General features: G+C 64.2%; 48 protein-coding genes (1 of these 48 running past the window's edge). 24 read left to right on the forward strand and 24 right to left on the reverse strand.

What is annotated here, in order from left to right; translation table 11 throughout:
- Window positions 1-115: 115 nt before the first annotated feature.
- The 3 genes from lipA to ACP7DW_RS26855 form a co-directional block, all read right to left on the reverse strand.
- Window positions 116-1123, reverse strand: a complete 1008-nt coding sequence (gene lipA, locus ACP7DW_RS26845; protein ID WP_131686953.1) for a lipoyl synthase — start codon at window positions 1121-1123, stop codon at window positions 116-118.
- 39 nt (window positions 1124-1162) lie between these two features.
- Entirely contained in the window at window positions 1163-1867 is a 705-nt protein-coding gene (gene lipB, locus ACP7DW_RS26850; RefSeq protein WP_099761341.1) for a lipoyl(octanoyl) transferase LipB, read from the reverse strand.
- A gap of 75 nt (window positions 1868-1942) precedes the next feature.
- A complete protein-coding gene (locus ACP7DW_RS26855; protein ID WP_426057491.1) occupies window positions 1943-3415 on the reverse strand; it encodes a PLP-dependent aminotransferase family protein in 1473 nt (490 codons plus the stop codon).
- Between the two features lie 125 nt (window positions 3416-3540).
- On the opposite strand from ACP7DW_RS26855, the gene ACP7DW_RS26860 reads away from it, so the two are divergent.
- Window positions 3541-4740 (forward strand): multidrug effflux MFS transporter, encoded by a 1200-nt coding sequence (locus ACP7DW_RS26860; protein ID WP_426057492.1) that lies wholly within the window; start codon window positions 3541-3543, stop codon window positions 4738-4740.
- Here the strand turns inward: ACP7DW_RS26860 and ACP7DW_RS26865 are convergent.
- From ACP7DW_RS26865 to ACP7DW_RS26875, 3 genes are all read right to left on the reverse strand, one after another.
- Window positions 4733-5029 (reverse strand): DUF493 family protein, encoded by a 297-nt coding sequence (locus ACP7DW_RS26865; RefSeq protein WP_070223235.1) that lies wholly within the window; start codon window positions 5027-5029, stop codon window positions 4733-4735. The genes ACP7DW_RS26860 and ACP7DW_RS26865 overlap by 8 nt on opposite strands.
- 319 nt (window positions 5030-5348) lie before the next feature.
- Window positions 5349-6977: a DUF6600 domain-containing protein gene (locus ACP7DW_RS26870; protein WP_426057493.1), complete on the reverse strand. Its 1629-nt coding sequence runs from the start codon at window positions 6975-6977 to the stop codon at window positions 5349-5351.
- 103 nt (window positions 6978-7080) lie between these two features.
- A complete protein-coding gene (locus ACP7DW_RS26875; RefSeq protein WP_426057494.1) occupies window positions 7081-7722 on the reverse strand; it encodes a LysE family transporter in 642 nt (213 codons plus the stop codon).
- A gap of 191 nt (window positions 7723-7913) precedes the next feature.
- Between ACP7DW_RS26875 and ACP7DW_RS26880 the strand changes: the two genes are divergently transcribed.
- The 8 genes from ACP7DW_RS26880 to ccoS all read left to right on the forward strand — a co-directional run bounded on the left by ACP7DW_RS26880 (window position 7914) and on the right by ccoS (window position 18294).
- Entirely contained in the window at window positions 7914-8861 is a 948-nt protein-coding gene (locus ACP7DW_RS26880) for a DUF808 domain-containing protein (RefSeq protein WP_426057495.1), read from the forward strand.
- A gap of 84 nt (window positions 8862-8945) precedes the next feature.
- Window positions 8946-9377 (forward strand): inner membrane protein YiaA, encoded by a 432-nt coding sequence (yiaA, locus tag ACP7DW_RS26885; RefSeq protein WP_426057496.1) that lies wholly within the window; start codon window positions 8946-8948, stop codon window positions 9375-9377.
- Between the two features lie 45 nt (window positions 9378-9422).
- Complete coding sequence (locus ACP7DW_RS26890) at window positions 9423-11531, forward strand: EAL domain-containing protein (RefSeq protein ID WP_426057497.1); 2109 nt, start codon at window positions 9423-9425, stop codon at window positions 11529-11531.
- Window positions 11532-11726: 195 nt separating this feature from the next.
- Window positions 11727-13388 carry a methyl-accepting chemotaxis protein gene (locus ACP7DW_RS26895; RefSeq protein WP_141171193.1) on the forward strand — a complete coding sequence of 554 codons (1662 nt, stop codon included), beginning with the start codon at window positions 11727-11729 and terminating at the stop codon, window positions 13386-13388.
- 25 nt (window positions 13389-13413) lie between these two features.
- On the forward strand, window positions 13414-14862 hold the full coding sequence (gene hemN, locus ACP7DW_RS26900; RefSeq protein ID WP_099761315.1) for an oxygen-independent coproporphyrinogen III oxidase: 1449 nt from the start codon (window positions 13414-13416) through the stop codon (window positions 14860-14862).
- A gap of 9 nt (window positions 14863-14871) precedes the next feature.
- Window positions 14872-15642, forward strand: coding sequence for a sulfite exporter TauE/SafE family protein (locus ACP7DW_RS26905; RefSeq protein ID WP_426057498.1), 771 nt, complete (start codon window positions 14872-14874; stop codon window positions 15640-15642).
- 22 nt (window positions 15643-15664) lie between these two features.
- Window positions 15665-18106 (forward strand): heavy metal translocating P-type ATPase, encoded by a 2442-nt coding sequence (locus tag ACP7DW_RS26910; protein WP_426057499.1) that lies wholly within the window; start codon window positions 15665-15667, stop codon window positions 18104-18106.
- Between the two features lie 2 nt (window positions 18107-18108).
- Complete coding sequence (gene ccoS / locus ACP7DW_RS26915; protein WP_426057500.1) at window positions 18109-18294, forward strand: cbb3-type cytochrome oxidase assembly protein CcoS; 186 nt, start codon at window positions 18109-18111, stop codon at window positions 18292-18294.
- Here the strand turns inward: ccoS and ACP7DW_RS26920 are convergent.
- The 4 genes from ACP7DW_RS26920 to ACP7DW_RS26935 are packed head-to-tail and all read right to left on the reverse strand — an operon-like array spanning window position 18282 to window position 24569.
- A complete protein-coding gene (locus ACP7DW_RS26920) occupies window positions 18282-19604 on the reverse strand; it encodes a hypothetical protein (RefSeq protein WP_426057501.1) in 1323 nt (440 codons plus the stop codon). The two genes, ccoS and ACP7DW_RS26920, sit on opposite strands and share 13 nt — an antisense overlap.
- Before the next feature lie 17 nt (window positions 19605-19621).
- The gene (locus ACP7DW_RS26925) at window positions 19622-20944 is read right to left on the reverse strand and encodes a hypothetical protein (RefSeq protein ID WP_426057502.1); all 1323 of its coding nucleotides are present in this window, start codon (window positions 20942-20944) and stop codon (window positions 19622-19624) included.
- A 17-nt stretch (window positions 20945-20961) separates the two neighbouring features.
- Window positions 20962-22434: a virulence factor gene (locus ACP7DW_RS26930; RefSeq protein WP_426057503.1), complete on the reverse strand. Its 1473-nt coding sequence runs from the start codon at window positions 22432-22434 to the stop codon at window positions 20962-20964.
- Window positions 22434-24569 (reverse strand): T6SS effector phospholipase Tle3 domain-containing protein, encoded by a 2136-nt coding sequence (locus tag ACP7DW_RS26935; protein WP_426057504.1) that lies wholly within the window; start codon window positions 24567-24569, stop codon window positions 22434-22436. Before ACP7DW_RS26935 ends, ACP7DW_RS26930 begins: the two co-directional genes overlap by 1 nt.
- A gap of 246 nt (window positions 24570-24815) precedes the next feature.
- Between ACP7DW_RS26935 and ccoN the strand changes: the two genes are divergently transcribed.
- The 6 genes from ccoN (at window position 24816) to ACP7DW_RS26965 (ending at window position 30002) form a co-directional block, all read left to right on the forward strand.
- On the forward strand, window positions 24816-26243 hold the full coding sequence (gene ccoN / locus ACP7DW_RS26940) for a cytochrome-c oxidase, cbb3-type subunit I (protein ID WP_426057505.1): 1428 nt from the start codon (window positions 24816-24818) through the stop codon (window positions 26241-26243).
- Window positions 26244-26258: 15 nt separating this feature from the next.
- Window positions 26259-26873 (forward strand): cytochrome-c oxidase, cbb3-type subunit II, encoded by a 615-nt coding sequence (gene ccoO, locus ACP7DW_RS26945; protein WP_071080090.1) that lies wholly within the window; start codon window positions 26259-26261, stop codon window positions 26871-26873.
- 1 nt (window position 26874) lies between these two features.
- Complete coding sequence (locus ACP7DW_RS26950; protein WP_071080089.1) at window positions 26875-27075, forward strand: cbb3-type cytochrome oxidase subunit 3; 201 nt, start codon at window positions 26875-26877, stop codon at window positions 27073-27075.
- Window positions 27068-27988, forward strand: coding sequence for a cytochrome-c oxidase, cbb3-type subunit III (gene ccoP, locus ACP7DW_RS26955; protein WP_426057506.1), 921 nt, complete (start codon window positions 27068-27070; stop codon window positions 27986-27988). Before ACP7DW_RS26950 ends, ccoP begins: the two co-directional genes overlap by 8 nt.
- 4 nt (window positions 27989-27992) lie before the next feature.
- Window positions 27993-29375, forward strand: a complete 1383-nt coding sequence (gene ccoG, locus ACP7DW_RS26960) for a cytochrome c oxidase accessory protein CcoG (protein WP_426057507.1) — start codon at window positions 27993-27995, stop codon at window positions 29373-29375.
- A 102-nt stretch (window positions 29376-29477) separates the two neighbouring features.
- Entirely contained in the window at window positions 29478-30002 is a 525-nt protein-coding gene (locus ACP7DW_RS26965) for a FixH family protein (protein ID WP_426057508.1), read from the forward strand.
- Between the two features lie 3 nt (window positions 30003-30005).
- Here the strand turns inward: ACP7DW_RS26965 and fnr are convergent, their stop codons facing one another.
- On the reverse strand, window positions 30006-30764 hold the full coding sequence (gene fnr, locus ACP7DW_RS26970; protein ID WP_071080086.1) for a fumarate/nitrate reduction transcriptional regulator Fnr: 759 nt from the start codon (window positions 30762-30764) through the stop codon (window positions 30006-30008).
- A gap of 239 nt (window positions 30765-31003) precedes the next feature.
- On the opposite strand from fnr, the gene ACP7DW_RS26975 reads away from it, so the two are divergent.
- Complete coding sequence (locus ACP7DW_RS26975) at window positions 31004-34078, forward strand: response regulator (RefSeq protein ID WP_426057509.1); 3075 nt, start codon at window positions 31004-31006, stop codon at window positions 34076-34078.
- A 99-nt stretch (window positions 34079-34177) separates the two neighbouring features.
- On the opposite strand, the gene ACP7DW_RS26980 is transcribed toward ACP7DW_RS26975, so the two are convergent.
- Genes ACP7DW_RS26980 through modA form a run of 4 tightly spaced genes read right to left on the reverse strand, consistent with a single transcriptional unit; the run spans window position 34178 to window position 37152 of the window.
- Window positions 34178-34945, reverse strand: coding sequence for a TOBE domain-containing protein (locus ACP7DW_RS26980; RefSeq protein WP_426057557.1), 768 nt, complete (start codon window positions 34943-34945; stop codon window positions 34178-34180).
- A gap of 40 nt (window positions 34946-34985) precedes the next feature.
- Window positions 34986-35696 (reverse strand): sulfate/molybdate ABC transporter ATP-binding protein, encoded by a 711-nt coding sequence (locus ACP7DW_RS26985; RefSeq protein WP_426057558.1) that lies wholly within the window; start codon window positions 35694-35696, stop codon window positions 34986-34988.
- Window positions 35697-35704: 8 nt separating this feature from the next.
- Complete coding sequence (modB, locus tag ACP7DW_RS26990; protein WP_121670763.1) at window positions 35705-36376, reverse strand: molybdate ABC transporter permease subunit; 672 nt, start codon at window positions 36374-36376, stop codon at window positions 35705-35707.
- Between the two features lie 17 nt (window positions 36377-36393).
- On the reverse strand, window positions 36394-37152 hold the full coding sequence (gene modA / locus ACP7DW_RS26995) for a molybdate ABC transporter substrate-binding protein (protein WP_426057510.1): 759 nt from the start codon (window positions 37150-37152) through the stop codon (window positions 36394-36396).
- Between the two features lie 141 nt (window positions 37153-37293).
- Between modA and ACP7DW_RS27000 the strand changes: the two genes are divergently transcribed.
- Both ACP7DW_RS27000 and ACP7DW_RS27005 read left to right on the forward strand, forming a co-directional pair.
- Window positions 37294-38526: a putative DNA modification/repair radical SAM protein gene (locus ACP7DW_RS27000; protein WP_426057511.1), complete on the forward strand. Its 1233-nt coding sequence runs from the start codon at window positions 37294-37296 to the stop codon at window positions 38524-38526.
- Window positions 38523-39998, forward strand: a complete 1476-nt coding sequence (locus ACP7DW_RS27005; protein WP_426057512.1) for a UdgX family uracil-DNA binding protein — start codon at window positions 38523-38525, stop codon at window positions 39996-39998. Before ACP7DW_RS27000 ends, ACP7DW_RS27005 begins: the two co-directional genes overlap by 4 nt.
- Here the strand turns inward: ACP7DW_RS27005 and ACP7DW_RS27010 are convergent.
- From ACP7DW_RS27010 to ACP7DW_RS27030, 5 genes are all read right to left on the reverse strand, one after another.
- Window positions 39950-40963 (reverse strand): bile acid:sodium symporter family protein, encoded by a 1014-nt coding sequence (locus tag ACP7DW_RS27010; RefSeq protein ID WP_426057513.1) that lies wholly within the window; start codon window positions 40961-40963, stop codon window positions 39950-39952. The genes ACP7DW_RS27005 and ACP7DW_RS27010 overlap by 49 nt on opposite strands.
- 209 nt (window positions 40964-41172) lie before the next feature.
- The gene (locus ACP7DW_RS27015) at window positions 41173-41535 is read right to left on the reverse strand and encodes a BON domain-containing protein (RefSeq protein ID WP_290604888.1); all 363 of its coding nucleotides are present in this window, start codon (window positions 41533-41535) and stop codon (window positions 41173-41175) included.
- Window positions 41536-41802: 267 nt separating this feature from the next.
- On the reverse strand, window positions 41803-43170 hold the full coding sequence (locus tag ACP7DW_RS27020) for a sigma 54-interacting transcriptional regulator (RefSeq protein WP_426057514.1): 1368 nt from the start codon (window positions 43168-43170) through the stop codon (window positions 41803-41805).
- Entirely contained in the window at window positions 43167-43709 is a 543-nt protein-coding gene (locus ACP7DW_RS27025; protein ID WP_426057515.1) for a hypothetical protein, read from the reverse strand. Before ACP7DW_RS27025 ends, ACP7DW_RS27020 begins: the two co-directional genes overlap by 4 nt.
- Window positions 43706-45118, reverse strand: coding sequence for a HAMP domain-containing sensor histidine kinase (locus tag ACP7DW_RS27030; protein WP_426057516.1), 1413 nt, complete (start codon window positions 45116-45118; stop codon window positions 43706-43708). The genes ACP7DW_RS27025 and ACP7DW_RS27030 overlap by 4 nt, the downstream gene beginning before the upstream one ends.
- Window positions 45119-45404: 286 nt before the next feature.
- Here ACP7DW_RS27030 and ACP7DW_RS27035 point away from each other — a divergent pair, with 286 nt between their 5' ends.
- On the forward strand, window positions 45405-48275 hold the full coding sequence (locus ACP7DW_RS27035; protein WP_426057517.1) for an insulinase family protein: 2871 nt from the start codon (window positions 45405-45407) through the stop codon (window positions 48273-48275).
- 131 nt (window positions 48276-48406) lie between these two features.
- Here the strand turns inward: ACP7DW_RS27035 and ACP7DW_RS27040 are convergent, their stop codons facing one another.
- Together ACP7DW_RS27040 and ACP7DW_RS27045 are read right to left on the reverse strand one after the other, a co-directional pair.
- Entirely contained in the window at window positions 48407-48811 is a 405-nt protein-coding gene (locus tag ACP7DW_RS27040; protein WP_426057518.1) for a VOC family protein, read from the reverse strand.
- A 57-nt stretch (window positions 48812-48868) separates the two neighbouring features.
- Window positions 48869-49558: a helix-turn-helix domain-containing protein gene (locus tag ACP7DW_RS27045; RefSeq protein WP_426057519.1), complete on the reverse strand. Its 690-nt coding sequence runs from the start codon at window positions 49556-49558 to the stop codon at window positions 48869-48871.
- A gap of 70 nt (window positions 49559-49628) precedes the next feature.
- Between ACP7DW_RS27045 and ACP7DW_RS27050 the strand changes: the two genes are divergently transcribed.
- Window positions 49629-49913: a hypothetical protein gene (locus ACP7DW_RS27050; RefSeq protein WP_426057520.1), complete on the forward strand. Its 285-nt coding sequence runs from the start codon at window positions 49629-49631 to the stop codon at window positions 49911-49913.
- Window positions 49914-49925: 12 nt separating this feature from the next.
- On the opposite strand, the gene ACP7DW_RS27055 is transcribed toward ACP7DW_RS27050, so the two are convergent.
- Entirely contained in the window at window positions 49926-50825 is a 900-nt protein-coding gene (locus ACP7DW_RS27055; protein WP_426057521.1) for a LysR substrate-binding domain-containing protein, read from the reverse strand.
- Between the two features lie 112 nt (window positions 50826-50937).
- Here ACP7DW_RS27055 and ACP7DW_RS27060 point away from each other — a divergent pair, with 112 nt between their 5' ends.
- Window positions 50938-52197 carry an MFS transporter gene (locus ACP7DW_RS27060; protein WP_426057522.1) on the forward strand — a complete coding sequence of 420 codons (1260 nt, stop codon included), beginning with the start codon at window positions 50938-50940 and terminating at the stop codon, window positions 52195-52197.
- Here the strand turns inward: ACP7DW_RS27060 and ACP7DW_RS27065 are convergent.
- Window positions 52194-52853 carry a helix-turn-helix transcriptional regulator gene (locus ACP7DW_RS27065; RefSeq protein WP_426057523.1) on the reverse strand — a complete coding sequence of 220 codons (660 nt, stop codon included), beginning with the start codon at window positions 52851-52853 and terminating at the stop codon, window positions 52194-52196. The two genes, ACP7DW_RS27060 and ACP7DW_RS27065, sit on opposite strands and share 4 nt — an antisense overlap.
- 123 nt (window positions 52854-52976) lie before the next feature.
- Here ACP7DW_RS27065 and ACP7DW_RS27070 point away from each other — a divergent pair, with 123 nt between their 5' ends.
- The 3 genes in view from ACP7DW_RS27070 to ACP7DW_RS27080 are tightly spaced (at most 46 nt apart) and all read left to right on the forward strand, a layout consistent with a single transcriptional unit that may run on beyond the window.
- Window positions 52977-53459, forward strand: a complete 483-nt coding sequence (locus ACP7DW_RS27070; protein WP_426057524.1) for a DUF2165 family protein — start codon at window positions 52977-52979, stop codon at window positions 53457-53459.
- 46 nt (window positions 53460-53505) lie between these two features.
- The gene (locus tag ACP7DW_RS27075; protein ID WP_426057525.1) at window positions 53506-54606 is read left to right on the forward strand and encodes an efflux RND transporter periplasmic adaptor subunit; all 1101 of its coding nucleotides are present in this window, start codon (window positions 53506-53508) and stop codon (window positions 54604-54606) included.
- Between the two features lie 15 nt (window positions 54607-54621).
- Window positions 54622-56813, forward strand: the 5' portion of a protein-coding gene (locus tag ACP7DW_RS27080; protein WP_426057526.1) for a MexW/MexI family multidrug efflux RND transporter permease subunit. The gene runs 907 nt beyond the window's last position; 2192 of the gene's 3099 nt are visible here — the first part of the coding sequence; the start codon lies at window positions 54622-54624; its stop codon lies off the right edge, out of view.

Raw genomic sequence — 56813 nt, forward strand, 5'->3', positions numbered from 1 at the left:
CGAAAAAAACAGCGAAAAAAGGCTATGTGGCCGGTGCTGTTGCCCGACGCCACGTATCAACGGCACGGGTACTAAAAGACGGGGCTGTCAATGTACACCTTTAAAGGGGTGGCTCTTAGAAATTCAGCGCCGATTCCACGCCGGCGCTGTGCGCCTGTTCATCCGCATGGTACGAGCTGCGCACCATGGCGCCCACGGCGGCGTGGGTGAAGCCCATTTTATAGGCTTCTTCTTCAAACATTTTGAACACGTCCGGGTGCACGTAGCGGCGCACGGGCAGGTGGCTGTTCGATGGCGCCAGGTATTGGCCGATGGTCAGCATGTCGATGTCGTGCTCGCGCATGTCGCGCATCACTTGCAGGATTTCCTCGTCCGTCTCACCCAGGCCGACCATGATGCCGGACTTGGTCTTCACGTCCGGGTACATGGCTTTAAAGTCTTTCAGCAGCTTCAGCGAGTGCATGTAGTCGGAGCCGGGACGCGCTTCCTTGTACAGGCGCGGCGCCGTTTCCAGGTTGTGGTTCATGACGTCAGGCAAGCCATCCTTGAACAGGTCCAGGGCTTTTTCCAGGCGGCCGCGGAAGTCGGGCACCAGCACTTCGATGCGGGTATTCGGCGACAGGGCGCGCGTTTGCTGGATGCACTCGACGAAATGGCCGGCGCCGCCGTCGCGCAAGTCATCGCGGTCGACGGAGGTGATGACGACGTAGTTCAGACGCAGCTTGGCGATGGTTTTCGACAGGTTGGCCGGTTCTTCCTTGTCCAGCGGGTCCGGGCGGCCGTGGCCGACGTCGCAGAACGGGCAGCGGCGCGTGCACTTGTCGCCCATGATCATGAAGGTGGCCGTACCCTTGCCGAAGCATTCGCCGATGTTCGGGCAGCTCGCTTCCTCGCACACCGTCACGAGCTTGTTTTCGCGCAGGATATCCTTGATTTCATAGAAACGGGTCGATGCCGAGGCGGCCTTGACGCGGATCCAGTCCGGCTTTTTCAGGCGCTCGACTTGCTCGATCGGAATGATCTTGATCGGGATGCGCGACGTCTTGCTGGCGCCTTTTTGCTTTTCGCTCGGGTTGTAGGCGGGAGCGGCGGGGGCGGTGCTGGAAATGGTCTCAGAAGTCATGGCTGCAAGCCCTTGAGGGGCAAAGTTTGGTTTGTTTGCTCAGGCATCCGTTGCCTGAGGCGCGCCTGCGGCGCTGTTTACTTCGCTTACATCGAGTAATACGGTCAATTCATGGGCCAGGGCACGCTGCACCTCGGCCAGCGGCGCCACCACGCCCATGCTGCGCATGTCCACCGTCTTCAGGCCGGAATAGCCGCAGGGGTTAATCCAGGAAAACGGCGCCAGGTCCATCGCCACGTTAAGCGATACGCCATGGTAGGTGCAGCCGTTGCCGCGCACTTTCAATCCCAGCGCGGCGATCTTCGCACCCTTGCTTGGTCCGCCGGCGATATAGATGCCAGGCGCGCCATCGATGCGTTCGCCAGCGAGATTATACGCCGCCAGCACGTTGATGATGGCTTGCTCGATTTTATGCACGAACTGGCGCGCATACAGCTTGCCGCCCGGCTTGTTGCGGCGCAAGTCCATCAACAGGTAAATCACCACCTGGCCGGGGCCATGGAAGGTCACTTCGCCGCCGCGGTCCGTCTGCACCACGGGCACATTCTCGGCGCCGGCCAGCAAGTGGCCGCGGTCGGCCGCCAGGCCCAAAGTAAATACGGGCGGATGCTCGACGATCCACAGTTCGTCGCGCGTGTCCGTCGTGCGCGCGTCGGTAAAGGCGCGCATGGCGGCAAAGGTTGGCTCGTAATCGACGCGGCCCAGCTCGCGGATCAGCGCCGTTTCGGTGCGGGTGGTGGTCATGACAGATTCTGTAATCAGCTGCCGGCGCCCTGCGGACGCTGCGGCGAAGCCGTGATTATAAGCCAGGCCGCCGTTTCATTCAGCCCCGGGCGCGGGCAACAGCAGCAATCTGCCCAATTTTTGTGCAGCGTGGCGCACCTGGGCCAGACTCAGCGCCGTGTAACCGAGCAGCACGGCCGGCGCCAGCCTGGCGCTATGGCAAAAGTCGCCGAGCGGCTGCAGTGCCAGCCCCTCCTGCGCGGCGCGCGCGCAAAACGCCCGTTCGTCGGCATCCGGCGCCAGCCACAGCACGCAATGAAAGCCCGCCTGCTGGCCTGACATCGTGTAGCGGCCAGGGGCGACCTGCTCCAGGCAAGCGAGCAGCAGGTCGCGCCGCTCCTTGTAGGCCAGGCGCGCCAGGCGCAAATGGCGCACGAAAGCGCCGTCCTCCATCCAGGCGGCCAGCGCCAGCTGCTGCGTCACCCCCACGGAACGGCCCGTCAACTGCACGATGCGCAGCAGTGGCGGTCGCAAGGCGGGCGGCAGCACCATGAAGCCCACGCGCAGGCCGGCAAACAGGGTCTTGTTGAAACTGCCACAGTAGATCACGCGCTGATACTGGTCGAGCGCCTTCAGGGCCGCCAGCGGGGCGCTGTGGTAATTGAATTCGCTGTCGTAATCGTCTTCCACCACCCAGGCGCCGCTGTCGTTCGCCCATTCCAATAACGCCAGGCGGCGCGTGACGGACATGGTCACGCCCAGCGGCGACTGGTGCGCCGGCGTCACATACGCGAGGCAGGCGTCGGTGTGCGCGGCCAGGGCGGCGCAATCGATGCCCTCGGCGTCGACGGCAATGTCCACCGGCACGGCGCCGGCCAGGGCGAACAGGGCGCGCGCGGCCGGGTACCCCGGTTCTTCCAGGCAAACCTTGTCGCCATCGCGCACGATGCCGCGCGCCAGCAAGTCGATCGCGTGGCGGATGCCGGTGGTGACAACGATGTCGTGCGGGTCGCAGCGGATGCCGCGGTACTTGGCGAGGAAGTCGGCGATCTGCTGGCGCAGCTGGGGCAAGCCGGCCGGATCGGCGCTGCACAGCTGCTCCGGCGTGGCGGCCGCCAGCGCCCGCGTGGCGCACTTGGACCAGGCGGCCATGGGAAACAGGCTGGCGTCGGCGCGCCGCGCCACAAACGGCAAACCGTCGCGCACGCCCGTATCGGACACAGGTATCGGCTCGGAAAATGGCCCGACTGGGGCGGTATCGGCAAATCCTGCCATCAAGAAGCGCTCCGGCACCACGGCGCACACGCGCGTGCCGGAGCCGGGCACGCGCGTCACATACGCTTCCGCATGCAGGCGGTCGAACACGGTTTCGATGGTGCCGCGCGACAACTCCCACCGTTCGGCCAGGGTGCGGCTGGACGGCAGCCGGCTGCCCGCCGGCAGCATCTTCGTCAGGATGGCCGAGCGCAGCGCTTCATACGCGCCATCCTGCTTGTTGACGCCCGCCTTGTCGAGCCAACTGGTGGGACGCGGCAAGTCCAGGGCGTGCGGTGATTTTCCTCGCGGCATGATGATCGTCCAAGTGGTCCAATGAATTTTCTGATGACTGGCACTTCGCATTACACCACAACCATCCTACTCTCACCGTTCCGGTGCGCCAACGGGGCGCACGTTTGCAAGGATCGTGTAAAACAATGGAGAAACAACTCGCTGTATGGGCCTGGGGCGGCATCGTGCTGCTGCTGGTCTGCCTGTCGCGCATCAGCATCGACATCTATTTGCCTTCGCTGCCGGCCATGGCCGACGCCCTGCATGCCAGCGATGCCCAGTTGCAGCTGACCCTGAGCCTGTTCATGGCCGGCTCGGCCGCCTCGATGCTCGCCTGCGGGCCGCTGGCCGACCGTTACGGCCGCCGCCCCGTGCTGCTGGCCGGCACGGGCATTTTTGTGCTCGCCAGCATCGTCTGCACCGTCACCAGCGACGTGCACGTGCTGATCGCCGCGCGCGTGCTGCAGGCGTTCGGCGGCTGCAGCGGTACCATCATCGGCAGGGTGATGGTGCGCGACCGCTTCGACCCCGCCACGCAGGCGCGCATGCTGGGGAAAATCTCGATGGTGATGGGCCTGTCGCCGATCCTGGCGCCGCTGGCCGGCAGCGTGCTCGACGCGGCCTTTGGCTGGCGCGCCGTGTTTGGCGTGCTGTGCCTGCTGGGCGCGCTGTCGCTGGGGCTGATCGCCGCGTATGTGCCGGAAACCAGGCCGGCCGACGCCGTCCCCCAAGGCAATACCCTGGCCCTGTACCGCCGCCTGCTGGGCGACGCGTATTTCCTGCGCTATGCGCTGGCCATCGGCTGTGTGTATTGCACGTATTTCCCCTTCATCGCGGAATCGTCCGTGCTGTTGCAAAGGGGCATGCATCTGTCGCCGCACGCGTATGCGCTGGTGTTCGCGCTGACGGTCAGCGGCTATATCGCGGGATCGAGCCTGTTCCGCGCCCTGGGGCCGCGCCTGGGCGCCGATTACCTGCTGGGCGTGGCGGTGCTGATCAATGTGGCGGGGGCGGCCAGCCTGTTGCTGGCGGGAAGTTTGGCGCCGCGGCACGTGGCCTCGCTGGTGGCGCCGATGCTGCTGGTGATGGTGTCGGTGGGCATGGCGATTCCCGCCTGCCAGCTGGCCGTGCTGCAGCCATATGGCGCCCAGGCGGGCAGCGCCTCGGGCCTGTTCTTCTTCGTGCAGATGGCCATCACGGCCGCCTGCGGCGCCGTCATCGCCGCCATCACGGATGGCAGCGAAAAGCCCCTGCTGTGGGTGACGGCGGCTGCCAGTAGCGCCTTTGCCGCCGTCTGGCTGCTCACGAAGAGCCGGGCCAGCGTGGCGGCAGCCAGCCTTACATGACGATCTTGACCATCGGGTGGCCCGACAGCGCCATGTACAGGGCGTCGAGCTGCTCGCGGCTGATGGCGCGCACGGTGACGGTCAGGCCCGTGTAATTGCCCTTGCCCGACGGACGCTCTTCCATGCGGCCCACGTGGAAGGTCGGATCGTGGCTGATGACCAGTTCCAGCATGGTCGGCGCGAAGTCGACATGCGTCGGACCCATGATCTTGATGGGAAAGTCGCTCGGGTATTCGATCAGCGATTCGCTGGGAGGAATCGTCACTTCGGTGGGTGGGGTCGTTTGCATGGGAAATCCTATCAGTGCCGGTCAGAACAGGCGCCGCCGCGCACAGCGCGCCGCGGCTGCATAAAGACGTATTGTAGCCAACTTTGGGGTCGCCTGCGCCGTTGCCATGGCACCAGAGGCACGGAAAAAAAAAGCCAGCTTTATCAGCTGGCGGAAAACTATTTTGTTTAGACAAAATAGCCGGAAAAGTCGTGCTGTCACTTGGAGGATAAGCAGTGGTCGTACTGTAAGCAAACGACGCCGGCTTTACCTCCGGTATGTGACGAACTGCGCCTTTTGCGGCCTGAACGTCGATACGGCGCGACAGGCGGTGCGGCCGTCAGCGCTCCGCTTCCTGCATCCGGCCATTGCGGCCGGGATTGCCGCGCTCATTGCCTCTGTCATTGCTGCGTTCACGTGGCGGCCCGCTGCGTTCGCTGACGGGACGCGGCTGCGGCCGCTCGGCGCGCGGCCGTTCCTCGCCACGCCACCCGGGGCGACCCACCGGGTCTTGTACTGGCGGCAAGGCCGGCACCGCCGGCATCAAGGGCTGGGCCGGTATCGGCGGTATTGGCGGCTGCTGCGGCTGGGCCGGCACGGGCGGCCGGTTCGGCTGCATGGGACGTGGCGCCAGGTGCGTCTGGCCATCGTCCGTCTGCAGGCGGCCGGGACGGTTGACCCAGTCGCGCCGGAAACCATCTTGCTGGCGCGGCGCATCGACGGGACGCTGCCAGTTGCCCGCCGGCGCAGGCACCGTGCTCAAGGGCAAGCTTTGCATGACGGGCGGTGGCATGGTGGTGCGGTGGCGGCGCGGCACGTCGACCGTGCGCGAGCCGCCAAAACGCTCGCCCGGCAGCATCGTCATGCCTTCCCGGCGTTCGCGTTCGCCCGCCACGAATCGGCGCCCCTCGGCCATGCGGTTGATGCGGCGTTCATACTCGGCGCTGGCGCGGTAGCCGGGCACGTAGCGCTCATGCGGCGACAGGGGAAACCAGCCGACGCCGGGGCGCTGCTCATGGTGTGTCCCGGGAGGGCCGCCGACCCAGCCCACCAGGGCCGGCGCCCAGGGTACGCGGCCGCGCTCGCGCCCCGGCGCCCAGCCCCAGCGCTGACCCAGCAGCACCCAGCGGCCGTAATGCGAGGGCGCGTAGCCCCACGGTGCATTGTCGACCCAGGTCCAGCCCCATGGCGCGATCCACGTCCAGCGCCCGTCGCTGTACGGCGCCCAGCCGGCCGGCACCGCGCTGGGCAGCCACAGCGGACCATATTGCGCATCGTCCTGCCAGGCGCCGTAGCGGTCCAGCTCCTCATAGCCGGTGGTATCGTCCGTGACATAGCGCAAGGCCGGCGCGGCGGCGGACAAGGCTTCGGGCCAGTTGTCGAAAGCGATCCGCTGCAAGGCACCCGTGCGCAACTCCTCGTCCGTCAATTCCGCGCGCTTGCTGGCACGCAAGGTCACGCTGCCCGTCGCGCCATCCACGTCGGCCGCCCCGTCGAGCACGCTGACGACGCTGGTGCCGGGCTGGCGCCCCGCCTCGATGCGCACCCAGCCCGGCTGGGTCAGGATCACGCGGGCCTGGGCGGTGGTCAGCTCGAAGCCGCGCAGCGCATCGGGATTGCGCACGCGCACGCTGACCGTGCCATAGCCGAGGTGCAGCTTGAAACTGTCGTCATCGAGCTCGCTCACTTCCAGTTCGGAATCGCCGTCGAGGCGCACGGCGGCCGCGCCCACGCGAAATTCCGCCAGCGCGCCGCGCATGGTGCTCAGGCGGTTATCCGTCGTGACGGGCCAGTTCAACAGGGCGTTTTGCGCCTCGCCATCGCCGGCGCGCACCAGCACTTGCCCTTCGACGGTGGAAATGCGGCCCACGCGGGCAGGCGGGTCCTGCGCCAGGGCGAAGGCGCACGCCGACGACAGCAGCATGGCGCACATGGTGTTCAAGAGGGGGAGAGACAGGATAGGACGCATGGCAGCGCTCCAGGCAAGACGTACAAGGATGATTGCTATCGATTACATCCGCATCGTGCGGGCATCGCAAGCGGGCTTACAAATGTTTGCATCTTGATCTGGCTCAGGAGGCCGCCTGGCCACCGCGCTTGACGAAGAACAATGCCGTGCCGACGGCCATCAGCAAGCCGCCAAAGAAACGATTCTGCTTTTTCACAGCCTTGGCATCGCGGAAAAAGCGCTGCATCGACGATGCCAGGAAAGCGTAGCCGTGCATGACGATCTGATCGATCGTGCACATGGTGACGGCCAGGATCAGCAGTTGCGGCAGCAGCGGCGCCGTGGGGCTGATGAATTGCGGCAGCACCGCCACCATGAAGATGATGCCCTTCGGATTCGTCACATTGGTCAGAAAACCCGTCAGCACGCGCCGGCGCATGGACGGCACCACGGCGTCGGCATGCAGGTCGCCCGTCACCGCCACCCTGGCGCGCCATTGCGACAGGCCCAGGTAGATCAGGTACAAGGCGCCCACCGTCTTGACGATATTGAACGCCACTTCAGAGGCCAGCAGCAAAGAGCCCACGCCGGCGCCGGCGATGCCCAGCACCACCAGCAGCCCCAGCTGCAGGCCGAGGATGGTGGCGCTGGCCTTTTTCACCCCGTAGGACAGGCCGTGCGACATCGACAGCACGGCGCCTGAACCGGGCGAAACGGCGATGATGGAGGCGGCGATGACAAAGGTGATCCAGGTGGCAAAGGGCATGCGGTATCCAAAAATGGGGACGAGGAGCAATTTTAACCCGGCCCGTGCGGCCCTGCCGGCCCTGCCTGAGGTAAGATCGCAGGCATGCCTTACCCACGTCACCCCTTGCCGTACAACCAAGAATAACATCATGAAAAACAACACTTTCCTCGCTCCAATATTGCCTGCCACCACCGTGGGAGCGCGCTGAGATGGCCGGCTCCAGCCTGCTGGCCCTGCTCGACGACATCGCCAGCATCCTCGATGACGTTTCCCTGATGACCAAGGTGGCCGCCAAAAAGACGGCCGGCGTGCTCGGCGACGACCTGGCCCTGAACGCGCAGCAAGTGGCCGGCGTGCGCGCCGAACGCGAATTGCCCGTCGTGTGGGCCGTCGCCGTCGGCTCGCTGAAGAACAAGGCCATCCTCGTGCCCGCCGCGCTGGCCATCAGCGCGTTTGCGCCGTGGGCCATCACGCCGCTCTTGATGGTGGGCGGCGCCTACCTGTGCTTCGAGGGCTTCGAAAAGATCGCGCATAAATACCTGCACCCGGACGACAGCCACAAGGCCGAGCTGGCACAGGCGCTGCGCGATCCGCAGGTCGACCTCGTGGCGCTGGAAAAGGACAAGATCAAGGGCGCCATCCGCACCGATTTCATTTTGTCAGCCGAAATCATCGTCATCGCCCTCGGTACGGTGGCCGCGGCCACCTTCGCCGAGCAGGTAGCCGTCGTCGTCGGCATCGCCATCATCATGACGGTGGGCGTGTATGGCCTGGTGGCCGGCATCGTCAAGCTCGATGACGCGGGCTTTTATCTGGCCGCGCGCAAGGGCGCGGGCGCGCTGATGAACGGCGTGCGCGCGTTTGGCCGCATGCTCGTGTCGGCGGCGCCGAAACTGATGAAATTTCTGTCCGTGGTGGGTACGCTGGCCATGTTCATGGTCGGCGGCGGCATTTTGACGCACGGCTGGCCGTGGGCCAGCGCCATGCTGCACCACGCGGAAGAAGCCGTCGGCGGCATGGCTCTCGTCGGTCCCGTGCTGGCGGCCGTCACGCCCAGCCTGATCAATGCGGTGGCCGGCGTCATCGCCGGTGGCCTGGTGCTGGCCGGCGTCACGGCCGTGTCGGCTTTGTTGCGCATGGTCAAATCACGCAAATAAGCTTTCTGGTCTGATGGGGCGGCAGGCGCATCCGTGCCTGCCGCCCCGGCCATGCCGGCGGCGCCCGCTGCCCATGGAGACCCTATGCAGACTTCCCCCGCCCCACGCCCCAGCAGCGCCTTCATCGGCGCCTCCTGGGCGGCATTGCTGATCGGCATCCTTACCTACCTGTCCGGCCTGTGGAACGCCACCATGGCGCTCAACGAAAAGGGCTATTACTTCACCATCCTCATGTATGGCCTGTTCGCCGCCATCTCGCTGCAGAAGTCCGTGCGCGACCGCAGCGAGGGCCTCGCCGTGACGGGGATTTACTTTGGCCTGTGCTGGATCTCCGTGCTGCTGGCCTTGCTGCTGCTGACGGTCGGCCTGTGGAATGCCACCCTGCAAAACAGCGAGAAAGGGTTTTATGCCATGGCGTTTTTACTCAGCCTGTTCGCCGCCGTGGCCGTGCAAAAGAACGTGCGCGACGTGGCGCGCGCCACGGCCGCCACGCCTGCCGAGGCGCCGGGAACCTAACCGCTGGGCGCGTGTCTATCCGAGTATGCGTGCGGGGGAACGGTGATGAGCGATCTGCAGAGACGGTTACAGATGGCGCTGGAAGCGGCGCACATGGCGATCTGGGATTCGCGCATCGTCGATGGCCAGGTCATCGACGGCAGCGTCAGCTGGTCGGCCAGGGGCGCCGCCCTGCTGGGCCTGGAAGAACGCGCCCTGACGCAGCCGTTTCGCAGTTTTCTCGACTATGTGCATGCCGATGACCGCGACAAGGTGGTGGCCGTGCTGCAGGAAGGCATGCGGCACGGCGACGGCTATGCGCTGCAATACCGCGTCGTCTGGCCCGACGGCAGCGAGCACTGGCTGTCGGCCAAGGCGCAGGTCTTCACGGATGCGGCCGGTCGCCCCGAGCGGACCCTGGGCGTGATCTGGGATATCACCGAGCACATGGCGCGCGAGCTGATGATCGCCGAGCGCAAGGAGCTGGCCGAAGTGACGCTCAGCTCCATCGCCGACGGCGTCATCACCACCGATCCGCACGGCAAGACCCGCTACCTGAACCGGGTGGCCGAGCAATTGACGGGCTGGAGCAACGACATGGCGCAAGGCCTGGACATCGGCCTGACCATGCCGCTGGCCGATGAACGCACGGGCGCAGCGCTCGAGCACGTGGCCATGCGCTGCCTGCAACAGCGCCAGGCCATCGGCATTTCCCCCCACGCGCAGCTGATCACGCGCGAAGGGCGGCGCATCGCCATCGAGGAATCGGCCGCGCCCATCTGGTCGTGCGACGGCGATATCCTCGGCGCCGTCGTCGTGTTCCGCGACGTCAGCCACGAACGCAAGCTGAGCCAGGAACTGTCGTGGCAAGCCTCGCACGACACCTTGACGCAGCTGATCAACCGGCGCGAATTCGAACACCTGGTCGCGGGCGCCCTGCGCACGGCCAAGCAGGAAGGCCACGCGCATGCGCTGCTGTACCTCGACCTGGACCAGTTCAAGGTCATCAACGACACCTGCGGCCACGCCGCCGGCGACGTGCTGCTGCAACTGCTGGCCAAGATGCTGCAGGGGAAGATGCGCGACAGCGACATCCTGGCGCGCCTGGGCGGCGATGAACTGGGCGTGCTGCTGCCGCACTGTCCGCTCGACCATGCGCGCCTGATCGGCGAACAGCTGCGTCAGTCCATCCACGAATTCCGCTTCACCTGGGACGAACGCAGCTTCGAACTGGGCGTGAGCATCGGCATCGTGGAAATCAACCAGGACAGCAAGTCCATGAGCGAGCTGCTGAGCGCCGCCGACCAGGCGTGCTACCTGGCCAAGGAGCAGGGCCGCAACCGCATTCATATCTATCAGGAGTCGGACGTCATGCTGGCGCAGCGGCATGGCGAAATGCTGTGGATCTCGCGCCTGAACGAAGCGTTCACGCACGACTACTTCCGCCTGTACGCCATGCCCATCGTGCACCTGCACGACAGCCCGGAACACCACGACGAAGTGCTGATCCGCATCCGCAATGGCAAGGGCGACCTGATCTTGCCCGGCGCCTTCATCCCGGCCGCCGAACGCTACGACATGATGCTGTCCATCGACCGCTGGGTCATCCGGGCCGTCTGCGCACATATCGAGAGCGTGCGCGACAGCCTGCCGCCGCTCGAAGCGCTGGCGGAAAGCCGGCGCCGCGCACCGGCCCTGTATTCCGTCAACCTGTCGGGCATGTCGCTGGCCGCCCCCGGCCTGCAAGACTACATCACGGCGCAGTTCGTGCAGTATGCGATTGCGCCCGAACAAATCTGCTTTGAAATCACGGAAACGGCCGTCATCGCCAACTTACCAAAAGCGCAAGTATTCATGCGCCAGCTCAAGGCCATGGGTTGCCGCTTCTCGCTCGACGACTTCGGCAGCGGCTTTTCCTCGTTCGGCTACCTGCGGGCCCTGCCCGTCGACTATTTAAAGATCGACGGCATCTTCGTGCGCGGCATCGCCACCAATGCCATCAACCGCGCCATGGTCAAGGCCATCAATGAAGTAGGCCACGTGATGGGCCTGCAAACGGTGGCCGAATACGTGGAAAACGCGGAAACCCTGGCCATCATCCGCGAACTGGGCGTCGACTACGCGCAAGGCTACGCCGTGGGCGGCTTGCGGCCCCTGACGGCGGGCGTGGATTAGCCTCCACCGGCAACCAGTAGCTTTAAAACAATGCCGCATTGCTATCGCTAAATGCGTTCCGGCACGACCAATCTGGAGGATTTTGATCTACATCAATAAATTTGCGCAGGCGACTCCTTACACTGATCTCCATTCTTGCAATCGTGCAAGTCTTACTCACCAATTAGCTCTTTAACTGATCAGGAAGCCGCGACCATGCGCCAAAATTTGCCAGTGACTAACCGTGAAGTTCTCGTCTTGGACGATCAGGCCATCGTGTCGAAAACGGATATGAACGGCAATATCGTGTATGTGAACCCCTACTTCAGCCAGGTCAGCGGCTTCAGCGAGGCAGAGCTGATCGGTTCGCCGCAAAATATCGTGCGCCACCCGGACATGCCGGCCGAAGCGTTTGCCGACATGTGGACCTCGATCCAGGCCGGCACGCCGTGGACGGGCCTGGTCAAGAACCGCTGCAAGAACGGCGATTTTTACTGGGTGCGCGCCAACGTCACGCCGATCCGCGAAGCGGGCAAGACCATCGGCTACATGTCGGTGCGCGTGAAGGCCGACAAGGATCAGGTCAAGGCGACCGAGGAAGCCTACGCGGCCATCCGCAACAAGGAAGGCGGCAACATCGTCATCAAGAACGGACAAATCGTGCGCCCGGGCCTGGCGCACCTGCTGCACAACCTGACGCACATGTCGCTCAACCTGCGTATCTGGGCCGCCACCTCCATCGTCAACTGTCTGCAACTGCTGGTGTGCGTCATCAGCCTGTTCGCCAGCGGCGGCAAGATCACCAATTACGCCATCTTCGGCGCCACCCTGTTCGGCTTCCTGATCAACGTTTTCCTCTGGTATACCTTGCGCATGTCCGTGCTCAAGCCGCTGGGCAAGGCCCTGAACGGCGCGCGGGCGATTGCCGCCGGCGACCTGTCGGGCAGTTTCGAAACGGACAGCACGGATGAAATGGGGCAATTGCTGCGCGCGCTGCAACAGATGAACAGCAACCTGATCGCCACCATCCGCGACGTGCGTATCAACGTGGAAACCATGGCCGTGGCCACCAAGCAAATCGCCGCCGGCAATATGGACCTCTCGGGCCGCACGGAATCGCAGGCGGCCAGCCTGGAAGAGACGGCCTCGAGCATCGAGGAATTCTCGTCGACGGTGAAACAGAACGCGGACAACTCTGTGCAGGCGAACGAGCTGGCCGTGGCCGCCTCGAAAGTGGCGGTGCAGGGTGGCGAGATCGTTTCCGAAGTGATCACCACCATGGACGACATCAACACCTCGTCGAAGAAAATCGTCGACATCATCGGCCTGATCGAAGGCATCGCCTTCCAGACGAATATCCTGGCCCTGAACGCGGCCGTGGAAGCGGCGCGCGCCGGCGAACAGGGCCGGGGCTTCGCCGTGGTGGCGGGCGAAGTGCGCAACCTGGCGCAGCGCTCGTCCGTGGCGGCCAAGGACATCAAGCAACTCATTGAGATTTCCGTCGGCAAGGTGGGCGCCGGCATGCTGCAGGTAAACCGCGCCGGCGCCACCATGGAACAGGTGGTCAGTTCCGTCAAGCAAGTCACGGCCATCATGCAGGAAATTTCCATCGCCTCGCGCGAACAGAGCATCGGCGTCGACCAGGTCAACCAGGCCATCGCCCACATGGACCAGGTGACGCAGCAGAACGCGGCCCTGGTGGAAGAAGCCGCCGCGGCCGCCACGCGCCTGGCGGAAGAAGCGGCCAGCCTGTCGCAAGCCGTGAGCCTGTTCAATTTCGGCAAGATGCCGCCACCGCGCCGCGTCGCCATGCCTGGCGGCAAGGGAGGCGCCGCGAACACGGGCAAACCCGCCGCTCTGAAACGCCTGGCCGCTTAACACCTTTCAAGACCTTACACACATCATGCCTACACTACTCAGCAGTGCTTCCGCCGACCTGGACGCCGTCGTCGAATTCGACCCGGTCATCATCGGCAAGATGAGCCAGTCCGGCCCGCGCTACACCTCGTATCCGACCGCCGACCGTTTCAGTGCCGACTTCGGCTACGGCAACTTCCTCGAAGCGCTGGCCGCGCTGCGCATGCGCGGCGGCCGCCGTCCGCTGTCGCTGTACGTGCACGTGCCGTTCTGCGACACCCTGTGCTACTACTGCGCCTGCAACAAGATCATCACCAAAGACCGCAGCAAGGCCGCCACCTATCTCAGCTATCTGAAACAGGAAATCGCCATGCAGGGCAAGCTGTTTGCCGGCATGAACCAGATCGAGCAGCTGCATTTCGGCGGCGGCACGCCGACCTACCTGAGCGAAAAGCAGATGGATGAGCTGATGCTGCATTTGCGTCAGCATTTCGAGTTCGCTTCCGATGAAGACGGCGAATATTCGATCGAAATCGACCCGCGCACCGTGTCGCGCGAACGCGTGTTTTCGCTGCGCGCCCAAGGCTTTAACCGCATCAGCCTGGGCGTGCAGGATTTCGACGCCGACGTGCAAAAAGCCGTCAACCGCATCCAGCCGGAAGCGGAAACGGTGGCCATCATGCAGGCCGCGCGCGACGCCGGTTTCCGCTCGGTCAGCATCGACCTGATCTACGGTTTGCCCAAGCAAAACCTGGAGACCATGACGGAAACCTTGCGCAAGGTGATCAACGCCAGCCCCGACCGCATCGCCCTGTACCACTACGCGCACATGCCGCACCTGTTCAAGCCGCAGCGCCGCATCCTCGACGCCGACATGCCCGACAGCGCCACCAAGCTGGCCATGCTGGGCCTGTGCATCGCGCGCCTGACGGCCGCCGGCTATGTGTACATCGGCATGGACCATTTCGCCAAGCCGACGGACGATCTGGCCGTGGCGCAGCGCCAGGGCCGTTTGCACCGCAACTTCCAGGGCTATTCGACGCGCGCGGAAGCCGATCTGATCGCCTGCGGCGTGTCGGCCATCAGTTCCGTCGGCGCCGTCTACAGCCAGAATGAGAAAACGCTGGACGCCTACTACGAAAAGCTCGACGAAGGCGTGCTGCCGATCGCGCGCGGCATCAAGCTCGATACCGATGATTTGTTGCGCCGTATCATCATCCAGATGCTGATGTGCAATTTCGAATTGTCGATCGCCACCATCGAGCAAGCCCACCCCGTCAAATTCCGCAGCTATTTCGCCGCCGAGCTGGAAAAGCTGCGCGAACTGGCGCGTGACGGCTTGCTCGTCATCGAGGAAGACTGGCTGACGGTGACGCCGAAAGGGCGCTTGCTGATCCGCAATATCTGCATGGTCTTCGACCGCTACCTGACGCAGGCCCGCGCCAACGCGGCGCCCGATGCTGTGCAGCCGCTGCGCTACTCGAAAACGGTGTAACGCCGCCCGATGAACGCCCTCAGCCTCGTGCCCATGTTCATGGTCGGCCTGGCCGGCAGCGTACACTGCATCGGCATGTGCGGCGGCATCGTGGGCGCCCTGTCGATCAGCGGTGGTGCACCGGCGGCGCCTGCCCGCCCGGTCATCGCCATCGCCGTGGCGCGCCCCGCATTGCAAACCACCTTGCCATCGAACGTGCTGCGCGTGCTGGCCTACAACGGCGGGCGCATCGGCAGCTACATGCTGGCCGGCGCCCTGGCCGGCAGCCTGGCGGGCGCGGGCATGCTGCACATGGCGTCCCTGCAAGTGGCAGGCTACTGGCTGGCCAACCTGATGCTCGTCGCCCTGGGCCTGTACCTGATGGATGCCTGGCGCGGCCTGGCGCATCTGGAAGCGGCCGGCAACGTCGTCTGGCGCCGCGTGCGGCCCCTGTTGAAACCCCTGATGCCGATGGATACCGCATTCAAGGCGCTGGCCGTGGGCGGCCTGTGGGGCTGGGTGCCGTGCGGCATGGTCTACAGCGCCCTGCTGACAGCCATGCTGCAAGGTTCGGCCCTCGACGGCGCGGCGGCCATGGCCGCCTTCGGCCTGGGCACGCTGCCCATGCTGCTGGGCATGGGCTTGCTGGGCACGCGCCTGCGCGCGCAGATGCAGCGCCGTCCCGTGCGCATCGCCAGCGGCTTGCTGGTGCTGGGCTTTGGCTTGCTGGGCCTGCTGCGTGCCGCCAATGGCGTGTCGCTGGGCTGGCTCGACGCCCTGTGCGTCACTGGCCATCCATGAAAAGATGCATGAAAAAAAACCTATGAATGCTGTGTTACAACCGTCCGCCTGCTTCCATTGCGGCTTGCCCGTGCCTAGCGGCTCGAACTGGCACGTCACCATCGACGAAGTGCCGCGCGCCATGTGCTGCCCCGGCTGCGAAGCGGTGGCGCAAACCATCGTCGACATCGGCCAGAGCGCGTATTACCGCGACCGCGACGAATACGCCGTCAACGCATTTGATGCCACCCTGATGCCGCCCGAATTGCGTTTGTACAGCAATGACGACGCGCAATTCGCGCGCGACGCCAGCAGCTGTGAAGCGACCCTGTCCGTCGAAGGCATCCGCTGCGCCGCCTGCGTCTGGCTGATCGAACGCCAGCTGACGCGCCTGCCCGGCGTGCAGGCCGCCAGCCTGAACGTCGCCACCGAGCGCCTGTACGTGCGCTGGAGCCGCGCCGAATGTGAACCGGGCGACATCCTGCAAGCCGTGCGGCAAGTCGGCTACACGGCGTATCCATATGACGCCGTGCGCCATGGCGAGCGCCTGCAAAAGGCCAGCAAGACCCTGGGCCGCCAGCTGTTCGTGGCGGGCCTGTCGATGATGCAGGTGATGATGTACGTGGCGCCCGCCTACCTGGCCGCCGAGGACGGCACACTGGACGACAGCATGGCCAGCCTGATGCGCTGGGCCAGCCTGCTGCTCACCTTGCCGGCCATCTGCTATTCGGCCATGCCGTTTTTCCAGGGCGCCTGGGCCAGCCTGCGCGCACGCACGCTGGGCATGGACGTGCCGGTGGCGCTGGGCATCCTGGCGGCCTTCTTCGGCAGCGTGGTGGCGACCTTCACGGGCCGCGGCGAGGTGTATTACGACTCGGCCACGATGTTCATCTTCCTGCTGCTGTGCAGCCGCTATTACGAGCTGCAGGCGCGCCGCAAGGCAGCCTCGGCGCTGGAGCGCTTGCAGCACGCCTTGCCCGCCTCGGCCTCGCTGATGGCGGGCTTTCCCGACCACCGCGCCACCATCCTGGTGCCGGCCGGCAGCCTGGCCGTCGGTGACGTGATTCTCGTCAAACCGGGCGAGGCGATCGCCGCCGACAGCGTCATCATCGAGGGCACGAGCGCGCTCGATCTATCGCTGCTGACGGGTGAGAGCGCGGCGCAGCGGCGCAAGACGGGCGAGCAGGTGCCGGGCGGGGCCATCAACGCCAGCGCCGTCCTGACATTGCGCGTACTGAAACCGGCGCGTGAAAGCACCTTGTCGGACCTGTTAAAACTCATCGAGCGGGCCGGCAGCGGCAAGCCGCAGATCGCGCAGTGGGCCGATAAAGTGGCCGCCTGGTTCGTGCTGGGCCTGCTGCTGTTTGCCGTCGCCGTGTTCGCCTTCTGGAGCTGGCACGATGCATCGCGGGCCTGGCCCGTGGCCATCGCCGTGCTGGTCGTGTCGTGCCCGTGTGCGCTGTCTCTCGCCACGCCGACGGCGCTGGCGGCCGCCACCGACAGCCTGCTGCGGCGCGGCGTGCTGATCGTCCAGCCGCATGTGCTGGAAACCCTGCACCGCGCCACCCACATCGTCTTCGACAAGACGGGCACCCTGACCCTGGGCCGGCCCGTGCTGCAACAGATCGAGGGACTCGGCAGCATGACGGAGGATGCCTGCCTGCAAGTGGCCGCCGCGCTGGAAGCGGGCAGCGCCCATCCGCTGGCACAGGCGATCCTGGCAGCCGCCGAAGGGTTGCCAGGACAGCAGCCGCGCGCGCATGCGGAACAATTGCAGGAAGTGCAGGGCCAGGGACTCGAAGGCGTGATCAATGGCGTGCGCTACCGCCTGGGCAATGCGGCCTTTGTCGCCGCCATCGCCGGGCCGCCGCTGGGCGACACGGCCGTCGGCATGCAGGGCATGACACCGCTGTACCTGGGCACGCAGGGGCGCTGGCTCACGCGCTTCTTGCTCAGTGATGCGCTGCGCCCGGAAGCGCGTGAAGTGGTCGCGTATTTCCAGCGGTGCGGCAAGCAAGTCGTGCTGCTCAGTGGCGACCAGGAAGCGCTGACGCAAAGCGTGGCGACGCAGCTGGGCATCAACACGGCGTGCGGCGAATGCCTGCCCGATGAAAAGCTCGATTTCGTGCAGCAATTGCAAGCGACGGGCGCCGTGGTGGCGATGGTCGGCGACGGCATCAACGACGCCGCCGTGCTGAGCGGCGCCGACGTCTCGTTCGCCATGGGGTCCGGCGCCGCGCTGGCGCAGGCGCATGCGGACACGGTGCTGCTGTCGAGCCAATTGGTGTCCGTGCTCGACACGGCGAAAACGGCGGCGCGCAGCATGCGCATCATCCGCGAAAACCTGGGCTGGGCCACCCTGTACAATCTGACGGCCATCCCGGCCGCCGCGCTGGGTTTTTTAAACCCCTGGCTGTCCGGCGTCGGCATGGCTGCCAGCTCGGCGGTCGTCATCGCCAACGCCCTGCGCCTGCGGAAAGCCTGAACATGGAAGCACTGTACCTCCTCATCCCCTTAAGCGTCGTGGTCGTCTTCATCGCGCTGTGGGTGTATTTCACGGCCTCGGACAGCGGCCAGTTCGACGACCTCGTCGGACCGGGCCTGCGCGTGCTGCAGGACGACGATACGCCGCCGCCCGAAACGGCAGCCCCTTCGGCCACTCAACGCGAATAGCCTTGCGACCCCGGCCACGCATCGAAGCGCCGGCCCCACCACGGTAAAAACACGGTATTGCCGCCGCGCGCGCGGAACCACGGCTGCTCGTGGTCGACGGGCCGCACCACGGCCGGCGGCGCCACCACCACGGCAGTCACGCTCTCGCTGTCGCTGCTGCCCGCCACCAGCACGGGCCGGCCCACGTGGTTGGCATAAGCGATGGCCAGCGCCACGTTCGTCAGCGCCGTGCCGGCGCCCGTCTCGCCCAGCAGCGCCGGCATATTGAACGTCTGCCGGTTGAAGTCGAAGTCGGGCAATTGCTGCGTCAGGCTTTGCGCCAAGGGGCCGAGCCGTTCTGACGAGACCGGATAGGTGCTACCCGCATCGTGGATGACGTAGCCGATGGCGTCGTCGTTCAATTGCGCATTGCGGGCGGCAGCGTCGATGGCAGCGCTCCAGGCCTGCACGGTGCGCGGGGACTGTCCCTTGCCGGCGGTAAAATCGGCGACCTGGCGCGTGGCGGGAAAACCCAGCCAGGCCAGCGGCGCACGGTCCGTCTTGTAGCCGGGGCCGGCCAGCACCAGCAAGACCATGTTTTCATTGATCTGCTCATCGTTGGGCGGATAACTAGGCGCATCCCAGTTCATCACCCACACGGTCTTGTCGGGGTTGGCCTGCAGATAAGCCAGCCCCGCCGCCAGTGACGTAAAGCCCGCATTGGCGCCGCCCATGGTGACGCGCACGTCGGGCGGCGTGGCCGTGGTCCAGGAATCGGGGAAAGAGGGGTTGCCGATGCTGAAGGCGCGCCTGATTGTATCCTGCACATATTTTCCGGCTTCTATGGGATCGAGACGTCCCGCAGGCAGTGCGTACTCAACATGGATGCCAGCCAGTTCGCGCCGCGTGGATTTGTCGGTCAGCGAATGGGCATTGTAAAAATACTCTTTGCTGGAAAAATAAATGTCACGAAAGCGATAAATTAACTCGGCAACGTATTGCTGATGGTAGCCTTCCAAGGTTTCGCTACCATTATTACCATAGGCAATCATGCCGATCGATTGCACCTTGCCAAAACGCACAGGGTTCTCTTTCACTTTGCTATCGTCCTTGTTTGGCTTGGCCAGCCCCAGTGTCCACAGCAGTTGCCACTCGGTAGGATAGTCGCGCCGTTGCAGGGGATTAAGCCACTGCACGCCCACAACCTGTGCCATGTACGGCTGCGCGGGCACAGCGGGTACGACGGCGGTAACCGGTGCCGCGACCGGCGCCTTGTTGGCGCAGGCCGATAGCAGCATGGTCAGCATCGTTAGCATCAAAAAACGCTTCATCGCAGCTCCTGTCGAGATTAACGCGAGTACCCCTGCGACCCCTGCCGCGCATCGAAACGCCGGCCCCACCACGGTAAAAACACGGTATTGCCGCCGCGCGCGCGGAACCACGGCTGCTCGTGGTCGATGGGCCGCACCACGGCCGGCGGCGCCACCACCACGGCAGTCACACTTTCGCTGTCGCTGCTGCCCGCCACCAGCACGGGCCGGCCCACGTGGTTCGCATAAGCGATGGCCAGCGCCACGTTCGTCAGCGCCGTGCCGGCGCCCGTCTCGCCCAGCAGCGCCGGCATATTGAACGTCTGCCGGTTGAAATCAAAGTCGGGAAATTGCTGCGTCAGGCTTTGCGCCAGCGGGCCGAGCCGTTCTGACGAGACCGGATAGGTGCTGCCCGCATCGTGGATGACATAGCCGATGGCGTCGTCGTTCAATTGCGCATTCCTGGCGGCAGCGTCGATGGCGCCGCTCCAGGCCTGCACGGCGGGCGGGGAAGCGCCCTTGCCGGCGCTGAAATCGGCGACCTGGCGCGTGGCGGGAAAACCCAGCCAGGCCAACGGCGCACGCTCCGTCTTGTAGCTCGGGCCGGCCAGCACCAGCAAGACCATGTTTTCATTGATCTGCTCATCCTTGGGCGGATAACTGGGCGCATCCCAGTTCATCACCCACACGGTCTTGTCGGGGTTGGCCTGCAGATAAGCCAGCCCCGCCGCCAGGGACGTGAAGCCCGCATTGGCGCCGCCCATGGTGACGCGCACGTCGGGCGGCGTGGCCGTGCTCCAGGAATCGGGGAAAGAGGGGTTGCCGATGCTGAAGGCGCGCCTGATTGTATCCTGCACATATTTTCTGGCTTCTATGGGATCGAGACGTCCCGCAGGCAGTGCGTACTCAACGTGGATGCCAGCCAGTTCGCGCCGCGTGGATTTGTCGGTCAGCGAATGGGCATTGTAAAAATACTCTTTGCTGGAAAAATAAATGTCACGAAAGCGATAAATTAACTCGGCAACGTATTGCTGATGGTAGCCTTCCAAGGTTTCGCTACCATTATTACCATAGGCAATCATGCCGATCGATTGCACCTTGCCAAAACGCACAGGGTTCTCTTTCACTTTGCTATCGTCCTTGTTCGGCTTGGCCAGGCCCAGTGTCCACAGCAATTGCCATTCGGTCGGGTAGTCGCGCCGCTGCAGGGGATTGAGCCACTGCACGCCCACGACTTGCGCCATGTAGGGTTGCTGTGGCGCGGCGGACTCGACGGCTGCAATCGGTATCGCGACCGGCGCCTTGCTGGCGCAGGCTGATAGCAGCATGGTCAGCATCGTTAGCATCAAAAAACGCTTCATCGCAGCTCCTGTCGAGATTAACGCGAGTACCCCTGCGACCCCTGCCGCGCATCGAAACGCCGGCCCCACCACGGTAAAAACACGGTATTGCCGCCGCGCGCGCGGAACCACGGCTGCTCGTGGTCGATGGGCCGCACCACGGCCGGCGGCGCCACCACCACGGCAGTCACGCTCTCGCTGTCGCTGCTGCCCGCCACCAGCACGGGCCGGCCCACGTGGTTGGCATAAGCGATGGCCAGTGCCACGTTCGTCAGCGCCGTGCCGGCACCCGTCTCGCCCAAGAGCGCCGGCATGTTGAAGGTCTGCCGGTTGAAGTCGAAGTCGGGCAATTGCTGCGTCAGGCTTTGCGCCAAGGGGCCGAGCCGTTCTGACGAGACCGGATAGGTGCTGCCCGCATCGTGGATGACGTAGCCGATGGCGTCGTCGTTCAATTGCGCGTTCCTGGCGGCGGCCTCGATGGCAGCGCTCCAGGCCTGCACGGTGCGCGGGGACTGTCCCTTGCCGGCGGTAAAATCGGCGACCTGGCGCGTGGCGGGAAAGCCCAGCCAGGCCAGCGGTGCACGCTCCGTCTTGTAGCTCGGGCCGGCCAGCACCAGCAAGACCATGTTTTCATTGATCTGCTCATCCTTGGGCGGATAGCTGGGCGCATCCCAGTTCATCACCCACACGGTCTTGTCGGGGTTGGCCTGCAGATAAGCCAGCCCCGCCGCCAGTGACGTAAAGCCCGCATTGGCGCCGCCCATGGTGACGCGCACGTCGGGCGGCGTGGCCGTGGTCCAGGAATCGGGGAAAGAGGGGTTGCCGATGCTGAAGGCATCGGTAATCGTTTCAACGATATATTTTCCCGCCTCGTCTGGATCAAGGCGTCCAGCCGGCAAGGCATATTCCACATGAATACCAGCCAGTTCACGGCGCGTGGATTTGTCAGTTAGTGAGTGCGCGTTGTAAAAATATTCTTTGCTGGAAAAATATATGTCATGAAAGTGATAAATCAATTCGGTAATATATTTGTGATGGTAGCCTTTAAAGGTTTCGCTACCCTTATTACCGTAGGCAATCATGCCGATCGATTGCACCTTGCCAAAACGCACAGGATTTTCCTTTACCTTGCTATCGTCCTTGTTTGGCTTGGCCAAGCCCAGTGTCCACAACAGTTGCCATTCAGTCGGATAGTCGCGCCGCTGCAGGGGATTGAGCCACTGCACGCCCACGACCTGCGCCATGTACGGCTGTGCGGGCGCAGCAGGGGCGACAGCGGCAACCGGTGCCGCGACAGGCGTCTTGCTGGCGCAGGCCGACGTTAAAAAAAGCACGGCAAGCGCCAGCAATGCCGGCATCAACAATAGTCGTTTCATCAGCAATCCTTCTTCAAGAGGAACATCGACTTGCACGGTTTGTAAGACTGACCAGAGTGCGATCTCAAAGCCGAGCGCAAATACCAGCATGCTCCAGCCCAGCCTGCGCGGTAAGGTAGCAATCAAGTTGCGCATCAGGATGTCTCCGGGCGCTTGTACATCCGTTCATCCTCTATTTCTGTAGGCATTGCTCCCTTACTGCCATCGCTGCGTACCCAATCCAACAACGAGAGTTTTTTGAATTTTCCCCAAAGAAAATATTCATCAAACATTTTTTGGCTATCACTATCATCCAAGCCTTTCAGCAAACGCCAATCTGCCGCGATGCGCAGTTGTAGCATCGCCTTCTCGCTGATATGACACACCCCAATCGCCACGTCATACGCCAGCGCCTTTTCAGCGTGCCAGGGATTGGTCAGGATGGTGGAATGGTCGGTCGCATGCGTGTCGCAGGTGGCCGCCAGTTGCCCCTGGATTTCCTGCTTGCGCCATTCCAAATATTCCGGCGTGGCGGTGGACAGGTCGTCTTCCATCATCGCCTTGCCGTCATTGCCGTCCAGCTTCCCGCGGCGGGCCTTCATGCGCAGGCGGGCATGGTCTTCGTAGCGCAGTGCCGCCTCGGTATCGCGGTCGCCCTGCGGCGTACCGCCCACGCTTGTATCGGCATACGGCTCGCCTTTCTGACGTGCCTTGCCCGCATGGCGGTGCGTGCCGGGCGGATCGATATCCTGGTCGAACTTGGGGCTGGGTACACCGAAGCGCACGGCCTGCGGTGTAAATACCTCCGGCAAGGCGGGCGCCGTCACGGGGATGCGCCAGTCGTCGGGCGGCACGGCATTGATGGGCGTCTTCAGCATCTTCATGAGGGCCGACATGGCGGAGGCCGTGCGCACGCTCGCCGCCTTGCCCGCCTCGCTGCTGCTGGCGCGCACGCCCTTGTTGGGATCGTATCTGGAGATCGGCGAATGCGGATGCCAGAAATCGGCGCTGCCCCGCGCGGGCTGGCGATAGTGATTGCTCCAATAATCATAATCGCCGTGCTGGCCAACGGGAAAGCCCTGCGCGAAGACGCGCTGAGTAAACACGCCGTCGCCGCGCGTAGCCTTGATCTGTTCGGCGCTGAGACCCAACCAGCCGATGCCCTGGATGGGCGTGGCGGAAATCACCTGGTCGTGCGGATTGCAATACAGGGTGACGCGGCCGCGCGTCGTCGGCTGCGGGCCGCAGGCATAGGCGGCCCGGTCCTTGTCCAGCGTGAAATCATGGCGCACGTTGGCGGCCATGCACGCCAAGGCGGCAGACAGGGGCGGCTCCTTGGCCTGGCCGCGCACGATGTCGAAAAATGCCGCCAGGGTCTGGCGGCGCGCCTCGCCACTTTGCCGGCCCACATTGCCATCGACATCCCTGACTTGCCCCTGCAGCCAGCCTTCGGTGTCGTTTCTGCGCAACAGGCTGTACGGAGGATTGCATAAAACATAAGTATCGGCCACGCAGCGCCCGCTTTTGCCTGCCGCATCTTTCACGTCAGCCATCTTGTTGCCCAGAAACGCGGCCGCCATGCCCACCATATTGCCCTGGCTGTGGCAGACGAGGGTAATCGGCACGTCGGCCTGCTGCCGGCGGATGGCCGCCACCAGGTGCGCCAGGCGTAGCGCGGCCAGCACGAAGTAGGGGCGCGGCGGGCAGGCATACACGATGCGGTCGTTGACGGGATTGAGATGCTCGATATGGATGAACAGGAAGAGGGCGTCCGACAAGCCCTCGCCCCACAGGTCCGGCAGCGAGGAGCAGCCATTGGCGAACGGGCCGCCGCCCCAGTAAGCGTGTTCGTTCAGGTAGACCGAATCGCCATACGCCTGCAACTCCTTGTCGCTGGCCTTGTAGCCCCAGCGGAACTGGATCACGGGCGAGAAATGCGCTTGCGGCACGATGAAGGTGCTGGCCGTATAGTCGGGATCGACATAGCCGTCATCGCTCAGTTCGCTTCGATAACCCACCGGCGTCAGTTGCCCGCCCTGCGCCGTGGCATGCGCCATGTGCTCGTCGCAGCGCTTCATGCGCGTGTTCAGGCCGGCGCACAGGCCGGCTTCGGCGGCGCGGTACCACTCGCCCTCGGAATTGACGCCATGCACGAAGATGACGATGCCCGGCGACGGCGCCTGCACCAGGCAAGCGAGCTTGCCGTGATCGAACAGGGTCGTGCCCTCGGCCTTGCCGACGACCAGGTCCACCTGGGTATCGAACGGATCGCGGCTTTCGGGGTCTTCCATGGCGGGCCTTGGACGTGTCTGGACTAGCCACTCTAAGTCATTGCCTCCACGCACGTTTTACGCCATGTCAAGCCAGCTGTTGCAGGGATCTTGCATGGCTTTTTTTACCCAAATCACAATTTATTTCGATGTCAGTTAGCTACGCATATTTCATCCGGGGAATTTTGATCCACATCAAAGTTTTTTCGCAGTCAAACACTTACTCTCTGGCCACCATCATAAATAGTAATTCCAGGGAGAGTCTTTGTGGATCAATCGCTGAACTATAACTACAAGATCGTGAAGCAATTCGCGATCGCTACTGTGGTATGGGGCATCATCGGCATGCTGGTTGGCGTTATCATCGCCGCTCAGCTGGCCTGGCCTGCCCTGAACCTCGACATACCATGGCTGACATACGGACGCTTGCGTCCGCTGCACACGAATGCGGTAATTTTCGCCTTCGGCATCTGCGGCCTGTTCGCCACCTCGTACTACGTTGTCCAACGCACCTGCCAGGTGCGCCTGTTTTCCGACAAACTGGCCGCCTTCACCTTCTGGGGCTGGCAAGCGGTGATCCTGTGCGCCGTCGTCACCCTGCCCATGGGCCTGACCCGCGGCAAGGAATACGCCGAACTGGAATGGCCTATCGCCATCCTCATCGCCGTCGTCTGGATCGCCTACGCCATCGTGTTCTTCGGCACACTGATCAAGCGCAAGGTCAAGCACATCTACGTGGCCAACTGGTTCTTCGGCGCCTACATCCTGGCCGTGACGATTTTGCACGTGGTCAATGGCGCCGTCATGCCAGCCTCGTTCACCAAGTCGTATTCCGCCTATGCGGGCGTGCAGGACGCCATGATCCAGTGGTGGTACGGCCATAACGCGGTGGGTTTCATCCTGACCGCCGGCTACCTGGGCATGGTCTACTACTTCATCCCGAAACAGGCCGAGCGCCCCGTGTACTCGTACCGCCTGTCCATCGTCCACTTCTGGGCGCTGATCTTCACCTACATGTGGGCGGGTCCGCATCACCTGCACTACACGGCATTGCCTGACTGGACGCAATCGATCGGCATGGTCTTCTCGCTGGTCCTCTTGGCACCAAGCTGGGGCGGCATGATCAACGGCATCATGACCCTGTCGGGCGCCTGGCACAAGCTGCGCACCGATCCGATCCTGAAATTCATGATCGTCTCGCTGTCGTTCTACGGTATCGCCACCTTCGAAGGTCCGATGATGTCGATCAAGACCATCAACTCGCTGTCGCACTACACCGACTGGACCGTTGCCCACGTGCATGCGGGCGCTCTGGGCTGGGTGGGCTTCATCACCATGGGTTCGATCTACTATCTGCTGCCACGCCTGGCGGGCCGCACGCAGATGCACAGCACGCGCCTGGTCGACGTGCACTTCTGGGTGGCCACCATCGGCATCGTGCTGTACATCGCCGCAATGTGGATCGCCGGCGTGATGCAGGGCCTGATGTGGCGTGCGGTCAATCCGGACGGCACCCTGACCTACACCTTTGTCGAGAGCGTGAAAGCAACGTATCCGTACTACGTGGTGCGCGTGGCCGGTGGCCTGCTGTACCTGTCGGGTATGTGCATCATGGGCTACAACACCTGGATGACCTTGCGCGGCAGCAAACTCCCCGTCGCCCGCATTCCGGAACTGAACGCGGCGCACGCCTGATAGGAGCAAAAGCAAATGAAATTTTCACATGCATGGATTGAGAGAAACCCCTGGCTGCTGATCGCCCTGGTCACGGTAGTGATCAGCATCGGCGGCGCCGTCGAGATCATCCCCCTGTTCTTCCAGAAGAGCACGACGGAACCGGTCGCCGGCCTGAAGCCGTATTCGCCGCTGCGCCTGGCGGGCCGCGATATTTACGTGCGCGAAGGCTGCTACAACTGCCACTCGCAGATGGTGCGTCCGCTGCGCGCGGAAACGGAACGCTATGGCCACTATTCGGTCGCTGGCGAGTTCGTCTACGACCGTCCGTTCCAGTGGGGTTCCAAGCGCACGGGGCCGGATCTGGCCCGCGTGGGCGCCCGCTACAGCGATGAATGGCACCGCACGCACTTGAACAACCCGCGCGACGTGGTGCCCGAGTCGAACATGCCGGCCTACCCATGGCTGGCGAAGACCAAGCTGGTGCCTGACGACATCATGCCGAAGATGCGCGCCCTGCAACGCCTGGGCCAGCCGTACAGCGATGCGGAAATCACCGCCGGCCCGGCGCAGCTGCAGGACAAGACGGAAGAAGACGCCCTGGTCGCCTATCTGCAAGGCCTCGGTACATTAATCAAAACAAGGAATTAGCATGGCAATCGAGAACCTGTTTGACAGCGCCAGCAGCGTCATGACGGTGGTTTCCTTTACGACGTTCGTAGGCATCCTGTGGTGGACGTTCAGCCGCAGCAATAGCGACTTCGACGCGGCGGCGCGCCTGCCGTTCGACGACGAAGCGCTCGACTACGCGGCCGATGCCGCACCGGCACAAGGGGAGCGCAACCATGGCTGACTTTACCAATGGCTTCTGGAATATCTACATCGTCGTGCTGTCCCTGCTGGGCATCATCGGCTGCGGCGTGCTGCTGTACTCGCAGTCGAAAATCAAAGTGGTCGAAGGCGCCCCTGCCGACGGCACCACGGGCCACGTCTGGGACGAGGACTTGAAGGAACTCAATACGCCGATGCCGCGCTGGTGGATGTGGTTGTTCTACATCACCATCGTCTTCGCCCTGGCGTATCTGTTCCTGTACCCGGGCCTGGGCAACTATGCCGGCAGTCTGGGCTGGAAATCGACGGACCAGTACGAGGAAGAGCTGAAGAAGGCGGAAGCCGACTACGGTCCCCTGTTCAACAAGTACCTGAGCCAGGACTTGAAGACGGTGGCCGCCGATCCGCAAGCGCATGCCATCGGCCAGCGTTTGTTCCTGACCTACTGCGCGCAATGCCACGGTTCGGATGCACGCGGCAACAAGGGCTTCCCCAACCTGACCGACAAGGACTGGCTGTATGGCGGTGAACCCGACATCATCAAGACCACCATCATGCATGGCCGCAATGGGCAGATGCCACCGATGGGCGCCGCCCTGGGCTCCGAAAAGGATGTCGAGAACGTGGCCCATTATGTGCTGAGCCTGTCCGGTTCCACCTCGGACCCCGTCAAATCCGTGCTGGGCAAAGCCAAGTTCGGCGCCTGCATGGCCTGTCACGGTGCCGATGCGAAAGGCAATCAGATGCTCGGTTCACCTAACCTGACGGACAAGATCTGGCTGTACGGCGGCAGTGCTGATACCATCATGGAAACCGTACGCAAGGGACGCAGCAACACCATGCCGGCCTTCAGCGATTTCCTCGGCGAGTCCAAGGTCCACGTGCTGTCGGCGTATGTCTGGAGCCTGTCGAATCCCCAGACGCCCGTGAAATGATGTAATGGAACCTCAAGTCATCAAGATGTATGCGGCCCGCGAGCAGATCTACCCTCGCGAGGCCAAAGGACGCTACGCTACCTGGCGATGGGTATGCGTATGGCTTACCCAGCTGGCGTTCTACGGCTTGCCGTGGTTGACCTGGAATGGCAGGCAAGCCCTGCTGTTCGATTTGACCACGCGCAAGTTCTACATTTTCGGCGTCGTGCTGTGGCCCCAGGATTTCATCTATCTGGCGGCCCTGCTGATCATCTGTGCGTATTTGTTGTTTCTCGTCACGGCCATCGCCGGGCGGGTGTGGTGCGGGTTCTCTTGCCCGCAAACGGTATACACGGAAATCTTCCTGTGGGTCGAACGCCGCATCGAGGGCACGCGCAGCGCGCGCATGGCCCTCGACAAGCAGGGACCGTCCGTGCGCAAGGCCGTCAAGAAAACGGCCAAGCACCTGGCATGGGGCGCCATCGCCCTGTGGACGGGCTTTACCTTTGTCGGCTACTTCACGCCGATCAAGGAACTGGCGCAGTCGGTGACCACCCTGAACTTCGGTCCCTGGGAATGGTTCTGGGTCTTGTTCTACAGCCTGGCAACCTACGGCAACGCGGGCTGGCTGCGCGAACAGGTGTGCAAATACATGTGCCCCTACGCGCGCTTCCAGAGCGCCATGTTCGACCAGGACACCCTGATCATCACCTACGATGCCAAGCGCGGCGAACCGCGTGGCGCCATCAGCAAGAAGGCCGGCAACAACGACAAGCTGGGCGACTGCATCGACTGCACTCTGTGCGTGCAGGTGTGTCCGACCGGCATCGATATCCGCAACGGCCTGCAGTATGAATGCATCGGCTGCGCCGCCTGCGTCGATGCCTGCAATACCGTGATGGACAAGGTCGACCGGCCGCGGGGACTGGTACGCTACAGTACCGACCATGCGATGGAAAACAACTTCAATTCGAAGCAGATCCGCCAGCGCGCCATGCGCCCGCGCGTGCTGATCTACACTTCCATCCTGGCCCTGATCATCATCGCCGTGTGTACGTCGCTGGCGCTGCGCACGCCCCTGAAAATGGACGTGATCCGCGACCGCGGTTCGATGGGACGCGAAGTGGAAGACGGCATGATCGAAAACGTGTACCGCTTGCAGATCATGAACACCTCGGAGCAAACCCAGCATTTTAAAATCAGCGCTTCCGGCTTGCCGGGCCTGACCTTGCTGACACGCGAAGAGGTGACCTTGCAGCCGACGGAAACGCTGGGCTGGCCGATCCGCCTGCGCGTACCGCACGGCGTGGGAGAAAAGGGGTCGAACAAGATTGCGATCGAATTGCACTCGCTGGACGACCCGTCGCTGCATGTGCGTGAAAGCGCGGTCTTCATCGTGCCACGTTAACAAGGAAAGGCGGACGGGGACCGGGTGCCCTCGCCGCCGCCACGAAGTTGCAGGAAGGCCGGTCCCCATGCGGGGACTGGCTGATTAAACAGGAGAAATATCATGTCCGACAGTCTCAAGCTGCAAGCCCCCGTTGCACCGTGGTACAAGCATCGCTGGCCTTGGCTGCTGATGATCGGTCCCGGCCTGTCGGTTGTCGTCGGCAGCTTCATGGGCTATATCGCGTTTACGCAGCCCGATGCGCTGGTGGTGGGCGACTATTACAAGCAGGGCAAGGCGATCAACCAGGATTTGAAGCGCGACACGATCGCCAGCGACCTGGCGATGGATACCAGCCTGTCCTATGATGTGGCGTCAGCGCGCCTGAGTGGCTCCGTGCACAGCTTCGGCAAGGCCTACCAGGGTCCGTTGCAGCTGCATCTGGCGCATGCGACCCTGCCGGAAAAGGATATCAAGCTGCTGGTGCAGCCCGATGCGGCCGGCAATTTTTCCGTCGCGCTGCCGATGCTCGAGCGCAGCCGCTGGCAAGTACTGGTGGAAAACGACAAACGCGAGTGGCGCCTGTCCGGCATCTGGACTTGGCCGCTGCAGCGCAGTATCGCGCTGCACGCCGATGAGGAACTGTAAGACTTACTTGCAGACGTCCGTGCCGGCCGTGATGGCTTTCAACTTGGCGGGCTGCAAGATCTCGATCTCGCGGTTGGACACGCGCAGCCAGCCTTCCTTCTTGAATTTCGACAATAAACGGCTGACGCTCTCGATGGTCAGTCCCAGGTAATTGCCGATTTCCTCGCGCGACATGCGCAGCTGAAATTTGCTGGCCGAATAGCCACGCGCTTCATAGCGCGAGGCCAGGTTGACGATAAAGGCGGCAAAACGCTGGGTCGCCTGCATATTGCCCAGCAACAGCATGACGCTTTGCTCGCGCGTGATTTCCTGGCTCATCATGCGGTGGAAATGGCGCAGCAGGGTCGGCATATTGCCCAGCAATTGTTCCAGGCTGGAAAAAGGAATTTCACACACTTCGCTGTCTTCCAGCGCCACCGCATTACAGTGGTGGCGATCGGCGCTGATGGCGTCCATGCCCAGCAGTTCGCCAGCCATCTGGAAACCCGTCACCTGCTCTTCACCGCCCGGATTGATCTGGTACGTCTTGAAGTGCCCCAGGCGGATCGCGTACAGGTTCTGGAACGAGTCGCCGATACGGAACAGCGAGGCGCCGCGCACGATCTTGCGACGGCGGCCGATGATCTGGTCCAGCCTGTCCATGTCGCCCACATCGAGGCCCATCGGCAGGCACAATTGATGCATGCTGCAGGTCGAGCATCGCGCACGCAACGCTTCCACGGTCACTGTGGGCATGGTGGGAGTGAGTAGCGCTTCAGTCATGTCGGTACCTTTTAGAAAATGCAATAACAAGTTTACTGCATACAGGGTTGCCGTGTGCCAATTTCACCGCATTTCGGCCGAATAAACGACGTTCTGACTTTGATTATATGGCAACATCGTCAAAAGCCCATGCGGGGCGGGCCATTTGCGCGGCACCGCTTGCAAAGTTAATGTATTGATAGGAAAATTCCTGACAGCATTATCTGCCGCCTGTGCCGCACGGTACTGAAAAGGAAATCATGAAGCCTCTCGGCATCAAAGCAAAAGTCGCGCTGGTCACCAGCCTGACCTCGATCGCCATGATCGCGCTGGTCACCATGATACAGGTGCAGCACATGCGCGCCGACTTCACCCGAGTACTGCTGAGCCAGCAGTCTGCCCTGATCACCCGCACCGCTGCCGAACTCGACGACAAGCTGGGCATGCTGCTGCAGATCGTCACCCTGACGGCCAGGCAGCAGCCGCCGGAATTGATCGCCCGGCCCGCCCAGCTGCGCGAATACTATGCGCGCCGCTCGATGCTGGTACTGTTCGACGACGTGCTGGTGCTCGACGCGCAGGGCGTCATCGTGGCCGACATGCCGGAAGTGGCGGGGCGCGCCGGCATCAACGTCGCCGAGCGCGAGTATTTCCAGACCGTGCTGCGCACGCGCCAGCCCATGATCACCGAACCGATGCTGGGCAAGTCGAGCGGCATGCCCATCGTGCAGATGGCCGCGCCCGTGCTCACCGCCGATGGCCAGGTGGCCGGCGTCGTGATCGGGGTGCTGCGCCTGTACAAGGACAACCTGCTGGGGCGCCTGCGCTCGGAAAAGATCGGCAAGAGCGGCTATTACTTCATCCTCACGCGCGGCGCCGTGCCGCGCTACGTGCTGCACCCCGATACCGACCGGCTGCTGCAGCCGCGCCTGCCGAACGCCAACCTGACCACCACCGAGTTGCTGAAGCAAGATGGCGAAGGCAGCATGGTCAGCACCAACAGCCGCGGCATCACGGCCGTCAACAGCTTCAAACGCCTGAAATCGGTAAACTGGCTGCTGGCCGCCTCGCTGCCCCTCGACGATGCCTTCGAACCGTTCGATGGCGTGCTGTACCGGCTGGTGCTATGGAGCATCCTCGCTTCGCTGCTGGCCGCGTTTATTCTGGGCTGGGTCACCGTGCGCCTGCTGTCGCCGCTGGTGCGCCTGCGCGACACGCTGCAAGCCATGCGCACCAGCGGCAGCCGTTTCACGCCCGTGCCGGTGCGGCAGCGCGACGAGATCGGCGAACTGACGGAAACGTTCAACGGCCTGATGAGCGAACGCGACCGCCTGCAGCAGGAACTCGAAGCGCGCGCGGCGGAGCTGGAACAGGAGCGCGACCGGGCCGAGGCGGCCAACCGCGCGAAGAGCGATTTCGTGGCCAACATGAGCCATGAAATCCGCACGCCCCTCAATGCCGTGCTGGGCATGGTGTACTTATTGGGCAATACCAGGCTCGATACGGAACAGCGCAAGTATCTGACCATGGTGCGCGTGGCGGGCCAGTCGCTGCTGGGCATCCTCAACGACGTGCTCGACTATTCGAAGATCGAAGCGCGCCGCATGGAATTGTCGCCCGTCGAATTCGACCTCGACGAGGTCATGAACACGCTGGCCACGACGATGACCATGAATGCGGGTGAAAAGGAGCTGGAACTGGCCATCGCCGTCGAGCCCGACGTGCCGCGGCGCCTGGTGGGCGACGCGCAGCGCCTGCAGCAAATCCTCGTCAACCTGGCCGGCAACGCCATCAAATTTACCGAGAGCGGCGAAGTGGTGGTGGCCGTCAGCCTGGCCGAAAGCCAACAAGACCGCGCCTGGCTACGCTTCGAAGTGCGCGACACGGGCATCGGCATGACGGAACTGCAGCAACAGCAGCTGTTCGCCGCCTTTTCCCAGGGCGACCAGAGCATTACACGGCGCTTCGGCGGCACGGGCCTGGGCCTGGCCATCAGCAAGCAGCTGATCCACATGATGGGCGGCGATATCGCCGTGGCCAGCAGCGAAGGCAAGGGCAGCCGCTTCTGGTTCAGCGTGCCGTTCGAGATGCTGGCGCAACCGCCCGAAACACGGCGCACGCCGGCCCTGGGGCAGCTGCGCCTGCTGGTGGCCGACGACAACCGCACCACGCGCGAACTGATCGTCAAGCTGATCGAGGCCTGGGGCTGGCTGGCCGACGAAGTGGACTCCGGCTTTGCCGCCATCGAACTGTACCGCGAACGCCTGGCGCAGCAGCAACCGTACGACGTGGTGCTGGCCGACTGGCACATGCCCGTCATGGACGGCCTGGCCACGGCCAAGGCCATCCGCCAGGCAGCTGCCGGCCAGCGCCAGCCCATCGTCGTGATGGTCAACGCCTTCGCGCGCAACCACCTGGAGGAAATTTCCAGCGCGGCCGAGGCCGATGTCGTGCTGATGAAGCCGATCACAGGTTCGAGCCTGTTCGATGCCCTGCACCAGGCGCTGATCGCCAAGAACGACGGCGGCGAGCAGCGCATGCTGCACCAGCCGCTGGGCACGGAACTGGCCGGCGTGCATTTCCTGCTGGTGGAAGACAATCATTTGAACCAGGCCGTGGCGCGCGGTATCCTCGAACACATGGGCGCCACCCTGGACGTGGTGGGCGACGGTTTGCAAGCGGTGGAGCGGCTGCGCACGGAAGCGCTGCGCTACGACATCGTGCTGATGGACATGCAAATGCCCGTCATGGACGGCTTCAGCGCCACCCATGTCATCCGCACGGAACTGCGCTTGAACTTGCCCGTGATCGCCATGACGGCCGGGGTGCTGGCGTCCGAACGCGAGCGCTGCATGACGGCCGGCATCAGCGATTTCATCGCCAAGCCCGTGGTGGTGGAAGAGATGATGGCAGTCATCCTGCGCCACCTGCCGAAGCGCCCGCCAGTGCAGACGGCCGAGCCGGTGACGGTTGCCGATGAGGAAGTGTTTTCCATGGCGCCGCTGATGCGCGTGATGGGCCGCGATGCGAAAGGCCGCGGCGTGCTGCGGCGCATGGTCGAAGACGCGCTGAACAAGGGCATGACGCCCGTGCGCGACGCCGAAACGGCGTTGCAGGCGGGCCACCACAGCGACGTGGCGCGCATCCTGCACGGCGTGCGCGGCTCCGTCGGCACCCTGGGCACGAAACGCCTGATCCGCGCCGCCTTCGCCACCGAGGAAGCCATCGACGCGGGCCGCCTGGACGAGGTACCAAGCCTGCTGGCGCGCACGGCGCAGGAGCTCGAGCAGGCGCTGGCGGCGGCGGCGAATTGGTTGTCGAGGCTGAAAGATTAAAAGAGTAGGTCGGATTAGCGCTTGCGCGTAATCCGACATGATACGCCAACAATATTGTCGGATTACGCGGCGTGCCGCCGCTAATCCGACCTACGCAATTTACGCCGGCACACCGAGAATCACGCTGGACGCCTTGAAAATCGCCGTCACCTGGCTGCCGATGGCAATGCCCAGCTCGGTGCTGCTCTGATTCGTGATGATGGCGGCAATCGTGCCGCCGCGCGGCAAGTCCAGCACCACTTCCGTGTTGACGGCGCCCGTCTGCACGCGCGTCACGCTGCCGGTCAACTGATTGCGCGCGGAAAAGCGCGCCCCTGCGCTATCCGCCACGAGGATGATCGACGAGGCCTTGATCAGCGCGAACGCTTCCGCGCCCGGTACCAGGCCCAGGCTGGCGCTGCTGCCCTGCGTGACGATGGCCACGATGTGCTGGCCGCCGGGCAATTCCAGCGTGACTTCGTCGTTGACGGCGCCCTGTTTCAGTTCGGCCACCTTGCCCAGGAATTGATTGCGTGCCGTGGTTTTCATGGCCATTCTCCGTATGAGTAACAAATCGTCGGCGATGCCTTCGGCCTGGCTGCCCAGCTGGCGCAGGTAGCGCGCATGCTCACGCTCGATGATGCGGAAATTGTCGACCAGCTGGCGCCCCCGTGGCGTCAGGCGCGTGCCGCCGCCACCCTTGCCGCCCGTCAAGCGCTCGACCAGCGGCTCGCCGGCCAGGTTGTTCATCGCGTCGATGGCGTCCCAGGCCGCCTTGTAGCTCATCTTCACAAGCTTGGCCGCCTGCGTGATGGAACCGCATTCGGCGATGGCGCCCAGCAATTCCACCCTGCCGGCGCCGCCCAGGTTTTCTCCGCCCACCGTCATCCATACCGAGCCTTGCAGGCCGATTTCCGCTGCCGCTGATTTATCCAATGCGTTCACCCAATGCCTTATGTTCTTCCATGCTGTCAATTTGTCCGTCGCGCAAGTACAGCACATGCTCGCCCAGGATGCGCGCATCTTCCGGATCATGGGTGATCAGGATCATGGGCACGTCCAGGCGCTGCTGCCACTGGCTCAGCTCCAGGCGCATTTTGACACGCAGGGCCGGATCGAGGGCGGCAAACGGCTCGTCGAGCAGCAGCGCGGCTGGCTCGGCCACGAGCGCCCTCGCCAGCGCCACCCTTTGGCGCTGGCCACCGGACAACTCGTCGGGAAACTGGTGCGCCAGTTCCTGCAAGTGGAAAGCATCGAGCCAATGCTCGACCTTCTGCAACTTTTCGCGCGCGCGCGGGTTGAACCAGCCGCGGCTCAGGCCAAAGCCCACGTTCTGGCGCACCGTCAGGTGCGGGAACAGCGCGTAATCCTGGAACAGGTAGGCCACGTTGCGCTGCTGCGGCGGCAGGTTGATGCCGGCGGCCGAATCGAACAGGGTACGGCCATTCAGGCGGATATGGCCCGCGTCCGGTGTAAACAGTCCGGCAATGGCTTTCAGGGTCATGCTCTTGCCGGCGCCGGACGGGCCATACATGGCGATGCGCTGACTGCCAGAGGTGCATTGCACGTGCAGGTCGAAACGGCGTTTGCCGGAGCGCAAGGTGGCGCGAATGTCGAGGTCGAGTTGCATGGGCGTCATCATAGACCTCATTTGTGCGCGACGCGCCCGGGCGCCAGGCGGCCCGCCGACAGCAGCACCACGATGCAGACAAGGGAGATAATCACGACCAGCGTATTGGCCACGTCGTCCTGGCCCGCCTGCACGGCTTCATACACGGCCACCGACAGGGTCTGCGTCTTGCCGGGGATGCTGCCGGCCACCATCAGCGTGGCGCCGAACTCGCCCAGCGCGCGCACAAAACCCAGCAGCACGCCGGCGAGGATGCCGCGCCAGGCCAGCGGCAAGGTGACGCGGAAAAAGATTGCCAGCTCCGAGATGCCCAGCACGCGGGCCGCCTGCTCCAGTTGCCCGTCGACGGCCTCGAAGGCGGCGCGCGCGGGCTTGAAGACGAGGGGAAAGGCGACCACGGTGGAGGCGATCACGGCGCCCTGCCACGTGAAGATGAGGTTGATGCCGAAGTTGTCCTGCAGCCAGATGCCCAGGGTGCCGCGCCGGCCCAGCAGCACCAGCAGGTAATAGCCGAGCACGGTGGGCGGCATCACCATCGGCAGGGTCAAGAGGGCGTCGAGCAGCTCGCGCCCGGGAAAGCGCGTGCGCGCCAGCAGATAGCCCGTACCGATGCCGAGCAACAAATTGAGCGCCGTGGCCCAGGCCGCTACTTTGAGCGACAGGGCCAGCGCGGTCCAGGCGATATCCATGCGGGCGCGTGCTTGACTTAGGGTTTCTTGAAGCCGTACTTGGCCAGAATCGCTTGCGCCGGCGCCGTCTGCAGGTAGCTGACGAAGCGCTTCGCTTCGGCCGCGTTGCCGCTGCCCTTGATGGTGGCGATCGGGTACAGCACGGGCGAGGCCAAAGGCACCTCCAGCACCACGTTGACCTTGTCTTTCATGATGGCCGCGTCGGTGGCGTAGACGAAGCCCGCATCGACTTCGCCGCGCGCCACGTAGTCGAGCGACTGGCGCACGTTCTGCGTGCCGATGGCTTTCGGCTGCACGGCGTCCCACAGCTTCGCCTTCTTCAGCGCACCTTCGGAGTAACGGCCGACGGGCACGCTGGCCGGGTTGGCGATCGCCACGCGGGTCACGCCCTTGTGCGTCAGGTCGCTCAGGCTCTTGATGCCCAGCTTGCTATCGTGCGGCACGATCAGCACCAGGCTGTTGCCGACGAAGTCCTGGCGGTCGGCCGGCAGGACCAGGTCCTGCTTTTGCGCCGCATCCATGGTTTCCTGGTCGGCCGAGGCAAACACGTCCACGGGTGCGCCCTTGACGATCTGCTGCAGCAGCACGCCCGAGGCGGCGAAGTTCAGGGACACCTTGCTGCCCGGATATTGCGCCTCGTAGCCTTGCGCCGCCTCCTTGAACGCATTCGTCAGGCTGGCCGCGGCCGACACCACCACTTCGCCGGCAACGGCGGAGGTGGCGGCGGTGGCCAGCAGAGCGGTGCCAAGCAGGCGGGCGAGGGAGGTCAGGCGCATGGTCGTATCCTTGTCAAGTGAACGGTGAACAAGGAGCGTAATATACACTGATATATAGCGTTCTGCCATCGCGCAAGTCAAGACGGCGCAAGACACATTCCCTGATATACTGTATAAAAACACAGTATATCGAGGTGAGCCATGGAATTGACGGACAAGCTGGAAATCCTGGCCGACGCGGCCAAGTACGACGCGTCCTGCGCCAGCAGCGGCGCGCCCAAACGCGACTCCATCGGCAAGGACGGCTTTGGCGCCACCTCGGGCATGGGCATCTGCCACAGCTACACGCCGGACGGGCGCTGCGTCTCGCTGCTCAAGATCCTGCTGACGAATTACTGCCTGTACGATTGCCAGTACTGCGTCAACCGGCGCAGCTCGAACGTGCCGCGCGCGCGGTTTACCGTGGCCGAAGTGGTCAAGCTGACGGCCGACTTTTATCTGCGCAATTACATCGACGGCCTGTTCCTCAGTTCCGGCATCATCCGCTCGGCCGACTACACGATGGAGCAGCTGGTGCAGGTGGCGCGCGAGTTGCGCGAAGTACACCAGTTCCGCGGCTACATCCACCTGAAAACCATCCCCGACGCCGACCCGGCCCTGATCGCGCAGGCGGGCCGTTACGCCGACCGGCTCAGCGTGAATATCGAACTGCCGACGCAGGACAGCGTGCAGAAGCTGGCGCCGGAAAAGAGCGTGCACACCATTAAACTGGCGATGGGCGCCATCCGCCGCAAGCTCGATGAGAAAGCGGAAGAGCCGCGCTCGCCGCGTTTCGCGCCGGCCGGGCAAAGCACGCAGATGATCGTCGGCGCCGACGCCAGCGACGACCAGCAGATCCTCTCCACGGCCGAGACCCTGTACGGCAGCTACAAGCTCAAGCGCGTGTACTACTCGGCCTTCAGCCCCATCCCCGACAGCCCGAAAAGCGTGCCGCTGGCGCCGCCGCCGATGCTGCGCGAACACCGGCTGTACCAGGCCGATTTCCTGCTGCGCAGCTATGGTTTCCAGGCCAGCGAATTGCTGCCTGCCAGCGGCGGCAACCTGGCGCTCGATATCGATCCCAAGCTGGCCTGGGCGCTGGCGCACCGCGAACATTTTCCGCTGGACTTGAACCGCGCGGCGCAACACATGATCGCGCGCGTGCCCGGCATCGGCCTGCGCAACGCGCAGCGCATCGTCGACCTGCGCCGGCTGCGGCAGGTGCGCTACGCCGACCTGTCGCGCCTGCGCTGCAGCATGAAGAAAATCGCCCCCTTCATCATCACGGCCGATTACTTTCCCGCGCGCGACACCACCGCCTCGGAACACTTGCGCCGCGCCATGGCCGATGCGCCGCAGCAGATGCATCTGTGGCCGGAACTGCAGGCAGCATGAAAGAAGTCAATGAGCGCGTGGTGCGGCTGGCGCAATCGTTCGACGCGTGGCGCGCGGCGGCGCGCGACCTGATCGCGCGTGGCGTGCCACCTGCCGATGTCGCCTGGCAGTCGCAAGCGGGCGATGGCGACCTGTTTTCTTCCACGCCGGATGCCACGGATACCAGCGCGCCGCCGCTGCGCCTGCCCCGTCCCCTGGTGGAATTGCTGGAAGCAGCCGCCTGTTTCAACGTGCATGACCGCTGGGCCTTCTTGTACCAGGTGCTCTGGCGCTGGCAACAGGGCCAGCACGACGTGCTCTCGCCGGCCGATGCGGACGGTGCGCGCCTGCACGCCATGGCCAAGGCCGTACATCGCGAGGAGCACGACATGCATGCGTATGTGCGCTTTCGCGAACGCAGCGAGGCCGAGGGCGCACCCCGCTTCGTCGCCTGGTTCGAACCCGTGCACGAGGTGCTGCCGCAAGTGGCGCGCCACTTCGCGCGCCGCATGGGCTCCATCAGCTGGATGATCGCCACGCCGGCGGCCAGCATGCTGTGGGACGGTCAGACCTTGCACGCGGGGCCGGCCCTGCTGCGCGGCGCGGCCGAGATCGACGATGCGGGCGAAGCGCTGTGGCTGACCTACTACCGCAGCATCTTCAACCCCGCGCGCGTGAATGCCGACTTGCTGCACAGCCACATCCCCTCGCGCTTCTGGAAAAACCTGCCCGAAGGCGCCATCGTGCCCGCCATGCTCAGCGGCGCCGCGAATGGCGAACGGCGCACGGGCCAGACGGCCAGCGTGGGCCAGCGCAGCGGCGCGGCCATGATTCCGATTTCGGCCGAACGCGCCCAGCCCGCGCGCGACGCGCCCACGACGCTGGACCGGTGCCGCCGCTGCGAACTGTGGCAGCATGCCACGCAAGCCGTGTCCGGCGTGGGACCGCACACCGCCCGCATCATGCTCGTCGGCGAACAACCGGGCGACCAGGAAGACCTGGCGGGCCTGCCGTTTGTCGGCCCGGCCGGCGCGCTGCTGGAGCAGGCACTGCGGGAAGCGGGCGTGGCGCGCGACAGCGTGTATGTAACGAATGCCGTCAAGCATTTCAAGTGGGAACCACGCGGCAAGCGCCGCCTGCACAAGACACCCGCGCAGCGTGAAATCCTCGCCTGCCATGGCTGGCTGGAAGAAGAGATCGAGCGGGTCCAACCACAGGTGATCGTCGCGCTGGGCAGCACGGCATTGAAATCGATATTGCAAGATGGCGCGGCGAGCATGACGCCGCTGCTCGGCACGCCGGTGCAACACGATGGACGCTGGGTGGTCAGCGTGTATCACCCGGCGTATGTGCTGCGCGCGCTAGACGAGGCGAGCCGGCGGCAGGCGTATCGCGTGATCGTCGAGGGCTTGCGGCAGGCGTCGGCGCTATTGCAGGACGAGCATTATCGCGTCGTCGCCGGCACTTCCTGCCCCTCGTCACGCCGCGCATAGCGCTGCGCAATCACGGCGCAGATCATCAGCTGAATCTGGTGGAACAGCATCAGTGGCAAGATCACCATGCCCAGCGAGTGGGTGGCAAACAGCACCTTGGCCATGGGCACGCCGCTGGCCAGGCTTTTCTTCGAACCGCAAAAGACGATGGCGATCTCGTCTTCCTTGTTAAAACCCAGGCGGCGGCTGATGAATGTCATCAGGCCCAGGACCAGCGCCAGCAGCAAGATGCTGAACAGGCTCAGGGCGACCAGCGTTTCCACCGAGATCGTGTGCCACAGGCCTTCGCTGACGGCTTCGCTGAAGGCCGTGTAGACCACCAGCAAAATCGAGCCCTGGTCGACGTATTTCAGCATGGCCTTGTGGCGGTCGACCCAGCGGCCGATCCAGCGGCGCAGGAACTGGCCGGCCAGGAAGGGCAGCAGCAGCTGCATGACGATGGACAGCACGGCATCGACCGACGACTTGCTTGCCCCGCCTTTCGCCACCAGCAAGCCGACCAGGATGGGAGCAAGAAAAATGCCGATGAAATTCGAGGCCGAGGCGCTGCAGATGGCGGCCGGTACATTGCCGCGCGCCATGGCTGTCAGGGCGATCGACGATTGCACGGTCGATGGCAAGGCGCACAGGAACAGGATGCCCACGTACAGCTCGGGCGTGAGAAAAGTCAGCGCCAGCGGCCGCAGGGCCAGGCCCAGCAGGGGAAACAAGATGAACGTGCTGGCCAGCACCAGCAAATGCAAGCGCCAGTGCATGACGCCGGCCACCACGGCTTCGCGCGACAACTTGGCGCCATGCAGGAAGAACAGGGCGCCGATGGCGACGGTGGTGACGTGACCGAAGACCACGGCCGTCTGGCCCGTGCAAGGCAGGAAACTGGCCAGCGCCACGGTGACGAGCAGGGCGATGGTGAAGTTGTCGGGTTTCAGATTGCGCAGCAGGGCGGCGGGAGAGAAAGAAGACATGCGGTAGCCTGGTAGCGGCCCAGCCTTGCAACACTGCGCCATGGATGACAAAAAGTGCCGGAAACGGCGCCAGTGCTGGCTATTCTACCCTCATTGCCGAGCTCCTTGCCTGAAGGCATGGCCTGGCTTTCCCGTCCCCATCCTGCGGGCAAAAAAAATGCCCTGTCCGCAGACAGGGCAACCCGGAGTAAAGTACAGCGCGAGGGCGATTAACCGGCGGCTTTGACTTTCAGCTCGTTCTTGATTTCTTTCACGCCGCTCACGGAAGCGACGATCTGCACGACGCGGTCACCCGCTTCGGCGCTCGGTACATCGCCCGACAGGACGACCACACCTTGCTGGGTTGCTACCTTGACTGGCAGGGTAGCGGCTTGCGCATCGGCGCTCAGGGCGGCCTTGGCCGAGGAAGTGATGGTTTCATCCGGGACGGCAGCGGCGGCGTTGGCGGCCACGACAGTGTCAGCAGGAGCTTGTGCTTTTGGTGCGGAGTCAGCGGCATGCGAAGCGGTGATCGAGGCGCCCGACAGTACGATAGCGGCGACGAGGGTATTGAACAGTTTCGATGTTTGCATGGTAGTTCCTCTCAATGAAGTTAAAAGCTTCTTACTTAGATAAAGCAACACGTTGAAGCGTCACATCTACCCATAAAGCAAGCACCGTGCCAGCTTTTAAAATGCATTCAAAATCAACGACTTACAGCCAAACTCGATTTTTCCAGCGCGTTTCCGCCGGATCTGGCCCGAAAATCGGGGCTTTTTGTCGCCAGACAGCGACAGCTTGTGGCAAGACAATCAATATTTCACGGTAAGTCGTTGATTATCCACCCTTTCTTTTTGTCGCTATTCAGCGACAGGGTCGCCGTCGGCGCGGAACAGGGCCGGCGTCAGCTCGTATTTCTGCAATAAACGGTAGAACTCCGTGCGGTTGCGGTCGGCCAGGCGGGCCGCGTCGGCCACGTTGCCATCCGTCAGGCGCAGCAATTGAATCAGGTAGTCGCGCTCGAAACGCTGCTTGGCTTCGTTGTAGCTGAGCGCTTCCAGCGATGGCACGCGCAAGGCCCGCTGCACCAGACTCAGGGGCACCAGCGGCGCCGTGGCCAGCGCGCACACTTGCTCGACCACATTAACCAGCTGGCGCACGTTGCCGGGCCATGGCGCCGCCACCAGGGCCGTCAAGGCATCGGGAGCGAAGCCGTTCAGCGGTTTCTGATACTTGGCCGCCAGCTTCTGCAGGAAATGGTTCGCCAGCAGGGAGATGTCTTCGCGGCGCTCGGCCAGCGGCGGCAGGGTCAAGGTCACGACATTGAGGCGGTAATACAGGTCTTCGCGAAATTGCCCTTCCGCCATGGCCACGTCGAGGTCGCGGTGCGTGGCAGACAGCAGGCGCACGTCCACCGGACGCGTCTGGTCGGCGCCCACGGGGCGCACGGCCCGCTCCTGCAGCACGCGCAGCAATTTCACCTGCAGCGGCAGCGGCATGTCGCCGATCTCATCCAAAAACAGGGTGCCGCCATCGGCCGCCTGAAATAACCCTTCGCGGTTGCCGACGGCGCCCGTAAACGCGCCTTTGACGTGGCCGAACAGTTCCGATTCCAGCAGTTGCTCAGGAATGGCGCCGCAGTTGACGGCGATGAACGGCGCCTTGGCGCGGCGGCTGGCGTTGTGCAGCGCGCGCGCCAGCAATTCCTTGCCCGTGCCGCTGGGGCCACGGATCAGGATGCTGGCGTCGGAACCCGCCACCAGCTTGGCTTCGGCCAGCAACTCGGCCATCTGCGCGCTGCGGCTGATCAGCTCGGCACGCCAGCTCTCGTCGCCGGACGCGGGCGCCGGCATGACGGTGGACAAGTTGATGGCATACGCCACTTTTTCCATCAGCAGCTTGCCGTCGAACGGTTTCGTCAGGTAGGCAAACGCGCCGCGCGCCGTCGCCTCGACGGCATCGGGAATGGTGCCGTGGGCGGTCAGCAAAATGACGGGCAGGGCCGCGTGCTGGCGGCGGATTTCATCGAACAGGGCCAGGCCGTCGCGGCCAGGCAATTGCACGTCGGTAATGACCAGGGCCGGCAATTCCACGGCCAGGCGCGCCAGCGCCGCTTCCGCGCTGCCCACGGCCGTGACCCGATAATTACCCGCCTTCAAGCGGATGGTCAGCAGGCGCAGCAGGTCAGGGTCGTCGTCGACCAACAAGATGTGGGCCAGTTCGCTCATTTCGGCGCTCCCGCGGCAGGGCGCACGGACAGGCTGCGCTCGATGTTTTTCAGCGCCTCGAGTTTTTCATTGAGCTGCTCGATGCGGCGCTGGGCGTCGCGCAGCTGGCCATTGAGCTTGTCGATGCTCTCGTCCTGGCGGCGCAGTTCCGCATACTGGCTGCTGAGCAATTGCACCAGCGGCGCCAGCAGTTGCGCGTCCTTGCCCGTGGCCGCCAGCAAGGGTTCCAGCAAGGCTTGCGCGCGGGCCAGGTCGCCGGCACCGCGCAAGGTCGCTTGCAGCATGGCGCGGCGGATGGTGTTGGACGGCGCGTGATCGGCCTTCGCCAGGTCCAGCTGTGCTTTCACCAGTTCCGACGGCGTCATCAGGCGCAAGGCGCTCTGATACGCGAACAATTCGGTCAGCTGGGGGTCCATCACCACCACCACGCGCGGCGGCGTTTGCACCAGCACGGGCGTCTGGATAGTGGGCTTGGCGGCGCAGGCGCCCAACAGCAGCGCGCAGGCGGCCATGCCGGCCAGGGAAGTTCTCGTCATCATAAGGGCAGTTCTATCCGAAAATGCGCGCCGGCGGGGCGCGGTAAAAGAGTGACGCTGCCATCGTGGGCGGCGATATATTCGCGCACGATGGACAGGCCGATGCCATTGCCGTTGCGCGCGCCGGCCGCCTGGCGCACTCCCTGGTAAAACGGTTCAAAAATACGCGCGGCATCCTCTGGCGCCACGCCGGCACCCTCGTCGATGCAGTCGATGCGCACGCGGCGGCCTTCACAGGACAAGGCAAAGCGCACGGTGCCGCCTTCCGGGCTGAAACGCACGGCATTCGACAGCAGGTTCGCCAGCACTGTTGCCAGCTTGTCGCGATCAGCTTGCACGATCAGCGACTCGCCCTGCACTTCGACCGTCAAGCGGCGCGCCAGCCATTGCAGGCGCTGTCCGGCCACCACATCTTGCAGCAAGACCAGCAAGTCGACCTTGCTGCGCGCCAGATGCTGGGCGTCAAAGGCGGCGGTATTGTAGCGCAGCAAGTCCTCAATCTGGTTTTGCAGGGAGGCCGTGTTTTGCTGCAGGATGCCGGCGATTTCGCGCTGGCCATCGCTGAGCTTGCCGGCCACTTCGTCCTCCAGCAAGGCCACGCCTTCGCGCAGGGCCGCCAGCGGGGTTTTCAGTTCATGCGAGATATGGCGCAGGAAGCGCTCCTTGTCGGCATCGAGGTCCGCCAGACGCTGGCGCAGCCAGTCGAGCTGCTGGCCCAGGCGGCGCGTGTCGGCCGGTCCGCCGACGACGATGGGCTGGTCGTAGCGCTTCTCGCCCAGGCGCCCGATGGCCGTCTCGATGCGGCGCAACGGGCGCGACAATAGAAAACCGAAGCAGGTGGCCAGCACGGCCGCCAGCAGCACGGCGCCACCGACCAGCACGCCCAGCACGCGGCGTTGGCGCTCCAGCTCGGCCAGCAGGGCATCGTTGCGGCTGCCGATTTCCGTCTTGCTTTCGCGCGCCAGACTGTCGTTGATTTGCGCCATGCGGGCAAACGCGCGGTACACGACGGCGTGGCCATCGCGCTTGCGGCGCTTACCTGCTTGCAAGACTTCCCACGCCGACTGCGCCTGCGCCGTCCACTCGTCGGCCAGCTGCGAGGCAAACTCGGGCGTGGCCCGGTTCAGCACTTGCAGCGCCGCCGTCGCTTCGTCGCGGGCCGCCGCATAGCGCTCGCGGAAGACGGGATCATCGAGCACGAGGAACTGGCGCGCGCTGCGCTCCATGGCCAGGGTGCGCTCGGACAAACGCTGCGACTGTTCCGTCAGGGCAATCGCCTGCGCCGCCGTCTCGCGCCCCAGCCGCGCCAGGTGCTCCAGCGTCAGCAGGGCTTGCACGGAGGTGGCCGTCAAAATACCCGTCGTCAAAATGAAGGCGGCGAACAACAGTTGGCGAAAGGAAAGTCGGGACAAGGTAAGCGCCTTCGGTTCGGTCAGCAAGGGGGAAAAGGCGCATGGTACGCTAAGCGTTCATTCGCCGACGCCACCCATCCAGAAATGATGAATTTGGCAATACTGTGGCTTTTCCGGCCGCCAGCAAGGCCTTGGCGGCGGCGCACGAATACTCCTAGTACAATAGGGAAAAACTTCACGCAGGCATCAAAGTGGCCCTCGGCCCTGGCATTGCGCCGCTTTGCCCCCACATGTGATGCAGCTCCACCGACACTCCGTTTCACCTACTGAAAAGATCCCATACCGCATGAGCACATTTGAAAAAGTCAGCAGCAACTTCATTCCAGTCTTGCAGGCAACCATCGAGCAATATGTCGAGCCAGCAACGGGCATGCGCCACATCCACATGCATACCGAGCAGGCTGAGATGGTGTTCCTGGTGGCCTTTCCCACTGTGCCCGAAGTGAGCGACGGGCGCGCCCACATCCTCGAACACCTGGCGCTGTGCGGCTCGTCGCGCTACCCGGTACGCGACCCGTTCTTCTCGATGCTGCGCCGCTCGACGGCCACCTTCATGAATGCGATGACCTATCCGGACCGCACCGTGTACCCGTTCGCCAGCACCGACCGCAAGGACTTCTTCAACCTGCTCGACGTGTACCTGGACGCGGCCTTCTTCCCGAACCTCGATTACCTGAACTTCCGCCAGGAAGGCTGGCGCCATGCGTTCGAAGGCGACAAGCTGGTGTACCAGGGCATCGTCTTCAATGAAATGAAGGGCGCCTTCAACAGTCCCATGCGCGCACTCGACAGCGGCATCGCCAGCACCTTGCTCAAGGGCACGACGTATGAAGTGGAATCGGGCGGCGATCCGCTGGTGATCCCGGAACTCACGCATGCCATGCTGAAAGAATTCCACGCCAGCCATTACCACCCGTCACAAGCCGTGATCATGACCGCCGGCAATATCGAAGCATCGGCCGTGCAGGAACAAGTGGCCGAACGCGTGCTGTCCAAACTCAGCGGTTTCTCCGAACGCCGTTTGCCGCAGCTGGCGCCCGCCTGGAGCGCGCCGCAGGAAAACGTGGTGAAAATTCCGTCGCAGGAAGCGCGCGACGATGAATTCGGCCTGCAATTCGCCTGGCTGATGGGCGAGTCGAGCGACCCGATCGCCTACTACCACGCGCACCTGCTGTCGCACGGCTTGCTGGGCGAATCGTCGGCGCCCGTCATGCGCGCCATGGAATCGGCCGGCTATGGCCGCCCATCGGACATGAATGGCCGCGACGCGGGCATCCGCCAGATGGTGTTCCACATCGGCATGGAAGGTTTAACCCAAGAACAGATCGCCGATGCGCACCAGCGCATCTGGACGGCGCTGGAAGAAACGGCGCGAGAAGGCATACCCGCCGCCGTGCTGCACGCGGCCTTGCGCGACATCAAGTACAGCCAGCGCGAAATCAGCAGCGGCCGCATGCCGTACGGCCTGGGCCGCCTGCTGCACGCGCTGCCGCTGGCCATGTACGACGGCAACGTGATGGACGCGTTCGACAATGCGGCCATCCTGGAAACCCTGGAACAGCAGATCGAAGATCCGGAATTCTTCAAGCAGCTGGTGCGCGAGCTGATCGCCAATCCGACCCGTTTGACGACGCACGTGGTGCCCGACAGCGCCTACTTCACGGACCGCGCCGCGCAGGAAGACGCGAAGCTGGCGGCCCTGCAAGCGCAGCTGACGGATGCCGAACGCGAGCACATCATCGCCGAGTCCGCCGCCTTGGAAGCGCATCAGCAATTGCCGTCGAATTCGGAAGTGCTGCCGCGCATCCGCCCTGGCGACGTCAGCGCCGCGCCGCGCCCGGCCTTGCCGATTCCCGCCGCCGTCGACGGCGCCGTGGCCTTCAGTATCGCCTCGAACGGCATCAGCTATGCCAACGTGCTGTATGACGTGTCGGGCTTGCCGGAAGCGTCGTGGCCATGGCTGCGTCTGTACACGGACCTGGCGCCGGAACTGGGCGTGGGCGACATGTCGTTCGACGACGCCAGCGCCTGGCGCCAGAGCATGGTGCCGTCGTTCCACATCGGCCTGGAAGCCATTCCCCGCCCGCAACAAGCGATGCGCGTGGAACTGTCGTTCTCGGCCAGCGGCTTGCGCGAAGAACACGCGGCGATCGCCGCCGTGCTGTCGGCCTGGATCGCCAAGCCCCGCTTCGATGAAGAAGAGCGTCTGGCTTTCCTGATCGAAAGCCTGGTGCAGGACAAATTGAGCAGCCTGGCCGAATCGGGCAACCGCTACGCCATGCTCGCCTCGGCGGCGCCCCTGTCGCCCACGCGCCGCTTCGACGACATCGTCGGCGGTCCGGCCGCCTTGCCGTTCTACCGCCGCCTGCAGCAGCTGAGCAAGACGTCCGAGGGCTTGCAGGAAATCGCGCGCGAGCTCGACACCCTGCACGCGCACATCATCGCCCAGCCGCCGACCGTGCTGTGTGCGGGCCTCGAGCACGATGGCATCGCCCTGGCCCGCTTGCTGGAGTTGCCGGCAGCCGGCACGGACGTGGCCACGCCAAGCGACACGCCAGCACCCGCCGCCTTGCCGCTGGCTAACACTGCCCTGCATGCGACGAGCCAGATCAACCATTGCTTCGTTTCCTGGGCCGTGCCCGGCGTGCACAGTCCGGACGCTTCCGCCCTGGCCGTGGCCGCAGAACTGATGACGAATCAGGTGCTGCATACGGCGCTGCGCGAAAAAGGCGGTGCGTATGGCGGCAGCGCCAGCTACGCGGCCGGCGCCGGCACGTTTACCCTGAGTTCCTACCGCGATCCGCGCCTGGCCGGCACGTTCGCCGATTTTGGCACGACGCTCGATCAGATCCTCGACGGCGATTTCTCGCAAGAGCAGGTGGAAGAAGCCATCATCTGCGTCATCAAGGGCCTCGACAAGCCGCACTCGCCGTACGCGGAAGCGCTGACGGCGTGGAACATGCAGCAGCGCGGTACGACGGAAGCCGTGCGCCAGCAGTTCCGCACCGGCGTCCTGACCTGCACCCTGGCGCAGATCAAGGATGTCACGCGCACCTGGCTGAAAAACGGCCAACAGAGCCGCGCCGCGTTTGCGGGTAATACGACGCAAGACCTGGCAGGGCTGGACGTGGTCGATTTATTGGCGCTGGCTTCTTAAGCTGAGCAGACGGATCGTGTCGGATTACGCGGCGTGCCGCCGCTAATCCGACCTACGCTACGGATCGGGTAGGTCGGATTAGCGCAGCGTAATCCGACAACATTATTGGCCTGTATTGCCGGATTGCGCTGCTATTGCGGTACGGCGCCTGGCTCCATGTACATCAACTCCCACTGATGTCCATCCAGATCCTGGAAACTGTGGCCATACATGAAGCCGAAATCCATCGGCTCCTTGTAGAGGCTGCCGCCCGCCTGGACGGCTTTTGCCACCAGGTCATCGACTTCGCCGCGGCTCTCGGCCGACAAACACACGAGCACTTCCGTCGCCACCTGGGTGTCGCACAGCTGCTTGGGCGTGAACTGCTTGAATTTATCGTGCGTCAACAGCATCACGAAGATATCGTCGGCAACGATCATGCACGTCGCCGTTTCATCCGTGAAATGGGCATTGAAACTGAAGCCCAGCGCCGTGAAAAACGCCACCGAGCGTTCCAGCGACTGGACGGGCAGATTGACAAAGATTTTGCGGGCCATCATGTCTCCTTGTAGGTCGAATGCGTACATCGTGCCCGCCGATTCTACACCGGCTTTTTACGCGCCCGCGCGTCCCACGGTCTTTGGCGCGTAGCCGAAATAACGGCTGAACGCGGCGCTGAAATTGGCCGGATGGCGATAACCGGTTTGCCAGCCCGCCTGCGCCACCTGACACCCATTTTCCAGCAGTAACTTTGCCCGCTGCATGCGCAGCGCCAGCAGGGTGCGCTGCGGGCACAGGTAGTCGAGCGTGAGTTCCTGCGCCATCTGTTCCTGCATCAGCACGTAGGCGCGCTCCAGTCTGGCGATATCGGCGTCGGACCAGCGCGGCGCGGGCGCGGGCGCGGGCCGCAGTGCCCGCAGTTGTTGCGCCAGCGCCTCTTCGCCGACCAGCAACCTCAATTGCGCCGCCCGTTGATGCGCCTCGAAACGGCGCTCGCCGCTGACGTGGCGAAACGCCGTCACCGTCGTATGCCCTCCCCGGAAATGCAATTGCCAGCCATCGCGCGTGGTGTCGCCGGACGCGCCTTCCAGGCCGATGGTAATGACCAGGCCGCCCGCATCGTCATGCTGCGACTGCTCGACGAGCGCCAGGCGCGAACGATAATCGGAATGCACGAGCAGCAAGCCCTGGTCGACCTGACGCTGGTCGGCGCGGCACTCTTTCAACCCCGGGTCCAGCTGGCCGGGCTTGCACGGCTGCGTTTTCGACTGGCCGGAAACGGTGGCCGTGGCCGCCGCGAACATCGCCCATGCGCAATTATCCAATCGCCTGGAAACCTTGGGCGGTGATTACGACCTCATCTAGTGCTCCTCCGTGCTGCATTTCGTGCCCGATATGACGGCGGCCTTGCGCAAGATCCATGCGGCGTTGACACCCGGTGGCGTGTTCGTCTGCGTGCAGGCGGAAATCGCCCCGACTCCCTTTGATGCGGCGCGCGTGCTGCCGTATTACTTGCCGATGCGTATGTTGGGCCGCACGGTAACCCAGCAGGGAGAATTGGCGCAATTGCTGCGCGACACGGGCTGGCGGCAAGTGGAGCAATACAGCGCCAGCGATTTTCCCATGGCGCCCGTGCAGGTGCTGATTGCGCGCACGTGAATTGCAGGCGTTTTACGTCGCCCCATTCTGCAGCGATTCGATGATCAAGCCAGCCAGCCGCTCGACGGGCGGCCTGGGCACGCTGGAGGCACGCAGCAGTTCCAGCGACAACGGGGGCAGGGCGGGCAGGCCCGCCGCCACGTGATCGAGCGCGCGCACGGACGAGGGCAGGCCGTACGCCGTGCGCACCGTCACGCCCAGCCCGGCGGCCGCCGCCGCCCACAGGCCGGCCAGGCTGGGACTGGTAAACGCCGTGCGCCAGGCGATCCCTGCCCCATCGAGCGCCTGCGTGGCGCAGCGCTGGAACAGGCAGTCGCGGTCAAACGTAATCAAGGGCAAAGGCTCGCCCGATTCGGGCCGCCAGGCCAGGCTGGACGAGGCGATCCAGCGCATGGCCGGTTCGGCAATCTGCTGGCGCTGCGGCAGCGGATACTGCGCCACGTCGGCGATGCAGGCGCCGCCCCACAGCAGGGCCAGATCCAGCTGGCCCATGGCCAGGCCTTGCATCAAGGCCGTGTTGCGCGCCACGTGCGCCTCGATGCGCACTTTCGGATGCGCGCGCGCAAAGCGCCCCAGCACCTCGGGCAGCAAGGCTTCGCCAAAATCCTCCTGCAAGCCCAGCCTGATCCAGCCTTCCAGTTCCGCGCCGCGCAGGGCGACGGCCGCCTCGTCATTCAGTTCCAGCAAGCGGCGCGCATAGCCGAGCAGCACTTCGCCGGACGGCGTCAGCGCCAGTCCCCGGCCATCCTTGCGGAACAGGGGCATGCCCGCCTGCTCCTCGAGTTTTTTCAGCTGCGCGCTGACGGCCGAAGTGGAACGGCCCACCTTGTCGGCCGCGCGGGCAAAGCTGCCCAGTTCGATGCCAGCCACATAGCTGCGCAGGAAGGCGATGTCGAAATTCAGCAGGCTCATGGGGCAAATGCAATCGTCCTGTTTTATGGGATGGTTTATATTAAATTATCTGATATTCAGAACGATCGTACTGCGCAACACTGTCAGGGTCAACCACTTTTCCCTCCCTGCCATGCGCACCAGCTGCCCTGCCGTTTCCCTTCCCGTCACCGTGCCCGCGCCGGGCGCTGCCCACCGCTGGAAAGTACTGGCCGTCGGCGTGGCGGCCAATGCCAGCTTTTCCGCCGCCGCCAACGGCATGCCCACCACGGCCATCTGGCTGCGCAGCGGCTATCACCTGAGCAATACGCAACTGGGGGTGGCGCTGGGCGCCATGGGCCTGGGCGTGGCCCTGACCGAATTGCCATGGGGCATGGCCACCGACCGCTGGGGCGACCGCCCCGTGCTGCTGACGGGCTTGCTGGGCACCATGCTGGCGCTGTTGACCTTGCTGCTGTGGATCACGCCCGCTGACGGCGCCGTGCCGCCGTTATGGGCGCTGGCGGCCGGCCTGGCGCTGGTGGGCGTGCTGGGCGGCAGCGTGAATGGTGCCAGCGGCCGCGCCGTGATGCGTTGGTTCGGCACGGGCGAACGGGGTTTCGCCATGAGCATCCGCCAGACGGCCGTGCCGCTCGGCGGCGGCCTCGGCGCCCTGATCTTGCCCAGCCTGGCATCGTCCTATGGCTTCATGCCCGTGTTTGGCGCCCTGGCCCTCGTATGCGGCCTGTCGGCGTTTTTTACGTGGCGCTGGATGCATGAGCCCGATTTCTCAGCCGAGGCCGCCAAGGGGCCGCACAACGCGTCCACGGGCGCCTCTGAGGTGATGCCACCGCCACCGTTACGCAATCGTAGAGTCTGGCGCATGGTGGCCGCCATCGGCTTGCTATGCGTGCCCCAATTTGCCGTGCTCAGTTACGCCACCGTGTTCCTGCACGACCATGGCCACCTGGGCCTGGCCGCCATCACGGCCGTGATGGTGGCGCTGCAGGCGGGCGCGATGGTGATGCGCATCTGGAGCGGACGCCACACGGACCGCCACGCGAACCGGCCCGCCTACTTGCGCGGCTCTGCCCTGGTGGCGCTGGCGTCGTTCATTTTGCTGGGATGCATCGCCTGGCTGGACGCGCCGGGCTGGCTGCTGATGGCCGCCGTGGTGGCCGCCGGAATCGCCGTGTCCGCCTGGCATGGCGTGGCCTACACGGAACTGGCGACGGAAGCGGGCGGCGCCAACGCGGGCACGGCGCTGGGCATGGCGAATACGGCCGTCTACGTGGGGCTGTTCCTCACGCCGATGGCCATCCCGCACCTGCTGGCGGCCAGCAGCTGGCCCGTCGTGTGGTGGCTGGCGGGACTGGTGGCGCTGCTGACCTGGCCGCTGTTTCCGACAGACTAGGGCAGCACCCTTATCCGATACACGCAGCGCATCGCGTTCGCCAGCACATGCTGCTCGCGCACGATGCTGGCGTTCGGTCCCACCACTTCCTGGAACAGCTGCAGTTCCGAGCGGCAAAAGCCCTGGCAAGTGCGCGCGGCGGCGCAGATGGGGCAATGGTCTTCGATCAGCAGCCAGTCATCGCCGTCCGCTTCCACGCGGGCCATATAACCCTCCTCATCGCGCACGGCGGCCAGTTGCTGCAGCCGCGTGGGCAAGTCCGGCGCCGAGCACGCCAAGGCATACGCGCCGCGGCTTTCCTCTTCCCGCTGGGTAATGAGTTTATCCAGCCCCGCCTCGCCGAACAGCTGGCGCACCGAGCCGATCAGCTTGATCGTCAGCTGCGCATGCGTGTCGGGAAAGCGCGCATTGCCCGCTTCCGTCAAGACCCAGTTCTGGCGCGGCCGGCCCGCGCCCGCCTGCGCTTCCTGGCGCCCCTCGATCAGGCCCGCCGCCACCAGCTTTTGCACTTGCTGGCGCGCCGCCTCGCCCGTCATGTCCAGGGTCTTGGCCAGGGTGGCCGTGGAGACGGGTCCCTTGGTCTTGATGAAATACAGGATGCGCTCCGTCGTTTGCGGGGCCTCGCTATTATCCAAACGTTTACTTGTGTAATTCATTTCACTCAACTATCATGGGGCCAGTTAACCAACCAATTGCTTGCATAATAGGCCGGTAGCTCCCCGCTGTCGAGGAGTTTCCACGTCCGCTTGCCGGCAAGACACTCTTTGGACTGGAATCCCATGCAGCTGCAACACTCGATCTGGCTGTTTCACGCCATCCTCGCCACCGGCCTGGCCCTCTGGCTCAGCCTGGCCGCCATCAACAACCTGCACGCCTTCCACGGCGCCGTCTGGGCCATCGGCAACACCATGCGCATGGACCCGCTGCGCCAGGACCCGACCATCGTGACGCCGCTGCTGCGCCGCGCGCTCACCTCCTTGACCTTGCACCGGCTGGCGCTGGGCGTGGTGCTGGCGCTGCAGCTTGCCGCCGCCATCGCTGCCTGGACGGGCCTGGCGCTGTTCCTTGGCGGCGGCATGGCCACTGGCTTGCCCTGGCTGAACCTGGCCTTGTGCGCCATGGCCGCCTTCTTGCTGCTGATGCACCTGGGCGGCCTGTGGTTCGGCTACTGGATCGCGCAGGAAGGCTTGCAGACGACGCACCTGGTGCTGCTGCTGTGGACCCTGGGTTTGTTCTTCCTCTTCAACGCGCAGCGGACCTGATCAGCCTCCGCTGCGCCCCTTCTTCCCCGCTGTAAAGGACTGCATCATGCATACGAAACTCGTCGGCGCCTCCGCGCTGGCCCTCACCCTGGCCGTCGCCGGCGCCGCGCTGTATCCTCGCGCCAACTCCCATGCGGCCGATGCCGCCGCCACTCCGGCCACCAAGGTGGCGCTGGTGCCCGTCGTGCTGGGCACGCAGGAACGCTACTTCACTGGCGTGGGCGAGCTGGAAGCGGCGCGCCAGGTGCTGGTGGCGGCCGAAACGGGCGGACGCATCACGCAGATCCGCTTCGCATCGGGCCAGCAGGTGGCGGCTGGCGCCGTGCTCGTGCAACTCAATGACGCCCAGGAACAGGCAATGCTGCTGCGCCAGCGCGCGCAGTTAAAAAACGCGGAAAGCAGCCATGCCCGCACGGTGCAGATGGTGAAGGAAAAGGCGGCCACGCAGGAGCAGCTCGATAGCGCCCTGGCCGCGCGCGACGCGGCCCTGGGCGACGTGCGCCAGACGCAAGCGCTGATCGCGCAAAAGACCATCCGCGCGCCGTTCGCGGGGCAGCTGGGCATCCGCAAGGTGCACGCGGGCCAGTACCTGAACGCGGCCGATACGGTGGCCAGCCTGATCGACACGACATCCTTGCTGGTGAACTTCGCCCTCGATGAACAGAGCAGCGCGAAGCTGGCGCCGGGACAGGCCGTGCAAGTGCTGGTGGACGCCTATCCCGATGAAATCTTCACGGCGAAGATCAACGCCATCGATCCGCTGATCGCCCGCTCGCGCATGGTGCAGGTGCAGGCGGCGCTGACCCATCCCCGCGGCGCGCTCAAGGCGGGCATGTACGCGAATGTGCGCGTGGCGCGTGAAGCGGGCCAGCAGCTGACGGTGCCGGAAACGGCGGTGACCTACAGCGCGTATGGCGACACGGTCTTCGTCGCGCAGCAGGAGGGAAAACAGCCGCTCACCGTCAAGCGCGTGGGCGTGAAACTGGGCGAGCGGGCAGGGGGCCGCGTGGCCATTATCGACGGCTTGCGCGAAGGGCAGCGCGTGGTCGCTTCGGGCCAGCTGAAACTGGCCGACGGCATGGCCGTGCAAGCCGTGGCCAACACCCTGGACGAGGCGAAACGCGCCGCGCCCAGGGCCGGTTCTTAAGGGAGTGCCGCCGCCATGAAATTGACCGATTTATTCGTACGCCGCCCCGTGCTGGCGCTGGTGATCAGCACCTTGATCCTGATGCTGGGCGTGATCGCCATTCTGCAGCTGCCGATCCGCCAGTATCCGATGCTCGAATCGTCCACCATCACGGTCACCACCACGTATCCGGGCGCCTCGGCGGAACTGATGCAGGGCTTTGTCACGCAGCCGATTGCGCAAGCCGTGTCGTCGGTGGAAGGCATCGACTACCTGACATCTTCGTCCGTGCAGGGCAGCAGCACGGTCACCGTGCGCATGGAACTGAACCGCGATTCCACGCAGGCGCTGACGGAAGTCATGGCCAAGGTCAACCAGGTGCGCTACAAGCTGCCCGAAGGCGCTTTTGACCCCGTCATCGAGCGTTCGGCCGGCGACTCGTCGGCCGTCGCCTATGTCGGCTTTGCCAGCGAGAGCGTCTCGGCGCCGGCGCTGACCGATTACCTGGCGCGCGTGGTGCAGCCGATGTTCGCCACCATCGACGGCGTGGCCAAAGTCGACGTGTATGGCGGCCAGCAGCTTGCCATGCGGCTGTGGATCGACCCGGCGAAACTGGCCGCGCGGGGACTCACGGCGGCCGACGTGGCCGATAGCGTGCGGCGCAATAACTACCAGGCGGCGCCCGGCAAAGTGAAGGGACAATTCGTCGTCGCCAACATCAGCGTCAACACGGACCTGACCAGCGTGGCGCAGTTTCGCGACATGGTAATCGCCAAGGGCGGCGATGCAAAGGACAGCGCATCCCTCGTGCGCCTGAAGGACGTGGGCACGGTGGAACTGGGCGCGGCCGCGACGGAAACAAGCGGCATCATGGATGGCGTGCCGGCCGTGTATCTGGGCCTGTCGCCCACACCGGGCGGCAACCCGCTGGTAATCGTCGACGGCATCAAGAAACTGCTGCCCGAGATCCAGAAAACCCTGCCGCTCGGCGTGAAGGTCGAGCTGGCGTTCGAGACGGCGCGCTTCATCCAGTCGTCCATCGATGAGGTGGTGCATACCCTGCTCGAAGCGCTGCTGATCGTCGTCATCGTCATCTATCTGTGCATGGGTTCCTTGCGCTCGGTGCTCATTCCCGTCGTGACGATTCCGCTGTCGATGCTGGGTGCTGCCGCGCTGATGCTGGCCTTCGGCTTCAGCATCAATTTACTCACCTTGCTGGCGATGGTGCTGGCCGTGGGCCTGGTGGTCGACGACGCCATCGTCGTGGTGGAAAACGTGCACCGGCATATCGAGGAAGGCAAGACGCCGGTGGCCGCCGCGCTGGTGGGCGCGCGCGAAGTGGCCGGCCCCGTGATCGCCATGACCATCACGCTGGCGGCCGTGTACGCGCCGATCGGCATGATGGGGGGACTCACGGGCGCGCTGTTCAAGGAATTCGCGCTGACCCTGGCCGGCGCCGTGGTGGTGTCGGGCGTGGTGGCGCTGACCCTGTCTCCCGTGATGAGCTCCTTGCTGCTGCAGCCGAAACAATCGGAAGGGCGCATGGCGCGCGCCGCCGAGCATTTCTTTGAAGGCTTGACCTCGCGCTATGCGCGCCTGCTGGACCGCTCGCTGCACCACCGCTGGCTGAGCGCCGGTTTCGCCGCGCTGGTGATGGTGAGCCTGCCGTTTTTGTACCTGCTGCCGCAACGCGAACTGGCGCCGGCGGAAGACCAGGCCAGCGTGCTGACAGCGATCAAGGCGCCGCAGCATGCCAACCTCGATTACGTCGAACGTTTTTCCTACAAGCTCGATGCCATCTACAAGCATATCCCCGAAACGGCGTCGCGCTGGATCATCAATGGCGGCGAAGGCCCGGCATCGAGCATCGGCGGCATCAACCTCACGCCCTGGGCCGAACGCTCGCGCAACGCGGCCGTCATCCAGGCCGAATTGCAGCACGCCGTGGGCGACGTGGAAGGCACCAGCATCTTCGCCTTCCAGCTGGCGCCCCTGCCCGGATCGAGCGGCGGCTTGCCCGTGCAGATGGTGCTGCGCAGCGCGCAGGATTACGCCACGCTGTTTCGCACCATGGAAGACGTCAAGCAGCGCGCGCGCGCCAGCGGCCTGTTCGCCGTCGTCGACAGCGACCTCGATTACAACAACCCGGTGGTGAAAGTACGCGTGGACCGTTCAAAAGCCAATAGCCTGGGCATCCGCATGCAGGACATCGGCGAGTCGCTGGCCGT

This window comes from Janthinobacterium sp. PSRC1-1 (genome assembly GCF_049897525.1).
GTDB classification, from domain to species: domain Bacteria; phylum Pseudomonadota; class Gammaproteobacteria; order Burkholderiales; family Burkholderiaceae_D; genus Janthinobacterium; species Janthinobacterium tructae.

What these genes read in the sequence shown, in the direction of transcription:
- ACP7DW_RS26880 (WP_426057495.1), top strand. Translation starts at nt 7,914, where the DNA reads ATGGCCGGCTCCAGCCTGCTGGCCCTGCTCGACGACATCGCCAGCATC.
- yiaA (WP_426057496.1), top strand. Translation starts at nt 8,946, where the DNA reads ATGCAGACTTCCCCCGCCCCACGCCCCAGCAGCGCCTTCATCGGCGCC.
- ACP7DW_RS27075 (WP_426057525.1), top strand. Translation starts at nt 53,506, where the DNA reads ATGCATACGAAACTCGTCGGCGCCTCCGCGCTGGCCCTCACCCTGGCC.
- ACP7DW_RS26875 (WP_426057494.1), bottom strand. Translation starts at nt 7,722, where the DNA reads ATGCCCTTTGCCACCTGGATCACCTTTGTCATCGCCGCCTCCATCATC.
- lipB (WP_099761341.1), bottom strand. Translation starts at nt 1,867, where the DNA reads ATGACCACCACCCGCACCGAAACGGCGCTGATCCGCGAGCTGGGCCGC.
- ACP7DW_RS26855 (WP_426057491.1), bottom strand. Translation starts at nt 3,415, where the DNA reads ATGCCGCGAGGAAAATCACCGCACGCCCTGGACTTGCCGCGTCCCACC.
- ACP7DW_RS27055 (WP_426057521.1), bottom strand. Translation starts at nt 50,825, where the DNA reads ATGAGCCTGCTGAATTTCGACATCGCCTTCCTGCGCAGCTATGTGGCT.
- ccoP (WP_426057506.1), top strand. Translation starts at nt 27,068, where the DNA reads ATGGCTGACTTTACCAATGGCTTCTGGAATATCTACATCGTCGTGCTG.
- ACP7DW_RS27065 (WP_426057523.1), bottom strand. Translation starts at nt 52,853, where the DNA reads ATGAATTACACAAGTAAACGTTTGGATAATAGCGAGGCCCCGCAAACG.
- ccoO (WP_071080090.1), top strand. Translation starts at nt 26,259, where the DNA reads ATGAAATTTTCACATGCATGGATTGAGAGAAACCCCTGGCTGCTGATC.
- ACP7DW_RS26860 (WP_426057492.1), top strand. Translation starts at nt 3,541, where the DNA reads ATGGAGAAACAACTCGCTGTATGGGCCTGGGGCGGCATCGTGCTGCTG.
- ccoS (WP_426057500.1), top strand. Translation starts at nt 18,109, where the DNA reads ATGGAAGCACTGTACCTCCTCATCCCCTTAAGCGTCGTGGTCGTCTTC.
- ACP7DW_RS27010 (WP_426057513.1), bottom strand. Translation starts at nt 40,963, where the DNA reads ATGTCTTCTTTCTCTCCCGCCGCCCTGCTGCGCAATCTGAAACCCGAC.
- ACP7DW_RS27070 (WP_426057524.1), top strand. Translation starts at nt 52,977, where the DNA reads ATGCAGCTGCAACACTCGATCTGGCTGTTTCACGCCATCCTCGCCACC.
- ACP7DW_RS27020 (WP_426057514.1), bottom strand. Translation starts at nt 43,170, where the DNA reads ATGAGCGAACTGGCCCACATCTTGTTGGTCGACGACGACCCTGACCTG.
- ACP7DW_RS26920 (WP_426057501.1), bottom strand. Translation starts at nt 19,604, where the DNA reads ATGAAGCGTTTTTTGATGCTAACGATGCTGACCATGCTGCTATCGGCC.
- ACP7DW_RS26890 (WP_426057497.1), top strand. Translation starts at nt 9,423, where the DNA reads ATGAGCGATCTGCAGAGACGGTTACAGATGGCGCTGGAAGCGGCGCAC.
- ACP7DW_RS26975 (WP_426057509.1), top strand. Translation starts at nt 31,004, where the DNA reads ATGAAGCCTCTCGGCATCAAAGCAAAAGTCGCGCTGGTCACCAGCCTG.
- ACP7DW_RS26980 (WP_426057557.1), bottom strand. Translation starts at nt 34,945, where the DNA reads ATGACGGTGGGCGGAGAAAACCTGGGCGGCGCCGGCAGGGTGGAATTG.
- hemN (WP_099761315.1), top strand. Translation starts at nt 13,414, where the DNA reads ATGCCTACACTACTCAGCAGTGCTTCCGCCGACCTGGACGCCGTCGTC.
- modB (WP_121670763.1), bottom strand. Translation starts at nt 36,376, where the DNA reads ATGGATATCGCCTGGACCGCGCTGGCCCTGTCGCTCAAAGTAGCGGCC.
- ACP7DW_RS26895 (WP_141171193.1), top strand. Translation starts at nt 11,727, where the DNA reads ATGCGCCAAAATTTGCCAGTGACTAACCGTGAAGTTCTCGTCTTGGAC.
- lipA (WP_131686953.1), bottom strand. Translation starts at nt 1,123, where the DNA reads ATGACTTCTGAGACCATTTCCAGCACCGCCCCCGCCGCTCCCGCCTAC.
- ACP7DW_RS27005 (WP_426057512.1), top strand. Translation starts at nt 38,523, where the DNA reads ATGAAAGAAGTCAATGAGCGCGTGGTGCGGCTGGCGCAATCGTTCGAC.
- ACP7DW_RS27000 (WP_426057511.1), top strand. Translation starts at nt 37,294, where the DNA reads ATGGAATTGACGGACAAGCTGGAAATCCTGGCCGACGCGGCCAAGTAC.
- modA (WP_426057510.1), bottom strand. Translation starts at nt 37,152, where the DNA reads ATGCGCCTGACCTCCCTCGCCCGCCTGCTTGGCACCGCTCTGCTGGCC.
- ACP7DW_RS26985 (WP_426057558.1), bottom strand. Translation starts at nt 35,696, where the DNA reads ATGACGCCCATGCAACTCGACCTCGACATTCGCGCCACCTTGCGCTCC.
- ACP7DW_RS27060 (WP_426057522.1), top strand. Translation starts at nt 50,938, where the DNA reads ATGCGCACCAGCTGCCCTGCCGTTTCCCTTCCCGTCACCGTGCCCGCG.
- ACP7DW_RS26910 (WP_426057499.1), top strand. Translation starts at nt 15,665, where the DNA reads ATGAATGCTGTGTTACAACCGTCCGCCTGCTTCCATTGCGGCTTGCCC.
- ccoG (WP_426057507.1), top strand. Translation starts at nt 27,993, where the DNA reads ATGGAACCTCAAGTCATCAAGATGTATGCGGCCCGCGAGCAGATCTAC.
- ACP7DW_RS26925 (WP_426057502.1), bottom strand. Translation starts at nt 20,944, where the DNA reads ATGAAGCGTTTTTTGATGCTAACGATGCTGACCATGCTGCTATCAGCC.
- ACP7DW_RS26935 (WP_426057504.1), bottom strand. Translation starts at nt 24,569, where the DNA reads ATGGAAGACCCCGAAAGCCGCGATCCGTTCGATACCCAGGTGGACCTG.
- ACP7DW_RS26930 (WP_426057503.1), bottom strand. Translation starts at nt 22,434, where the DNA reads ATGCGCAACTTGATTGCTACCTTACCGCGCAGGCTGGGCTGGAGCATG.
- ACP7DW_RS26950 (WP_071080089.1), top strand. Translation starts at nt 26,875, where the DNA reads ATGGCAATCGAGAACCTGTTTGACAGCGCCAGCAGCGTCATGACGGTG.
- ACP7DW_RS27045 (WP_426057519.1), bottom strand. Translation starts at nt 49,558, where the DNA reads ATGTTCGCGGCGGCCACGGCCACCGTTTCCGGCCAGTCGAAAACGCAG.
- ACP7DW_RS27035 (WP_426057517.1), top strand. Translation starts at nt 45,405, where the DNA reads ATGAGCACATTTGAAAAAGTCAGCAGCAACTTCATTCCAGTCTTGCAG.
- ACP7DW_RS27040 (WP_426057518.1), bottom strand. Translation starts at nt 48,811, where the DNA reads ATGGCCCGCAAAATCTTTGTCAATCTGCCCGTCCAGTCGCTGGAACGC.
- ACP7DW_RS26865 (WP_070223235.1), bottom strand. Translation starts at nt 5,029, where the DNA reads ATGCAAACGACCCCACCCACCGAAGTGACGATTCCTCCCAGCGAATCG.
- ACP7DW_RS27015 (WP_290604888.1), bottom strand. Translation starts at nt 41,535, where the DNA reads ATGCAAACATCGAAACTGTTCAATACCCTCGTCGCCGCTATCGTACTG.
- fnr (WP_071080086.1), bottom strand. Translation starts at nt 30,764, where the DNA reads ATGACTGAAGCGCTACTCACTCCCACCATGCCCACAGTGACCGTGGAA.
- ACP7DW_RS27025 (WP_426057515.1), bottom strand. Translation starts at nt 43,709, where the DNA reads ATGATGACGAGAACTTCCCTGGCCGGCATGGCCGCCTGCGCGCTGCTG.
- ACP7DW_RS26905 (WP_426057498.1), top strand. Translation starts at nt 14,872, where the DNA reads ATGAACGCCCTCAGCCTCGTGCCCATGTTCATGGTCGGCCTGGCCGGC.
- ACP7DW_RS26965 (WP_426057508.1), top strand. Translation starts at nt 29,478, where the DNA reads ATGTCCGACAGTCTCAAGCTGCAAGCCCCCGTTGCACCGTGGTACAAG.
- ACP7DW_RS26870 (WP_426057493.1), bottom strand. Translation starts at nt 6,977, where the DNA reads ATGCGTCCTATCCTGTCTCTCCCCCTCTTGAACACCATGTGCGCCATG.